The sequence below is a fragment of the Bacillus sp. 16GRE42 genome (assembly GCF_019837435.1).
Lineage (GTDB): Bacteria > Bacillota > Bacilli > Bacillales > Bacillaceae_G > Bacillus_A > Bacillus_A wiedmannii.
The window spans coordinates 1-56,442 of the sequence record NZ_JADAXF010000011.1; the positions used below are offsets into that span (position 1 = coordinate 1).

General features: G+C 39.1%; 72 protein-coding genes and 2 other annotated features (1 of these 74 only partly in view). Of the genes, 2 read left to right on the forward strand and 70 right to left on the reverse strand.

The annotated features are described in order from the left end of the window. Positions 1-107: 107 nt before the first annotated feature. The gene (locus ILS93_RS27370; protein ID WP_000900298.1) at positions 108-326 is read right to left on the reverse strand and encodes a hypothetical protein; all 219 of its coding nucleotides are present in this window, start codon (positions 324-326) and stop codon (positions 108-110) included. Between the two features lie 170 nt (positions 327-496). On the opposite strand from ILS93_RS27370, the gene pdaB reads away from it, so the two are divergent. Next, complete coding sequence (gene pdaB / locus ILS93_RS27375; RefSeq protein ID WP_064475108.1) at positions 497-1,261, forward strand: polysaccharide deacetylase family sporulation protein PdaB; 765 nt, start codon at positions 497-499, stop codon at positions 1,259-1,261. A gap of 128 nt (positions 1,262-1,389) precedes the next feature. Here pdaB and kbaA read toward each other — a convergent pair whose 3' ends face one another. Continuing rightward, on the reverse strand, positions 1,390-2,001 hold the full coding sequence (kbaA, locus tag ILS93_RS27380; protein WP_222661706.1) for a KinB signaling pathway activation protein KbaA: 612 nt from the start codon (positions 1,999-2,001) through the stop codon (positions 1,390-1,392). A 139-nt stretch (positions 2,002-2,140) separates the two neighbouring features. On the opposite strand from kbaA, the gene gerD reads away from it, so the two are divergent. After that, positions 2,141-2,758 (forward strand): spore germination protein GerD, encoded by a 618-nt coding sequence (gene gerD / locus ILS93_RS27385; RefSeq protein WP_222661707.1) that lies wholly within the window; start codon positions 2,141-2,143, stop codon positions 2,756-2,758. Positions 2,759-2,814: 56 nt separating this feature from the next. On the opposite strand, the gene ILS93_RS27390 is transcribed toward gerD, so the two are convergent. The 68 genes from ILS93_RS27390 to mcsB form a co-directional block, all read right to left on the reverse strand. Further along, entirely contained in the window at positions 2,815-3,882 is a 1,068-nt protein-coding gene (locus tag ILS93_RS27390; RefSeq protein ID WP_064475105.1) for an Mrp/NBP35 family ATP-binding protein, read from the reverse strand. A gap of 143 nt (positions 3,883-4,025) precedes the next feature. Further along, a complete protein-coding gene (gene cwlD, locus ILS93_RS27395; protein WP_000822446.1) occupies positions 4,026-4,739 on the reverse strand; it encodes an N-acetylmuramoyl-L-alanine amidase CwlD in 714 nt (237 codons plus the stop codon). A gap of 66 nt (positions 4,740-4,805) precedes the next feature. Beyond that, positions 4,806-5,234 (reverse strand): YbaK family protein, encoded by a 429-nt coding sequence (locus ILS93_RS27400; RefSeq protein ID WP_001101006.1) that lies wholly within the window; start codon positions 5,232-5,234, stop codon positions 4,806-4,808. Positions 5,235-5,395: 161 nt separating this feature from the next. After that, entirely contained in the window at positions 5,396-5,788 is a 393-nt protein-coding gene (gene rpsI / locus ILS93_RS27405; RefSeq protein WP_000079986.1) for a 30S ribosomal protein S9, read from the reverse strand. A gap of 21 nt (positions 5,789-5,809) precedes the next feature. Then, a complete protein-coding gene (gene rplM / locus ILS93_RS27410) occupies positions 5,810-6,247 on the reverse strand; it encodes a 50S ribosomal protein L13 (RefSeq protein ID WP_001260795.1) in 438 nt (145 codons plus the stop codon). Between the two features lie 152 nt (positions 6,248-6,399). Beyond that, positions 6,400-7,143, reverse strand: a complete 744-nt coding sequence (gene truA / locus ILS93_RS27415; protein WP_002096935.1) for a tRNA pseudouridine(38-40) synthase TruA — start codon at positions 7,141-7,143, stop codon at positions 6,400-6,402. A gap of 14 nt (positions 7,144-7,157) precedes the next feature. After that, positions 7,158-7,952, reverse strand: a complete 795-nt coding sequence (locus tag ILS93_RS27420) for an energy-coupling factor transporter transmembrane component T family protein (protein ID WP_064475104.1) — start codon at positions 7,950-7,952, stop codon at positions 7,158-7,160. Continuing rightward, on the reverse strand, positions 7,940-8,821 hold the full coding sequence (locus ILS93_RS27425; RefSeq protein WP_000406519.1) for an energy-coupling factor ABC transporter ATP-binding protein: 882 nt from the start codon (positions 8,819-8,821) through the stop codon (positions 7,940-7,942). The genes ILS93_RS27420 and ILS93_RS27425 overlap by 13 nt, the downstream gene beginning before the upstream one ends. Continuing rightward, a complete protein-coding gene (locus tag ILS93_RS27430) occupies positions 8,797-9,639 on the reverse strand; it encodes an energy-coupling factor ABC transporter ATP-binding protein (RefSeq protein ID WP_064475103.1) in 843 nt (280 codons plus the stop codon). Before ILS93_RS27430 ends, ILS93_RS27425 begins: the two co-directional genes overlap by 25 nt. 103 nt (positions 9,640-9,742) lie before the next feature. Beyond that, a complete protein-coding gene (gene rplQ / locus ILS93_RS27435; RefSeq protein WP_000331490.1) occupies positions 9,743-10,105 on the reverse strand; it encodes a 50S ribosomal protein L17 in 363 nt (120 codons plus the stop codon). 35 nt (positions 10,106-10,140) lie between these two features. Continuing rightward, positions 10,141-11,085 (reverse strand): DNA-directed RNA polymerase subunit alpha, encoded by a 945-nt coding sequence (locus tag ILS93_RS27440; RefSeq protein ID WP_000569644.1) that lies wholly within the window; start codon positions 11,083-11,085, stop codon positions 10,141-10,143. A 180-nt stretch (positions 11,086-11,265) separates the two neighbouring features. After that, positions 11,266-11,655 (reverse strand): 30S ribosomal protein S11, encoded by a 390-nt coding sequence (rpsK, locus tag ILS93_RS27445; protein WP_000101797.1) that lies wholly within the window; start codon positions 11,653-11,655, stop codon positions 11,266-11,268. Between the two features lie 24 nt (positions 11,656-11,679). Further along, positions 11,680-12,045 (reverse strand): 30S ribosomal protein S13, encoded by a 366-nt coding sequence (gene rpsM, locus ILS93_RS27450; RefSeq protein ID WP_000090790.1) that lies wholly within the window; start codon positions 12,043-12,045, stop codon positions 11,680-11,682. Between the two features lie 21 nt (positions 12,046-12,066). Next, positions 12,067-12,180 carry a 50S ribosomal protein L36 gene (rpmJ, locus tag ILS93_RS27455; RefSeq protein ID WP_000868344.1) on the reverse strand — a complete coding sequence of 38 codons (114 nt, stop codon included), beginning with the start codon at positions 12,178-12,180 and terminating at the stop codon, positions 12,067-12,069. A gap of 35 nt (positions 12,181-12,215) precedes the next feature. Then, entirely contained in the window at positions 12,216-12,434 is a 219-nt protein-coding gene (gene infA / locus ILS93_RS27460; RefSeq protein WP_001029884.1) for a translation initiation factor IF-1, read from the reverse strand. Positions 12,435-12,502: 68 nt separating this feature from the next. Beyond that, a complete protein-coding gene (gene map / locus ILS93_RS27465) occupies positions 12,503-13,249 on the reverse strand; it encodes a type I methionyl aminopeptidase (RefSeq protein WP_000582542.1) in 747 nt (248 codons plus the stop codon). Beyond that, complete coding sequence (locus ILS93_RS27470; protein WP_064475102.1) at positions 13,249-13,899, reverse strand: adenylate kinase; 651 nt, start codon at positions 13,897-13,899, stop codon at positions 13,249-13,251. Before ILS93_RS27470 ends, map begins: the two co-directional genes overlap by 1 nt. Before the next feature lie 56 nt (positions 13,900-13,955). Continuing rightward, positions 13,956-15,257: a preprotein translocase subunit SecY gene (gene secY, locus ILS93_RS27475; protein ID WP_000490119.1), complete on the reverse strand. Its 1,302-nt coding sequence runs from the start codon at positions 15,255-15,257 to the stop codon at positions 13,956-13,958. Next, positions 15,257-15,697 (reverse strand): 50S ribosomal protein L15, encoded by a 441-nt coding sequence (gene rplO / locus ILS93_RS27480; protein ID WP_000766083.1) that lies wholly within the window; start codon positions 15,695-15,697, stop codon positions 15,257-15,259. The genes secY and rplO overlap by 1 nt, the downstream gene beginning before the upstream one ends. Positions 15,698-15,730: 33 nt before the next feature. Further along, the gene (gene rpmD, locus ILS93_RS27485; RefSeq protein WP_001085231.1) at positions 15,731-15,913 is read right to left on the reverse strand and encodes a 50S ribosomal protein L30; all 183 of its coding nucleotides are present in this window, start codon (positions 15,911-15,913) and stop codon (positions 15,731-15,733) included. Between the two features lie 13 nt (positions 15,914-15,926). Next, complete coding sequence (gene rpsE, locus ILS93_RS27490; protein WP_000554646.1) at positions 15,927-16,427, reverse strand: 30S ribosomal protein S5; 501 nt, start codon at positions 16,425-16,427, stop codon at positions 15,927-15,929. 21 nt (positions 16,428-16,448) lie between these two features. Then, positions 16,449-16,811, reverse strand: a complete 363-nt coding sequence (rplR, locus tag ILS93_RS27495; protein ID WP_000628818.1) for a 50S ribosomal protein L18 — start codon at positions 16,809-16,811, stop codon at positions 16,449-16,451. Between the two features lie 31 nt (positions 16,812-16,842). Beyond that, on the reverse strand, positions 16,843-17,382 hold the full coding sequence (gene rplF / locus ILS93_RS27500; RefSeq protein ID WP_064475101.1) for a 50S ribosomal protein L6: 540 nt from the start codon (positions 17,380-17,382) through the stop codon (positions 16,843-16,845). A gap of 32 nt (positions 17,383-17,414) precedes the next feature. Continuing rightward, on the reverse strand, positions 17,415-17,813 hold the full coding sequence (gene rpsH, locus ILS93_RS27505; protein WP_000245511.1) for a 30S ribosomal protein S8: 399 nt from the start codon (positions 17,811-17,813) through the stop codon (positions 17,415-17,417). A 29-nt stretch (positions 17,814-17,842) separates the two neighbouring features. Further along, entirely contained in the window at positions 17,843-18,028 is a 186-nt protein-coding gene (gene rpsN, locus ILS93_RS27510) for a 30S ribosomal protein S14 (RefSeq protein ID WP_001085700.1), read from the reverse strand. A gap of 33 nt (positions 18,029-18,061) precedes the next feature. Continuing rightward, on the reverse strand, positions 18,062-18,601 hold the full coding sequence (gene rplE / locus ILS93_RS27515) for a 50S ribosomal protein L5 (protein ID WP_001080829.1): 540 nt from the start codon (positions 18,599-18,601) through the stop codon (positions 18,062-18,064). 26 nt (positions 18,602-18,627) lie between these two features. Next, positions 18,628-18,939: a 50S ribosomal protein L24 gene (gene rplX / locus ILS93_RS27520; RefSeq protein WP_000558201.1), complete on the reverse strand. Its 312-nt coding sequence runs from the start codon at positions 18,937-18,939 to the stop codon at positions 18,628-18,630. A gap of 38 nt (positions 18,940-18,977) precedes the next feature. Then, positions 18,978-19,346, reverse strand: coding sequence for a 50S ribosomal protein L14 (gene rplN, locus ILS93_RS27525; protein ID WP_000615912.1), 369 nt, complete (start codon positions 19,344-19,346; stop codon positions 18,978-18,980). 43 nt (positions 19,347-19,389) lie between these two features. Then, entirely contained in the window at positions 19,390-19,653 is a 264-nt protein-coding gene (rpsQ, locus tag ILS93_RS27530; RefSeq protein WP_000004106.1) for a 30S ribosomal protein S17, read from the reverse strand. A 20-nt stretch (positions 19,654-19,673) separates the two neighbouring features. Further along, positions 19,674-19,874, reverse strand: a complete 201-nt coding sequence (gene rpmC, locus ILS93_RS27535) for a 50S ribosomal protein L29 (RefSeq protein ID WP_000855718.1) — start codon at positions 19,872-19,874, stop codon at positions 19,674-19,676. Then, entirely contained in the window at positions 19,864-20,298 is a 435-nt protein-coding gene (gene rplP / locus ILS93_RS27540; protein WP_000928969.1) for a 50S ribosomal protein L16, read from the reverse strand. Before rplP ends, rpmC begins: the two co-directional genes overlap by 11 nt. Position 20,299: 1 nt before the next feature. Next, positions 20,300-20,959 carry a 30S ribosomal protein S3 gene (rpsC, locus tag ILS93_RS27545; RefSeq protein ID WP_000529958.1) on the reverse strand — a complete coding sequence of 220 codons (660 nt, stop codon included), beginning with the start codon at positions 20,957-20,959 and terminating at the stop codon, positions 20,300-20,302. 3 nt (positions 20,960-20,962) lie between these two features. Then, entirely contained in the window at positions 20,963-21,304 is a 342-nt protein-coding gene (gene rplV / locus ILS93_RS27550) for a 50S ribosomal protein L22 (protein ID WP_001148024.1), read from the reverse strand. A 17-nt stretch (positions 21,305-21,321) separates the two neighbouring features. Beyond that, positions 21,322-21,600 carry a 30S ribosomal protein S19 gene (gene rpsS, locus ILS93_RS27555; RefSeq protein ID WP_000124454.1) on the reverse strand — a complete coding sequence of 93 codons (279 nt, stop codon included), beginning with the start codon at positions 21,598-21,600 and terminating at the stop codon, positions 21,322-21,324. Between the two features lie 60 nt (positions 21,601-21,660). Next, positions 21,661-22,491 (reverse strand): 50S ribosomal protein L2, encoded by an 831-nt coding sequence (rplB, locus tag ILS93_RS27560; RefSeq protein ID WP_000511583.1) that lies wholly within the window; start codon positions 22,489-22,491, stop codon positions 21,661-21,663. A 28-nt stretch (positions 22,492-22,519) separates the two neighbouring features. After that, positions 22,520-22,810: a 50S ribosomal protein L23 gene (gene rplW, locus ILS93_RS27565; RefSeq protein ID WP_001205558.1), complete on the reverse strand. Its 291-nt coding sequence runs from the start codon at positions 22,808-22,810 to the stop codon at positions 22,520-22,522. Further along, a complete protein-coding gene (rplD, locus tag ILS93_RS27570; protein ID WP_001127258.1) occupies positions 22,810-23,433 on the reverse strand; it encodes a 50S ribosomal protein L4 in 624 nt (207 codons plus the stop codon). Before rplD ends, rplW begins: the two co-directional genes overlap by 1 nt. Before the next feature lie 25 nt (positions 23,434-23,458). Then, the gene (gene rplC / locus ILS93_RS27575) at positions 23,459-24,091 is read right to left on the reverse strand and encodes a 50S ribosomal protein L3 (protein ID WP_000160209.1); all 633 of its coding nucleotides are present in this window, start codon (positions 24,089-24,091) and stop codon (positions 23,459-23,461) included. Between the two features lie 34 nt (positions 24,092-24,125). Continuing rightward, positions 24,126-24,434, reverse strand: a complete 309-nt coding sequence (gene rpsJ, locus ILS93_RS27580; protein ID WP_001040595.1) for a 30S ribosomal protein S10 — start codon at positions 24,432-24,434, stop codon at positions 24,126-24,128. A gap of 402 nt (positions 24,435-24,836) precedes the next feature. Further along, complete coding sequence (tuf, locus tag ILS93_RS27585; protein WP_001029616.1) at positions 24,837-26,027, reverse strand: elongation factor Tu; 1,191 nt, start codon at positions 26,025-26,027, stop codon at positions 24,837-24,839. Positions 26,028-26,144: 117 nt separating this feature from the next. Further along, the gene (fusA, locus tag ILS93_RS27590; protein WP_000196381.1) at positions 26,145-28,223 is read right to left on the reverse strand and encodes an elongation factor G; all 2,079 of its coding nucleotides are present in this window, start codon (positions 28,221-28,223) and stop codon (positions 26,145-26,147) included. A gap of 208 nt (positions 28,224-28,431) precedes the next feature. Beyond that, a complete protein-coding gene (gene rpsG, locus ILS93_RS27595) occupies positions 28,432-28,902 on the reverse strand; it encodes a 30S ribosomal protein S7 (protein WP_001137489.1) in 471 nt (156 codons plus the stop codon). A 29-nt stretch (positions 28,903-28,931) separates the two neighbouring features. Then, entirely contained in the window at positions 28,932-29,354 is a 423-nt protein-coding gene (rpsL, locus tag ILS93_RS27600; protein WP_001142341.1) for a 30S ribosomal protein S12, read from the reverse strand. A gap of 114 nt (positions 29,355-29,468) precedes the next feature. Continuing rightward, positions 29,469-29,717 carry a ribosomal L7Ae/L30e/S12e/Gadd45 family protein gene (locus ILS93_RS27605; protein ID WP_222661708.1) on the reverse strand — a complete coding sequence of 83 codons (249 nt, stop codon included), beginning with the start codon at positions 29,715-29,717 and terminating at the stop codon, positions 29,469-29,471. A gap of 113 nt (positions 29,718-29,830) precedes the next feature. Continuing rightward, entirely contained in the window at positions 29,831-33,442 is a 3,612-nt protein-coding gene (gene rpoC, locus ILS93_RS27610; protein WP_000567948.1) for a DNA-directed RNA polymerase subunit beta', read from the reverse strand. 37 nt (positions 33,443-33,479) lie between these two features. Beyond that, a complete protein-coding gene (gene rpoB, locus ILS93_RS27615) occupies positions 33,480-37,013 on the reverse strand; it encodes a DNA-directed RNA polymerase subunit beta (RefSeq protein WP_064475100.1) in 3,534 nt (1,177 codons plus the stop codon). A gap of 291 nt (positions 37,014-37,304) precedes the next feature. Beyond that, on the reverse strand, positions 37,305-37,904 hold the full coding sequence (locus ILS93_RS27620; protein ID WP_064475099.1) for a class I SAM-dependent methyltransferase: 600 nt from the start codon (positions 37,902-37,904) through the stop codon (positions 37,305-37,307). A 75-nt stretch (positions 37,905-37,979) separates the two neighbouring features. Then, entirely contained in the window at positions 37,980-38,339 is a 360-nt protein-coding gene (gene rplL / locus ILS93_RS27625) for a 50S ribosomal protein L7/L12 (RefSeq protein WP_000159737.1), read from the reverse strand. Positions 38,340-38,406: 67 nt separating this feature from the next. Beyond that, entirely contained in the window at positions 38,407-38,907 is a 501-nt protein-coding gene (gene rplJ / locus ILS93_RS27630; RefSeq protein WP_000048721.1) for a 50S ribosomal protein L10, read from the reverse strand. Positions 38,908-38,946: 39 nt separating this feature from the next. Then, positions 38,947-39,090 (reverse strand) — a sequence feature (ribosomal protein L10 leader region). Between the two features lie 49 nt (positions 39,091-39,139). Beyond that, positions 39,140-39,832: a 50S ribosomal protein L1 gene (rplA, locus tag ILS93_RS27635; protein ID WP_002096939.1), complete on the reverse strand. Its 693-nt coding sequence runs from the start codon at positions 39,830-39,832 to the stop codon at positions 39,140-39,142. A gap of 176 nt (positions 39,833-40,008) precedes the next feature. Further along, complete coding sequence (gene rplK / locus ILS93_RS27640; protein ID WP_001085872.1) at positions 40,009-40,434, reverse strand: 50S ribosomal protein L11; 426 nt, start codon at positions 40,432-40,434, stop codon at positions 40,009-40,011. Between the two features lie 167 nt (positions 40,435-40,601). Further along, positions 40,602-41,135 (reverse strand): transcription termination/antitermination protein NusG, encoded by a 534-nt coding sequence (gene nusG / locus ILS93_RS27645; RefSeq protein ID WP_000415794.1) that lies wholly within the window; start codon positions 41,133-41,135, stop codon positions 40,602-40,604. A 131-nt stretch (positions 41,136-41,266) separates the two neighbouring features. Further along, positions 41,267-41,446, reverse strand: a complete 180-nt coding sequence (gene secE / locus ILS93_RS27650; protein ID WP_001241321.1) for a preprotein translocase subunit SecE — start codon at positions 41,444-41,446, stop codon at positions 41,267-41,269. Positions 41,447-41,478: 32 nt separating this feature from the next. Then, a complete protein-coding gene (gene rpmG / locus ILS93_RS27655; protein ID WP_002070160.1) occupies positions 41,479-41,625 on the reverse strand; it encodes a 50S ribosomal protein L33 in 147 nt (48 codons plus the stop codon). A 128-nt stretch (positions 41,626-41,753) separates the two neighbouring features. Further along, the gene (locus ILS93_RS27660; RefSeq protein WP_000387198.1) at positions 41,754-42,413 is read right to left on the reverse strand and encodes an RNA polymerase factor sigma-70; all 660 of its coding nucleotides are present in this window, start codon (positions 42,411-42,413) and stop codon (positions 41,754-41,756) included. Positions 42,414-42,480: 67 nt separating this feature from the next. Next, on the reverse strand, positions 42,481-42,993 hold the full coding sequence (locus ILS93_RS27665) for an NYN domain-containing protein (protein WP_222661709.1): 513 nt from the start codon (positions 42,991-42,993) through the stop codon (positions 42,481-42,483). A gap of 3 nt (positions 42,994-42,996) precedes the next feature. Continuing rightward, a complete protein-coding gene (gene rlmB, locus ILS93_RS27670; protein WP_000093757.1) occupies positions 42,997-43,740 on the reverse strand; it encodes a 23S rRNA (guanosine(2251)-2'-O)-methyltransferase RlmB in 744 nt (247 codons plus the stop codon). Further along, the gene (locus tag ILS93_RS27675; RefSeq protein ID WP_088046769.1) at positions 43,737-44,144 is read right to left on the reverse strand and encodes a Mini-ribonuclease 3; all 408 of its coding nucleotides are present in this window, start codon (positions 44,142-44,144) and stop codon (positions 43,737-43,739) included. Before ILS93_RS27675 ends, rlmB begins: the two co-directional genes overlap by 4 nt. Before the next feature lie 2 nt (positions 44,145-44,146). Beyond that, positions 44,147-45,544 carry a cysteine--tRNA ligase gene (gene cysS, locus ILS93_RS27680; RefSeq protein WP_222661710.1) on the reverse strand — a complete coding sequence of 466 codons (1,398 nt, stop codon included), beginning with the start codon at positions 45,542-45,544 and terminating at the stop codon, positions 44,147-44,149. Next, positions 45,525-46,190 (reverse strand): serine O-acetyltransferase, encoded by a 666-nt coding sequence (cysE, locus tag ILS93_RS27685; protein WP_088046767.1) that lies wholly within the window; start codon positions 46,188-46,190, stop codon positions 45,525-45,527. The genes cysS and cysE overlap by 20 nt, the downstream gene beginning before the upstream one ends. 147 nt (positions 46,191-46,337) lie before the next feature. Then, positions 46,338-46,584, reverse strand: a binding site (T-box leader). 47 nt (positions 46,585-46,631) lie between these two features. Then, the gene (gene gltX / locus ILS93_RS27690; RefSeq protein WP_064475095.1) at positions 46,632-48,089 is read right to left on the reverse strand and encodes a glutamate--tRNA ligase; all 1,458 of its coding nucleotides are present in this window, start codon (positions 48,087-48,089) and stop codon (positions 46,632-46,634) included. Positions 48,090-48,178: 89 nt separating this feature from the next. Next, positions 48,179-48,655 (reverse strand): 2-C-methyl-D-erythritol 2,4-cyclodiphosphate synthase, encoded by a 477-nt coding sequence (ispF, locus tag ILS93_RS27695; protein ID WP_000488386.1) that lies wholly within the window; start codon positions 48,653-48,655, stop codon positions 48,179-48,181. A 115-nt stretch (positions 48,656-48,770) separates the two neighbouring features. Continuing rightward, on the reverse strand, positions 48,771-49,451 hold the full coding sequence (ispD, locus tag ILS93_RS27700) for a 2-C-methyl-D-erythritol 4-phosphate cytidylyltransferase (protein WP_064475094.1): 681 nt from the start codon (positions 49,449-49,451) through the stop codon (positions 48,771-48,773). A 16-nt stretch (positions 49,452-49,467) separates the two neighbouring features. Next, complete coding sequence (locus ILS93_RS27705; protein ID WP_000919687.1) at positions 49,468-50,571, reverse strand: PIN/TRAM domain-containing protein; 1,104 nt, start codon at positions 50,569-50,571, stop codon at positions 49,468-49,470. 160 nt (positions 50,572-50,731) lie between these two features. Continuing rightward, on the reverse strand, positions 50,732-51,805 hold the full coding sequence (disA, locus tag ILS93_RS27710; RefSeq protein ID WP_000392165.1) for a DNA integrity scanning diadenylate cyclase DisA: 1,074 nt from the start codon (positions 51,803-51,805) through the stop codon (positions 50,732-50,734). A gap of 3 nt (positions 51,806-51,808) precedes the next feature. Further along, positions 51,809-53,185 (reverse strand): DNA repair protein RadA, encoded by a 1,377-nt coding sequence (gene radA / locus ILS93_RS27715; protein WP_001085204.1) that lies wholly within the window; start codon positions 53,183-53,185, stop codon positions 51,809-51,811. A gap of 96 nt (positions 53,186-53,281) precedes the next feature. Continuing rightward, positions 53,282-55,717 (reverse strand): ATP-dependent protease ATP-binding subunit ClpC, encoded by a 2,436-nt coding sequence (gene clpC / locus ILS93_RS27720; protein WP_098091460.1) that lies wholly within the window; start codon positions 55,715-55,717, stop codon positions 53,282-53,284. Between the two features lie 21 nt (positions 55,718-55,738). Next, positions 55,739-56,442 carry the 3' portion of a protein-arginine kinase McsB gene (gene mcsB, locus ILS93_RS27725; RefSeq protein WP_061672638.1) on the reverse strand. 361 nt of this gene lie beyond the right edge of the window, so the window shows 704 of its 1,065 coding nt (coding positions 362-1,065); its start codon lies beyond the right edge, outside the window; it ends in the stop codon at positions 55,739-55,741.

The following is a 56,442-nucleotide window of genomic DNA, read 5'->3' on the forward strand; positions in this document are numbered from 1 at the left end:
TTTCGATGTCAACTAAGTTTTTCAATTTCTTTTTTGTCGTTTTCTGCGTTTCTGCATCAGCGACGGTTATTAATTTATCATATAATAACCATTAACGTCAACACTTTTTAATAAAAAGTTCTTTTCCTTACATAACGCATACATTCTTCTGCATTAGCGACTCTTCGAAACAAACAAAAAATGATTTTATATCTTTCTTCCATCGCCTTTTTTACAACGTCATGAATACGTTCATCTTCAAAATCAAATAAAAGTTCTTCTAACTCTCTCTTCAATATGTATTCCATTTCTTTTTTCTCTTCTTTCGTTAACATAAACCCAAGCAAATCATCACCTCAATCATTTCTTACAAAGCAATAAACGTTCCGCTCATTTTCCCTTATCAAAATCCTATCATTCATTATATCCACTGCTTACGATATTAATCCTTTGTTCTCTTTTTAATATATAAAGCATATATGTAACTGAAAAGGATTGGACAAAGGGGCGTAATATTATGTTTTTCTTTTTTATTACGAGTAAACGAGCTTTTAAACACATTAGCTTAATAGTGATACTTTCCTTATTTACAGCATGGCTTCTCTTTTTGAAAACATATTCACATGAATCTGCTTTTTCAACTGCGACAGGACCTAAAGTTATTTACAAAGGAGACACCTCTAAAAAACAAGTTGCATTCACGTTTGATATTAGTTGGGGAGACAAAAAAGCAATTCCAATCCTTGATACACTTAAAGAAAGAGACATTAAGAATGCAACCTTCTTCCTTTCTGCTGCATGGGCAGAAAGACACCCTGATGTTATTGAACGCATCATAAAAGATGGACATGAAATCGGTAGTATGGGTTATAATTACACGTCCTACACTTCTCTAGAGACAAATGAAATACGAAGAGATCTTTTACGAGCACAAGATGTTTTTACAAAACTCGGTGTGAAACAAGTCAAACTATTACGTCCACCTAGTGGAGACTTTAACAAAGCAACACTTAAAATAGCAGAATCACTCGGATACACCATCGTCCATTGGAGTAATAACTCAAACGACTGGAAAAACCCAGGTGTAAACAATATCGTTTCCAATGTCTCTACTAATTTAAAAGGTGGAGATATCGTCTTATTACATGCATCTGATTCTGCCCTCCAAACAAATAAAGCTTTACCACTGCTTCTGCAAAAATTAAAGAGTGACGGATATGAGCAAATATCGGTATCACAACTTATTTCTAACACAAGTACAAAAAGTGAAGATGTAAGGTAATTCTTTTCCCTCGTGCCTTCACACATAAAAAGCTCTACTACCTATCATTAAGGTAATAGAGCTTTTTTCATCCCGATATTTGCATTCGTACAACTACCCTCTGTATAAAAACCCAAAACCTCTCTTACTTAAGCCGACTTACTCGTCTTTCCAATTAAACGATGTAATATAAGTAACTGATATGCATTACATAATAAAAGTGGTATCACCATTAAATACAACCAATCTGTATCATTAATACGAAGCGCTGGTACCCACTCAAGAATTGTTACAACAACCATAAAGAACAAAGCGGGCACAAATGCCTTTCTATTTGTTTCTTTACTTTTTATGTAAGCAACAATCGCCCCAAACACAAATAACACACCAGCAACAAGTATGTTATTCCCTAACGAAACTTCCCCATTTGCAATCAATACGGATCTTAAGTACACGAAATCAAATAAAACGAATGCAATAAAGAAGAGCTGGACTGCATTCCATAAAGAAGGTGACCTGAACATCCCCAGTCCAAAACGATGGATTGTTAAATAGGCAAAGAACCCCATTTGACTTATAACACTAAAAATAAATCCTACACCCATCAACCAGAAGGAAACTGCTAAAATCTCCTTTCCGTCTAAATTTTGAAAAAATTTAGCGTACTTGTCCCACTCCAAAACAAACCCAATAATGACCGTGCTAATCCCACCAAGAAACAACGTCGTAAAAAATAGTTGTACCCACTTGCGGCTATTCACAACACATCCCCCATTATCCTTATATTTCTAATTAAATTGTATCAATGACAATTTCAAAAAGCTAGCCATGTTCATGTATAAATTCCTTAAAGATATTTATATTAAAAAGAGAGAACTGTGCTGAAAGGAGTTCCAACTTATGAAACGGATGCTGCTCGTTTTGACTTCTTCTTTTCTATTTCTTGTACTTGTAGCATGTGCACAAGAAAAAGAAGCAAAGTCCGAACTTGATTACGATCAAACAAAGAAAATGATTGTTGATATTTTAAAAACCGATCAAGGTAAGAAGGCTATTCAAGATGTATTAACTGATGAAAAAATGAAACAAGCACTCATACTAGATGAAACAGTAGTAAAGAAAACGATTGAAGATGCAATGGTATCCGACAAAGGGCAACAATTTTGGGAGAAGCTCTTTAAAGACCCTGAGTTCTCATCAAAGTTCGCTAAAAGTATGGGGAAAGAACAAACAACCTTAATGAAAACATTACTAAAAGACCCTGAATACCAAGCTGGCGTTATAGAAATTATGAAAAACCCAGAAGTAGAAAAAATGATTTTACAAACGATGAAGAGCAAAGAATACCGTCAATATTTACAACAAGTATTAACAGAAACTGCTGAAAGCCCACTCTTCCAAGCTAAGATGATTGACATTATTAGTAAAGGTGTAGAAAAAGCCGAAAAAAGTGGATCTGATAAAAAGGAAGCTGGCGGTGAAGGTGGTTCCCAAGACGGTAAAAAGGAACAGCAGTAAAAATAATGATTATAATAATGAGTGGACAATATATGTATTGTCCACTCGTTATTATTTTATTTTTGCGCAACAGCTATTTTATCAATCACTGTCTCAGCTATCGTGCGATAAATAAGGCCTGTCGTATGTGTATCTTCGTATACTGACGGCGCAAAGTCTTCTTTATTCCAATCAGGTTGTTGAAGCGGGATTCGGCCAAGTACTTCTGTTTGAAGTTCTGCAGCCAATTTATCTCCTCCACCTCTTCCAAACACATATTCTTTTTCACCAGTTGTTTTACTTTCAAAATACGCCATATTTTCAACAACGCCAAGAATGCTATGTTCTGTACGTAAAGCCATAGCTCCAGCACGCGCTGCTACAAATGCCGCTGTTGGATGTGGCGTTGTTACAATAATCTCTTTACAAGCCGGCAACATCGAATGCAAGTCTAGCGCAACATCACCTGTGCCCGGTGGTAAATCTAAAACTAAATAGTCTAAATCGCCCCATTCTACTTCTGTGAAGAAGTGATTTAACATTTTCCCAAGCATAGGTCCTCTCCAAATAACCGGTGCGTTATCCTCTACAAAGAATCCCATTGAGATTACCTTTACACCTAGACGCTCCACTGGAATAATTTTATCCCCTCTTACAACAGGACGTTTTTCTATCCCCATCATATCCGGTACGCTAAAACCATAAATATCGGCATCAATGATACCGACCTTTTTACCTAGACGAGCTAGAGCAATAGCAAGGTTAACAGAAACTGTTGATTTTCCGACTCCACCTTTTCCACTCGCTACTGCTAAAAATGTCGTTTTTGAATTTGGCGACAATAAAGATTCAGTTTGCTCTTCTTCCTGTTCCGGTGCAAACTGAGCTAATTCCTCTTCTGTAAATTCCGCAAAGCGAAGCCCTACTGTTGCTGCCCCTAGTTCTTTTACTAACTTTACAATTCCAGATTGCAATTGCATTTGTTCCGCTGTACCGGTTTTTACAATTGCAATTTTAACACTTACATGTTCCTTCTCAGGCTTGACTGTTACCTCTTTAATTGCCCCTGTTTCTTTTAACGTTTTATGTAAAAACGGATCTACAATCCCTTCTAACGCTTCCACTACTTGCTCTTTCGTTACCATAGTTAGCCCAGCCCCCTGTATGAAAAATAACGTAATGTTAATTAAATTTATCTCTCTTTATTTTTGAAATAAATGCGTTTACATTTCCAGTATAACATATTTTCGGAAAACTTCGTTAACGAGAGAAACTCAAAAAATCCTCCTTATTCTGGAGGATTTCCTTTTTCCGTGAAATAACGTAATATACCACGATATACTGCAGCCGCTACCTTTTGCTGATATTTCTCCGAATTTAACATATACCTTTCGTTTACATTCGATAAAAAGCCAGCTTCAATTAGAGCACCTGGTGTTTTCGCATACTTTAATAAATACACATGAGAAATTGTTTTAGCAGAACGATTCGTATTCTCTAAACTCGTTCTCAATTCAGCTTGTATAAATTTCGCAGCACGTTCATTTTCAACCGAAGAACGGTAGTAGAACGTTTGTGCGCCTTTCGATCCACTGCTAGTTAAAGCATTTAAATGAATGCTCGCAAAAAAGTCTACATCAGGTTTATTAATAATCTCTACACGCTTTTTTAAATCCTCTGCTTTACGTCTACTATATGATTTTGTATCTTTCTGAGCTAAATCATAATCTCCCTCACGTGTTAAAATAACTAGTGCACCTTGTTCTTGTAAATAATCTTGTACCTTCTTTGTAATCTCAAGCGTAATATCTTTTTCTATAATATCTTTTCCACCAACAGCCCCTCCGTCTGGCCCACCATGCCCAGCATCTAATACAATCACTTTCCCTGATAAGGGTAAATTCCAAGCTCGCCACGATTTTGTAATTTGAAATTCTTGTTTGACTAAAAAAAACAAAACAACCGCAGCGAGTGCAAAAGAGATAATTCGAATTCTCTTCATACCTTTCCTCCTCCAGCTAGTCCCTCTAATTACTTATATGGGACAAGAGGAAAGTTTATGCTTGTCTTAATGAAGCTTTAATCGATATCTTCTTTCACCTTTTTCATATCCTTCTTGCCACCATAAGCCAATAAACTGCTGACAAGATTCAAAAAGTAATTCCTCATCTTGTAACTTAATTTCCCGCATAGTCATGCTCGTTAAAAATTGGAATAATGTTTCCGTTAATTGTTGCTCTTCTTCTAAGGCTCTATATTTCACATCAAAGAATGATTCACCATAATAACCAAACTTACTGTATCTCGCTCCTAATAAATACGACTCTATCCCTAATTCAATACAGTAATCTTCATACTGACGATGAAGTTCCTGCATCTGAAAGGCATCCCTAATATTTGAACGTAATGTTTTTAATGATAATTCTCGCAGCATCTTCCGTTCATATTTCAACTGCTTTTCTTTTTGTTTTTCTTGTAAGCTGACAATGACATTCATAGTACTTATAAACCTCCCTAATACGTATTAGTCTAAACTTCTAAAGAAGAAGCATACGCGAGAGAATAGCACTAAAATATTCCAAACTACAAAATTACAAAAGAGGAATAAAACATAAAAAAACCCCAACCAAAATGGTTGGGGTTTGTAGTTCGCAAAAATTAACGTTTTGAGAACTGAGGTGCACGACGTGCGCCTTTAAGACCGTATTTTTTACGCTCTTTCATACGTGCGTCACGAGTTAATAGACCTGCACGTTTTAGTGTTAGACGGTATTCTGGATCAGCTTTTAATAAAGCGCGAGAAATACCGTGACGAATAGCACCAGCTTGACCAGTGTATCCACCACCATTTACGTTTACAAGTACATCGTAGTTACCTAAAGTTTCTGTTGCAACTAGAGGTTGTTTCACTACTTCACGTAATGCAGCAAATGGGATATAGTTTTCAAAATCACGACCGTTAATGATAACGCGTCCTTCGCCTGGAACTAGGCGTACGCGCGCTACTGAACTCTTACGACGTCCAGTGCCATAGTATTGAACCTGTGCCAAAGTAAGCCCTCCTTTAATTGATTATCCGCGAAGTTCGTAAACTTCTGGTTTTTGTGCTTGGTGTGGATGCTCTGCTCCAGCATACACGTTTAATTTCTTAGATACTTGACGTCCTAAACGTCCTTTTGGAAGCATCCCTTTAATTGCAAGCTCTAACATTTGTACAGGGTAGTTTGTACGCATTTCTAGAGCTGTTCTTTGCTTAAGTCCACCTGGGTGGTTAGTGTGACGGTAGTAAATTTTATCGTTTAATTTATTACCTGTTAAATGAATTTTCTCAGCGTTAATAATAATTACATGATCACCCGTGTCAACGTGTGGTGTAAATGTAGGTTTGTTTTTACCGCGTAAAATAGATGCTACTTCAGTAGATAGGCGACCTAAAGTTTGACCTTCAGCATCAACCACATACCATTTACGCTCAACTTCGTTAGCTTTTGCCATAAAAGTCGTACGCATGTGTTTCCCTCCTCGTTATCTTTTCCATAGAAAAAATCTATTGTTTATCTTAAACACGATTTCCTTCCGGGGCTAATCGTGGTTTTAGAAACAATACCATATGTTATGATATACTTTTGAGTTTCTAATGTCAAGCAAATGTTACACCAGGATTAGTTGTTATAGTTTACCTGCCATAAGTAAAGTCCATGACCTGGAGCCATCTTTCCAGCAAACTGACGATTTTGTTTCGCTAAAATCTCTGGAATGCTATCAGGATCAAGCTTTCCTTGCCCTACGCTCAGTAACGTACCAACAATAATTCTGACCATATTATATAAAAATCCATTACCTACAAAACGAAAAATTAATTCATCGCCTTGCTCAATTAACTCAATTTCATAAATCGTTCGCACTTTATCTTTTTTGTCAGTTTTTGCCGAACAAAAAGAAGTGAAATCATGCGTTCCAATAAAATAAGGAATCGCTTTTCTTATAGAGCTTATTTCGAGCGGATATGGATATTGATATACGTAATTTCTACGGAATACATCCGCAGTCTTTGATAATAATACACGATAACGATATTCTTTTCTCTCGACACCGTAACGCGCATGAAATTCTTCTGTTTTTTTCTCTACCTGTCTGATAACAATATCATCTGGCAACATTGTGTTTAATGCATTACTCCATTGCCACTCTTCAAGAGACAACGGTGTATCAAAGTGTATGACTTGTCCTTTGGCGTGAACGGTAGAATCCGTTCTGCCCGATGCCTGAACACGAACAAGTTCTCCTTTATGCAATTTCTGCAAAGCTTTCTCAATCTCTTGTTGAACAGTACGATGCTGCGGCTGAATTTGATAACCACAAAAATGCATGCCATCATATGCAACCGTACATTTTATTCTATCCATTTCTCTATTCTCCATTACGATCGCACCCATGCCAAAATACAAGCTAAACAAAGTAAGCTTATAATCGTTACTGTATCGCTTGTTTTCCAGCGTAGTTGCCTAAATTTAGTACGTCCTTCGCCATTTTGATACCCACGTGCTTCCATAGCAATCGCTAAGTCCTCAGCACGCTTAAAAGCACTGATAAATAGAGGAACGAGTAGTGAGATAATAGCTTTCATCCTATCTTTTATCGGTCCTCCTGCGAAATCAATACCACGTGAAGCTTGTGCCTTCATTATTTTACTCGTTTCATCCATTAATGTCGGAATAAAACGAAGAGAAATTGACATCATTAATGCGATTTCATGAACAGGAACTTTTATACGTTTCAACGGCTTTAATAACGTCTCCAAACCATCTGTAATCTCAATAGGTGTCGTCGTTAACGTTAATAATGTCGTCATTAAAATAATAACGAAGAATCGTATAGAAATGTATATCCCTTGCTCTAATCCTTTTTCATGTATCGAAAACCAACCAAGCTGGAATAGTACTTCCCCTTCTTTATTTGTAAAAATATGCAGGAAAAATGTAAAAAGAAAAATCCATAGAATTGGTTTTAAGCCCGAAAGTACATAACGAATCGGCACTTTTGCAAAAAATAAAGCAATGAGTGCATATAAAAATAAAAATCCATATGAAATCGCATTATTTGCTAAGAAAACAACAAATACATATAAAAAGACAATCAGCAGCTTCGTACGTGGGTCGAGTTGATGAATAAGAGACTTCCCTGGAATATATCTTCCAATAATCAACTGCTGCATGATTCATGACCACCTTTTCGTAACACCTGCACAACTTCATGAGTAAGATCCTCTAAAGATAAGGTAGCCTTTGGGATTGAAATGCCAAACTTCTCTTCAATTGCACGTTTATACTTTAAAGACATAGGAAGATCCACGCCAATTTTCTCTAGTTCATCAGCATGTGAAAATACTTCCTCTGCACTTCCTTGCAAAAAGACCGTTCCTTTATGCATGACTACAATCTGCTCCGCATACTTAGCAGCATCCTCCATATTATGTGTTACTAGGATAACTGTAAGACCTTTTTCCTTATGCAGCTTATAAAACATCTCCATAAGTTCATTCTGCCCTTTTGGATCTAGTCCTGCTGTAGGTTCATCTAATACAAGCACTTCGGGTTCCATCGCTAATACACCCGCTATCGCAACACGCCTCATTTGCCCACCACTTAACTCAAACGGTGAACGTGTTAACAGTTCCGGCTCTAACCCTACAAGTTCAATTGCCTCTCTTGCCTTTTGCTTCGCTTCTTCTACAGATACCCCAAAATTAGTAGGGCCGAAACAAATATCTTTCTCCACAGTCTCTTCAAACAACTGATGTTCTGGGAATTGAAAGACAACCCCTACCTTTTTACGTAGTGGCTTTAGCTTTTTTTCTTTCTTTCCTGCCGAAATGAAATGTTCACCAATTTGAACTGTGCCATTCGTCGGCTGCAATAAACCATTTAAATGTTGAATCATCGTCGACTTACCTGAACCAGTATGACCGATAATGGCATAATAGCCCCCACTTGGAAACGACACGTCTACATCATAAAGTGCGCGTCTTTCAAATGGAGTTTTATATTGATAACGATGTTCTACTTTTTGGAATGTAATCTCCAAAGTTCGTTCACCAAGCTTTCCATTGTAAGATGCGTATTTTGCAAGAGAATTTCATTTCTTTTTAATAATTCTGCTATTTTCACTGAAAAGGGTACATCTAATCCAATTTCTTGGAGCATATGAGAGGACTTGAAGATTTGCTTTGGAGTCCCTTCCTCTAATATTTCTCCCTTATTTAAAATAATGACACGGTCTGATTGTGCCGCTTCTTCTAAATCGTGCGTAATTGATAACACGGTAATACCTTTTTGATTAACAAGTTGTCTAACCGTTTCTACTACTTCACGTCTCCCTTGAGGATCTAGCATTGACGTTGCTTCATCTAATATCAAAATAGATGGCTGAAGTGCTAAAACGCCTGCTATTGCCACTCGCTGCTTTTGCCCACCAGATAACGAATGAGGTTCATCATTAAGAAAATCTTCCATACGGACAAGTTTGAGGGCCTGATCTAATCTTTCTACCATTTTCTCTCTTGGCATTCCGATATTCTCTAAGCCAAAGACAACGTCGTCTTGCACTGTCGTTCCAACAAATTGATTATCTGGATTTTGAAATACCATACCAATTTGTTTTCGAACATCCCATACCGTTTCCTCAGATAAAACCATTGTATCATTTACTGTAATAGTCCCTGTTTCCGGCAAAAACAAACCATTCAATAATTTTGCAAGTGTAGACTTCCCTGAACCGTTTTGTCCAATAACAGATACCCATTCTCCCTCATACAAGGAAAATGAAACATCTTTTAATGCATAAGTGGCTGCCCCAGGATATTGAAATGATATATTTTCTGTCCGAAGTTTCTCTTTTTTCAATACAAGGCACCCTTTCCTTCGCCAAGTTAGCCTATTTTTATATTTAAAAAAAAGGGCCATGACCAGTTTCTTGAAAAGAACTGTCCTGCCCTTTTAATTATCATTATACTAACTCGATAATTACCATTGGTGCTGCGTCTCCGCGACGTGGACCAATTTTTGCAATACGAGTGTATCCGCCTTGGCGCTCAGCATAGCGTGGAGCTACATCAGCGAATAATTTTTGAAGTGCATCTTGACCAGTCTCAGCGTTAGCTACTTCATTGCGAATGAAAGCTGCTGCTTGACGACGAGCGTGAAGATCTCCGCGTTTACCTAAAGTGATCATTTTTTCCACTACAGAACGAAGTTCTTTTGCACGAGTTTCTGTCGTTTGGATGCGCTCGTTGATAATTAAATCAGTAGCTAAATCACGTAACATAGCTTTACGTTGCGCACTTGTACGGCCTAATTTTCTGTATGCCATTCGTAGTTCCCTCCTTTGTTGATGGGTTTAAATCCTCAGTCGTCTTTACGTAAACCTAAACCTAATTCCTCAAGTTTATGTTTAACTTCTTCTAAGGATTTACGTCCTAAGTTACGAACTTTCATCATATCTTCTTCTGTTTTGTTCGCAAGCTCTTGTACAGTATTAATTCCTGCACGTTTTAGGCAATTATAAGAACGAACAGAAAGATCTAGTTCTTCGATAGTCATCTCAAGAACTTTCTCTTTTTGATCTTCTTCCTTCTCGACCATAATCTCAGCATTTTGTGCTTCATCAGTTAAACCAACAAAGATATTTAAATGCTCAGTTAAGATTTTGGCACCTAAAGAGATAGCTTCTTTTGGCCCGATGCTTCCATCCGTCCATACATCAAGCGTAAGCTTATCATAATTAGCCACTTGTCCGACACGTGTCTTTTCCACTTGGTAAGTCACACGTGATACTGGAGTATAAATAGAATCAATAGGAATTACTCCTATTGGTTGATCTTCGCTTTTATTTGCATCAGCTGGCGTATACCCACGGCCACGCTTTGCAGTTAAACGCATGCGGAAATGCGCATTTTTTGCTAACGTTGCAATGTGTAAATCTGGATTTAAGATTTCTACATCACTATCATGAGTAATATCAGCAGCTGTGACAATACCTTCGCCCTGCACATCAATTTCCAACGTCTTCTCTTCTTCAGAGTAGATTTTAAGAGCTAACTTTTTCAAGTTTAAGATGATCGTCGTAACGTCTTCTACTACGCCCTCAACTGTTGAAAATTCATGTAATACGCCATCGATTTGGATAGCAGTAACAGCGGCACCAGGGAGTGAGGATAAAAGAATACGACGTAAGGAGTTACCCAAAGTAGTACCATATCCACGCTCAAGCGGTTCAATTACGAATTTACCATATTTAGCATCTTCGTTAAGTTCAACCGTTTCGATTTTCGGCTTTTCGATTTCAATCATTAACTAAACCCTCCTTCAAAACGTCGAAACCCCGGTTAAACAAAGGGATACCCCCTGTCTAACCGAAAGTCCCCCTTAGGCAGTTCCCGATTGTGCACAACAAGCGATGTTTCTGTACGAAATTTCTCGATAATGCATCATATCCATTATAGACAAAAGGGAAAATTCTATACAGAAAAATTACACACGACGACGTTTTGGTGGACGACATCCATTATGAGGAACTGGAGTAACATCTCTAATTGCTGTTACTTCTAGACCTGCAGCTTGAAGAGCACGAATTGCAGCTTCACGACCAGCACCAGGACCTTTAACAGTAACCTCTAAAGTTTTTAAACCGTGCTCCATTGCAACTTTAGCAGCAGCTTCAGCAGCCATTTGCGCAGCGAATGGAGTAGACTTACGAGATCCACGGAAACCAAGTGCACCAGCACTAGACCAAGAAAGTGCGTTACCATGAGTATCTGTAAGTGTTACGATTGTGTTGTTGAAAGTAGAACGAATATGAGCTATACCAGCTTCAATATTCTTTTTCACACGTTTTTTACGAGTGTTTGTTTTACGTGCCATTGTTAGTTCAACCTCCTTTACTTATTATTTCTTTTTATTTGCTACTGTACGACGTGGACCTTTACGTGTACGAGCATTGTTTTTAGAGTTTTGACCACGAACTGGTAAACCACGACGGTGACGAAGACCACGGTAAGAACCGATCTCCATTAGACGTTTAATGTTAAGAGATACTTCACGACGAAGGTCTCCCTCAACTTTAATACGATCGATGATATCACGGATACGTCCTAGTTCGTCTTCCGTTAAATCACGAACTCGTGTTTCTGAAGAAATACCAGCTTCAGTTAGAATTTTTTCAGCAGTTGTGCGACCAATGCCGAATACGTAAGTTAAAGAAATAACAACGCGTTTGTCTCGAGGAATATCTACACCTGCGATACGTGCCATTCTGAATGCACCTCCTTCTGATTAACCTTGTTTTTGTTTATGTTTAGGGTTTTCACAAATAACCATTACTTTTCCACGTCTACGAATAACTTTACATTTTTCGCAGATTGGTTTAACTGACGGTCTTACTTTCATGTCTCGAACCTCCTTAAAGATTACGGAGTGCTATATTATTTAAAACGGTACGTAATACGACCACGATTTAAATCGTACGGAGATAATTCTACCGTAACTTTGTCTCCTGGTAAAATACGAATGAAGTTCATACGGATTTTACCAGAAACGTGAGCCAATACGACATGCCCATTCTCTAATTCTACTTTGAACATAGCATTTGGCAACGTTTCAAGAACGGTACCTTCGACTTCAATTACATCATCTTTAGCCATTCAATAGTTCTCCCTTCTTCAAATCAGTAACATTTTACACTGCTCTGAAATCCCGGAGAGCCAGCTACTTATAAAGTGGTAAGGATTTCGTATCCTGCTTCTGTAAGAGCAATCGTGTGCTCAAAGTGTGCACACCATTTACCATCTACCGTTACCACTGTCCAGTCATCAGATAGTGTTTTTACATATCGTCTTCCTTGATTCACCATCGGCTCAACACAGATGACCATTCCCGGCTTTAATCTAGGGCCTCTATTTGGTGGACCATAGTGCGGGATTTGAGGGTCCTCATGTAAGTCTTGCCCGATTCCGTGACCAACATACTCCCTAACGATCGAGAACCCATTCTCTTCAGCATGGGTTTGAACCGCATGTGAGATATTTGATAATCTTTCGCCTGGTTTTACTTGTTCTAGACCAAGATACAACGATTTTTCTGTGACATCAAGTAGCTTTTGAACAGATTCAGAAATGTTTCCAACTGGATACGTCCATGCAGAATCTCCATGGTACCCATTGTATTTCGCACCAATATCGATACTGATGATATCGCCCTCTTCGAGCTTGCGCTTCCCTGGAATTCCGTGTACAAGCTCTTCATTTACAGAAGCACATATGCTCCCCGGAAATCCGTTGTATCCTTTAAAAGATGGCGTAGCACCATATTTTCGAATCGTCTTTTCCGCTATTTGATCGAGCTCTTTCGTTGTAATTCCTGGAGTAATATGCTGTTTCAACTCTTGATGAGTTAAAGCAACGATCCTGCCAGCTTCTCGCATGATTTCTATCTCGCGAGGAGTTTTGCAGATGATCATTACGCTAAGCCTCCGATGAGAACATCGATATCAGCAAATACTTTATTGATATCTTGCTCACCATTAATGCTTTGTAAGTAACCAAGCTCTTCGTAGAAATCAAGCAAAGGTTTTGTTTGCTTAATATTTACCTCTAAACGATTTGCCACAGTTTCTTCATTGTCATCAGAGCGTTGATATAATTCGCCACCACATTTATCGCACACATCAGCTTTTGCTGGCGGATTGAATTCTAAGTGGTAAGTCGCACCGCACTCTTTACAAATGCGACGGCCTGTAAGGCGTGTTAATAACAACCCTGAATCCACATTAATGTTTAAAACATAGTCGATTTTTTTACCAAGATCTTTCATAATCTCTTCAAGAGCTGATGCTTGTGCAACAGTTCGTGGGAAACCGTCTAGTAAGAAACCTCTTACGCAGTCTTCCTGACTTAAACGTTCACGAACGATTCCGATTGTAACTTCATCTGGAACAAGTGCACCTTTATCAATAAAAGATTTTGCTTGTAGACCCATTTCAGTTTCAGCCTTCATAGCTGCACGGAACATATCTCCTGTTGAAATGTGAGGGATGTTATACTTGGCAACAATCTGTTCGGCTTGTGTACCTTTACCAGCACCAGGAAGCCCCATTAAAATTAAGTTCATCCTTGTTCCCCCTCAGAGTACATGAGCATGTAGGGAAGACGATTCTTCCCACTTACTCATTGCTTGATAAACCCTTTGTAATGGCGTTTTACCAGTTGGCTTTCTAGCTGCTTCATTGTTTCTAAAGCAACGCCGACAACGATTAACATACTCGTTCCACCAATCTGTGCAGATGGAGGAAGATTTCCCAATTTCGTAAAGATAACTGGTAAGATTGCAATCGCTGCTAGGAAAATTGATCCTACAAAGGTCAAACGATACAAGATTTTTGTTAGATATTGTTCCGTATTCTTACCCGGACGAATACCTGGAACATATCCACCTTGTTTGTTTAGATTCTCTGACATTTGCTCTGGATTAACCTGAACAAACGCATAGAAATATGTGAAGGCTACAATGAGCGCAACATATATGATCATTCCCACTGGGTGAGAATAGTTAAAGTTTGCAATGATCCACTGCGATACATCATGATTCGGGAAGAACTGTGCAATAGTTGGAGGCGTAATTAAGAATGAAACAGCAAAAATGACTGGAATAACACCCGCACTATTTACCTTAAGCGGTAAATGTGTGTTTTGTGCTCCAGCATGATTCCCATTCCCTCCTGTTACACGCTTCGCATATTGAATTGGGATCTTTCTAACAGCCTGTTGAATGAAAATAACACCAACAATAACCGCTAGCACAGCTAGTAAGATCAATGCAACTTTAACGATACTCATGAACAATTGATCTCCGATATTTTGAAACTGTTGTTGATACACTTGAGATATAACACTTGGGATCGCTGCGGCAATACCGCCAAAGATAAGGATGGAAATACCATTACCTACACCTTTAGCTGTAATCTGTTCACCTAACCACATTAAAAATGCAGTACCAGCAGTCAGTACCGTAGCAATGTATAAATAAGTGCTCCAACCAGGATTCAAAATTAATTGCCCACCTACCATACCGTTAAAACCGATTGACATACCAAACCCCTGAATAAACGCAAGAACAATTGTAAAATAACGCGTGAATTGCGTTAGTTTACGACGGCCCATTTCACCTTGCTTCGACCATTCCGAAAATTTAGGAACAACATCCATCTGCAATAATTGCACGATGATGGATGCTGTAATATACGGCATGATTCCCATCGCAAAGATGGAGAAGTTTTTCAAGGCGCCACCGCCAAATGTATTTAGGATACCTAAGGCATTTAATTGATCTTGTGCTTTCAGTACGTCTCCATTTGTAAATGGCACTGGGATAAACGTGCCAATCCTGAATACGATTAACATCGCTAAAGTGAATAATATTTTACGTCTTATCTCAGCAACGCGCATAAAGTTGGAGATTGTACGAAACATTAGATCACCTCAACTGATCCGCCAGCTGCTTCAATTGCTTCTTTAGCACTTGAAGAGAACTTGTGCGCTTTAACAGTTAATTTTTTCTCTACTGCGCCGCTTGCAAGAATTTTAACACCGTCGTTTAACTTGCTGATAACGCCAGTTTCCAGCAATAATTCAGGTGTTACTTCTGTACCATCTTCAAAACGATTTAACGTTGATAAGTTTACAATAGTAAACTCTTTACGGTTAATGTTTGTGAAGCCGCGTTTTGGTAAACGACGGAATAATGGAGTTTGACCACCTTCGAAGCCAAGACGAACACCGCCACCAGAACGTGCGTTTTGTCCTTTATGACCTTTACCAGCAGTTTTACCGTTACCAGAACCGATACCACGACCGACACGGTTACGTACTTTACGAGAACCTTCTGCAGGTTTTAATTCATGAAGTTTCATTCCCAGGCACCTCCTTATATTAATGAGTTATCCTTAAGCTTCTTTTACAGTTATAAGGTGAGAAACTTTGTTGATCATACCAAGAATAGCAGGAGTTTCTTCCTTAACTACAGTTGAATTCAACTTTTTAAGACCTAAAGCTTCTACCGTCGCACGTTGATCTTGTGGACGACCAATTACACTACGAGTGAGGGTAATTTCTAACTTTTTCGCCATTTGTTTTCCCTCCTTAACCTAGTAGCTCTTCTACAGATTTACCGCGTAATTTTGCAACATCTTCAGCGCGCTTAAGTTCGCTTAATCCGTTCACAGTAGCGCGAATCATGTTGATTGGTGTGTTAGAACCAAGAGATTTCGAAAGAATATCTTGTACACCAGCTAATTCAAGTACCGCACGAACAGGTCCACCAGCAATAACACCAGTACCTTCAGCAGCAGGTTTTAAGAATACTTCACCAGCTCCAAAATGACCGTTGATTGTGTGTGGAATTGTTGTACCAACTAATGGTACAGCGATTAAGTTTTTCTTAGCGTCTTCGATAGCTTTGCGGATTGCGTCTGGTACCTCTTGTGCTTTACCAGTACCGAATCCAACATGACCGTTTTTATCGCCAACTACAACTAGTGCAGCAAAGCGGAAACGACGACCACCCTTAACAACTTTCGCGACACGATTTATCGTAACTACACGTTCTTCAAGTTCTAATTTACTTGGGTCAATGCGATGCATCAATTTTCCCTCCTTTGACCATTAAAATTGTAATCCAGCCTCACGAGCAGCCTCAGCTAGAGCTTTAACACGGCCATGGTATAAGTAACCACCGCGATCGAATACTACTTCTTTAACGCCTTTCTCTACAGCACGCTTAGCAACTGATTCTCCTACTTTCGTAGCAGCTTCAGTATTGCTAGTACCGTTAAGAGCAAGGTCTTTATCAAGAGTAGATGCACTTACTAACGTTACACCATTTACATCATCAATAACTTGAGCGTAAATATGTTGGTTAGAACGGAACACGTTTAAACGTGGACGTTCTGCAGTACCAGTAAGTTTAGCACGTACACGTGCATGTCTTTTCTTACGAGTCGCATTTTTATCAGCTTTAGTGATCATTCTTGTCACTCCTTTCTCTCACCTAACGGGTTTACTTAGCAGTTTTACCTTCTTTACGACGAACAACTTCGCCTTCGTAACGAATACCTTTACCTTTATAAGGCTCAGGAGCACGTACAGCACGGATGTTAGCAGCAAATTCGCCAACACGTTGCTTGTCGATACCTTTGATTACGATTTTAGTTGGTACAGGTACTTCAACTTCAAGACCTGCTTCCGGAGTCATTTCTACTGGATGAGAATAACCTACGCTTAAAACAAGTTTATCTCCTTGTTTTTGAGCACGGTAACCAACACCGACTAATTCAAGTCCGCGTGCGAAACCTGCAGTTACACCTTCAACCATGTTTCCGATTAAAGCACGAGTTGTACCGTGTAATGCACGGTGTTCCTTCTGTTCAGATGGACGCTCAACTGTTAGTGTATTTTCTTCAATTTTGATAGACATATCAGCATTGAATTTACGAGTTAATTCACCTTTAGGGCCTTTTACTGTTACAGTATTGTCTTCTGCAATTGTAATAGTAACACCTGCAGGGATTTCAAGAATCTTTTTACCAATACGAGACATGTGGTCACACCTCCGTTCGTTTTAAATATATATTACCAAACGTATGCTACTACTTCTCCACCAGTTTGTAATTGACGAGCGTCTTTGTCTGTCATTACTCCCTTAGATGTAGAAACAAGAGCGATACCTAATCCGTTAAGTACACGTGGTACTTCATCAGCTTTAGCGTAAACGCGTAAGCCAGGTTTACTGATACGTTTTAATCCAGTGATTACACGTTCATTGTTTGCACCATATTTCAGGAAAATACGAAGGATACCTTGTTTGTTATCCTCGATGTATTCTACATCACGAATGAAACCTTCACGTTTTAAAAGTTCAGCGATCTCTTTTTTGATTTTAGAAGCAGGAACCTCTAATTTCTCATGACGTACCATGTTCGCATTACGGATGCGAGTAAGCATGTCTGCAATTGGATCTGTCATCACCATGTGTTTTACCTCCTTCCCATTTGTGGGTTTTACCAACTAGCTTTTTTAACACCAGGAATTTGACCTTTATATGCAAGTTCACGGAAACAAATACGGCAAAGCTTAAATTTGCGGTATACAGAATGCGGACGACCGCAGCGTTCGCAACGTGTATACTCTTGTACTTTAAACTTAGGAGTACGCTTTTGTTTCGCTATCATAGATTTTTTAGCCACGTTTTCGCCTCCTCTACTTAGCGTTGGCTTCCATTATTTTTGGAATGGCATACCGAATTGTGTTAAAAGTTCACGAGCTTCTTCATCAGTTTTCGCTGTAGTAACGATTACGATGTCCATACCGCGGACTTTGCTTACTTTATCATAATCGATCTCAGGGAAGATAAGTTGCTCTTTAACACCTAATGTGTAGTTCCCACGACCATCGAATGATTTCTTAGAAACACCACGGAAATCACGTACACGTGGTAAAGAAACTGATACTAATTTGTCGAAGAACTCATACATTTGCTCGCCGCGTAAAGTTACTTTCGCACCGATTGGCATACCTTCACGAAGACGGAAACCAGCGATTGATTTTTTAGCACGAGTTACAACAGGTTTTTGACCTGCGATTTGTGTTAATTCTTCTACTGCATTGTCTAAAGCTTTTGAGTTAGATACCGCGTCACCAACACCAGTGTTGATTACGATCTTTTCGATTTTCGGTACTTCCATCACAGATTTATAGTTAAACTTGCTCACTAGAGCAGGAGTAATTTCCTTTTGGAACTTCTCTTTAAGGCGATTCAATGAAGTGACCTCCTTTCTTAAGAAAATTATTTATCTAATAATTCACCAGATTTTTTTGCAATACGAACTTTTTTACCATCTTCTACTTTGAAGCCTACACGAGTAGGTTCACCTGTTTTCGGATCTAAAACCATAACGTTAGAAACGTGAATAGGTGCTTCTTTAGTAATAATTCCACCTTGTGGATTTAATTGAGATGGCTTAGAGTGTTTTTTAACGATGTTAACACCCTCAACGATAACACGGTTTTGCTTTGGGAAAGCCACAAGGATAACGCCTTGTTTTCCTTTGTCTTTTCCAGTGATTACCTGTACTTTATCACCTTTTTTTACATGCATCTTAATTCTGCACCTCCTTAGCAAGGCAATACCTTAAATTATAGAACTTCTGGAGCTAAAGAAACGATCTTCATGAAGTTGCTATCACGTAATTCACGAGCTACTGGTCCGAAGATACGAGTACCACGTGGGCTCTTATCGTCTTTGATGATAACCGCTGCGTTTTCATCAAATTTGATATAAGAACCGTCCGGACGACGAGCTCCGCTCTTCGTACGTACCACTACTGCTTTAACAACGTCACCTTTTTTAACAACGCCACCTGGTGTTGCTTGTTTTACCGTAGCAACGATAATGTCACCAATGTTAGCATATTTACGACCAGAGCCGCCTAATACTTTAATTGTTAAAAGTTCACGTGCACCAGAGTTGTCAGCAACTTTCAAACGAGATTCTTGTTGGATCATGTTATGAAACCTCCCTTCGGACTAAAAATTCCGATTCGTCTATTTAGATAATAACCGCTTCTTCAACGATTTCAACTAAACGGAAACGCTTAGTAGCAGAAAGCGGGCGAGTTTCCATGATTTTAACGATATCGCCAAGTTTCGCTTGGTTTTGCTCATCATGGGCTTTGTACTTCTTAGAATACTTAACACGTTTTCCGTACAAGGAATGAGTTTTGTAAGTTTCAACTAAAACTGTAATCGTTTTGTCCATTTTGTCAGACACAACACGACCAGTATAAACTTTGCGTTGGTTACGTTCGCTCACTATGCAAACCTCCCCTCAATTTATCGATTAATTCCGATCTCTCTTTCACGAACTACAGTTTTCATACGAGCAATTGCTTTACGCACTTCACGAATGCGAGTTGGATTCTCTAATTGTCCTGTAGCAAGTTGGAAGCGAAGATTGAACAATTCTTCCTTTAAAGCTTTAACTTTTGTTTCGATTTCGGCAGTGGTTAATTCACGAATATCATTAGTTTTCATTAGATTCACCACCATTTTCTTCACGTTTTACGAATTTACATTTCACAGGTAACTTGTGAGCTGCAAGACGTAATGCTTCGCGTGCTACCTCTTCAGATACACCCGCGATTTCGAACATAATTTTCCCAGGTTTTACTACTGCTACCCAGCCTTCTGGTGCCCCTTTACCGGAACCCATACGTACTTCTAGAGGTTTTGCAGTGTAAGGTTTAGAAGGGAAAATTTTAATCCATACTTTACCGCCACGTTTCATGTAACGAGTCATTGCACGACGAGCAGCTTCGATTTGACGGTTTGTAATCCATGAAGCAGCTTGTGCTTGTAAACCGAATTCACCGAAAGCAATTTCAGTTCCACCTTTTGCACGACCACGCATTTTACCACGATGCTCTCTACGATATTTTACGCGTTTTGGCATTAACATATTATTTTCCTCCTTCCTCAGAAGCTTTCTTTTTTGTAGGAAGGACTTCTCCACGGTAGATCCATACTTTTACGCCTAATTTACCGTATGTTGTATCAGCTTCAACTGCTGCATAGTCAATATCAGCGCGAAGTGTATGAAGTGGAACAGTTCCTTCACTGTAAGATTCTGCACGAGCGATATCAGCTCCGCCAAGACGACCAGAAACCTGTGTTTTAATACCTTTAGCACCTGCACGCATAGCACGTTGAATAACTTGCTTTTGTGCACGACGGAATGATACACGGTTTTCTAATTGACGAGCGATGTTTTCGCCTACTAATTTAGCGTTAAGATCAGCTCTCTTAACTTCTAAAATGTTGATGTGTACACGCTTGCCTGTTAATTGGTTAAGTGCTTTACGAAGTGCTTCAACTTCAGTACCACCTTTACCAATTACCATACCAGGTTTTGCAGTGTGAATTGTAACATTTACACGATTTGCTGCACGTTCGATTTCTACTTTAGCAACAGCAGAATCTTTTAAGCGTACAGTAATGTACTCACGGATTTTGATGTCTTCATGTAATAATGTAGCATAATCTTTCTCTGCGAACCAACGAGATTCCCAGTCACGGATAACGCCGACACGAAGACCAATTGGATTAACCTTTTGACCCATCGATTATCCCTCCTTCTTTTCTGATACCACAACTGTAATGTGGCTTGTGCGTTTGTTAATTTGGCTTGCACGACCCATTGCACGTGGACGGAAACGTTTCAACGTTGGACCTTCGTCAACGAAAACTTTTTCAACAACTAGGTTGTTAATATCCATCTCATAATTGTGCTCTGCATTTGCGATTGCAGATTTTAAAACTTTCTCTACAACTGGAGAAGCAGTTTTTGGTGTGTGGTTAAGGATAGCAATCGCTTCACCCACTTGCTTACCTCGGATTAAGTCTACTACTAAACGAACTTTACGAGGAGCAATACGAACTGTTCTCGCTACTGCTTTAGCTTGCATTGAAGTGCCTCCTCTCATTATCTTCTAGTTTTCTTATCGTCAGCAAGGTGACCTTTATACGTACGAGTTGGTGCGAATTCACCTAACTTATGGCCAACCATATCCTCAGTGATGTATACAGGTACGTGTTTACGACCATCATATACAGCGATTGTGTGTCCGATGAACTGAGGGAAGATTGTTGAACGGCGAGACCAAGTTTTAACAACTTGTTTTTGCTCAGATGCAACTAATTTTTCCATTTTGCTCATTAAGTGATCATCGACAAATGGTCCTTTTTTTAAGCTACGAGCCATTTTGGTGCCTCCCTTCGTGATTGGCGTACGGTTCTAGAAATGAACCGTACTACAATCCCATTATTTTTTACGACGACGAACGATGAATTTGTCAGACGCTTTGTTTTTCTTACGAGTCTTGAATCCAAGAGTTGGTTTACCCCATGGAGACATTGGAGACTTACGTCCGATTGGAGAACGTCCTTCACCACCACCGTGTGGGTGATCAACCGGGTTCATTACAGAACCGCGAACTGTTGGGCGTTTACCTAACCAGCGAGAGCGACCTGCTTTACCGATTTTGATAAGTTCGTGTTGTTCGTTACCTACTTGACCGATTGAAGCGCGACAAGCAGATAATACAAGACGTACTTCACCAGAAGTTAAACGTACAAGTACGTATTTACCTTCTTTACCAAGTACTTGAGCAGATGTACCAGCAGAACGAACTAATTGTCCGCCACGACCAGGCTTAAGCTCGATATTATGAACAACAGTACCTACTGGAATGTTGATTAATGGTAATGCGTTACCGATTTTGATGTCAGCTTCTGGGCCAGACATAACTTCCATACCTACTTCTAAAGATTTAGGAGCAAGAATGTAACGTTTTTCACCGTCAACGTAGTTAATTAATGCGATATTCGCAGAGCGGTTTGGATCGTATTCGATCGTAGCAACGCGTCCTGGAATTCCATCTTTGTTACGCTTAAAGTCGATGATACGGTATTGACGCTTATGTCCGCCACCTTGATGACGTACAGTAATTTTACCTTGGTTATTACGACCAGCCTTCTTGCTTAAAGGAGCAAGTAATGACTTTTCTGGTCTGTCAGTCGTGATTTCAGCGAAATCATTCGTAGTCATATTACGACGACCGTTAGTAGTTGGATTATACTTTTTAATTCCCATCTCAATTTCCCTCCTTCTTTAGTAAGAATTAAACGCCTTGGAAGATTTCGATTTCTTTGCTGTCAGCAGTTAGCTTAACGATTGCTTTACGACGACGGCTAGTAAAACCAGCGTGACGACCAACGCGTTTTGCTTTCGGCTTGTAGTTCATGATGTTCACTTTTTCTACTTTAACACCAAAGATCGCTTCAAGAGCATCTTTAACTTCTGTTTTATTAGATTTAACGTCCACATCGAACGTGTATTTTTTTTCAGCCATCATTTCCATAGAACGTTCAGTGATAACTGGGCGCTTAATGATATCACGAGGATCTCTCATTATGCAAGCACCTCCTCTACTTTTTCCACTGCCGCTTTTGTCATGATTAGCTTATCATGATGAAGCACGTCTAAAACGTTTACGCCATCAGCAGTGATTACTGTTACTCCAGGGATATTGCGAGCAGATAACTCTACAGATTCGTTTGCATCAGCAGTTACGATAAGAGCTTTCTTCTCAACAGTTAATCCTTTAAGTACTGCTAGCATGTCTTTTGTTTTTGGTGCATTTAACACTAGGTCTTCAAGAACTACAATGTTGTTCTCAACTACTTTAGTAGCTAATGCAGATTTGATTGCTAAACGACGAACCTTCTTAGGAAGTTTGTACGCATAGCTTCTTGGTGTAGGTCCGAATACCGTACCACCACCACGCCATTGAGGAGAGCGGATAGACCCTTGACGAGCACGTCCAGTTCCTTTTTGACGCCATGGTTTACGACCACCACCACGAACTTCAGAACGAGTTTTTACTTTGTGTGTACCTTGACGTAAAGATGCACGTTGCATCATTACAGCTTCGAAAAGTACAGCTTCATTTGGTTCGATACCGAAAATAGCTTCAGCTAATTCGATTTCACCAACCTGTGAACCAGTTTGGTTATATACAGTAACTTTTGGCATTGGAATTCCTCCTTCCTATTGTGAATTATTTGCTAACCTTCACAGCGCCTTGAACAACTACAAGAGATTTCTTAGCACCTGGAACGTTACCTTTTACTAGTAATAAGTTGCGCTCAGTGTCAACTTGAACGATTTCTAAGTTTTGGATAGTAACTTGGTCTCCACCCATACGTCCAGCAAGTTTTTTGCCTTTGAATACACGGTTCGGAGCAACTGGGCCCATTGAACCTGGACGACGGTGATAGCGAGAACCATGAGACATAGGTCCGCGAGATTGTCCGTGGCGTTTGATAACACCTTGGAAACCTTTACCTTTAGAAATTCCTGTTACGTCAACGATTTCACCTGCAGCGAAAACTTCAACTTTTACCTCTTGACCAACCTCTAATCCGTCCACGTCTGCATCGCGGATTTCGCGAATGAAGCGCTTAGGAGTTGTAGATGCTTTAGCAGTGTGGCCTTGTTCAGGTTTGTTAGTTAACTTTTCACGTTTATCTTCAAATCCTAACTGGATTGCATTGTAGCCATCAGTTTCAGTTGTTTTCTTTTGAAGAACAACGTTTGGATTAGCAGCGATAACTGTTACTGGGATTAACTCACCGTTCTCAGCAAATACTTGAGTCATACCGATCTTTCTTCCTAAGATTCCTTTGGTCATGAGTTACACCTCCTACATTTTTAAGTTATATGAATTATAGTTTGATTTCGATATCTACACCAGACGGTAAGTCTAAACGCATTAATGAATCTACTGTTTGTGGAGTAGGACTCACGATATCGATTAAACGTTTGTGTGTGCGCATTTCGAATTGCTCACGAGAATCTTTGTACTTATGAACAGCACGAAGAATTGTGTAAATAGTCTTCTCAGTTGGTAATGGGATCGGACCAGAAACTGTTGCCCCAGAACGCTTAGCTGTTTCTACAATTTTCTCAGCTGATTGATCAAGAATACGGTGATCATAAGCTTTTAAACGGATACGAATTTTTTCTTTTGCCATTATTTTCCCTCCTTCGTTCGCCTATTTCTAAAATAGACCTTCTCCATGGAAATTTCCCCACACCATGCCATGGCAAAGCGGCCGGGTGTGTCAGCAACCTTCCACTTCATCGCAGTCAAAGACCAACATTGTTTATTATACAATGTTATTCGTCTAGATGCAAGCATCTTTTTGTTTGCATCTGCTTTTCTCTACTTTTGCTATTATACATGGCACTTTAAAGAATTTCAAGTTTTCATCTGCTCTTATTCAACTTACAGTTTATGGATGTTACTTCTTGTTTTATATACTATAGAAGAAACTCATTCAAAGATAGAAAACACACCTCTTCCTTCTATATTAATAAACAATAAAAAAACTCAAGGGAGAATCCCTTGAGTTTTTTAATAATCTATTTAAAGATTACTCAGCAACGATTGTAGCAACTACACCGTAACCTACTGTACGTCCACCTTCACGAATAGAGAATTTAGTTCCCTCTTCGATAGCGATTGGAGCGATAAGTTCGATAGTCATTTCGATGTTGTCACCAGGCATTACCATTTCAGTACCTTCTGGTAATTGGATGATACCAGTTACGTCAGTTGTACGGAAGTAGAACTGAGGACGGTAGTTAGCGAAGAATGGAGTGTGACGTCCACCTTCTTCTTTAGATAATACGAAAACTTCAGCTTTGAATTTAGCGTGAGCTTTTACAGAGCCAGTTTTAGCAAGAACTTGTCCACGTTGGATGTCTTCACGAGCAACCCCACGAAGTAAAGCACCGATGTTGTCTCCAGCTTGAGCTTGGTCAAGAAGTTTACGGAACATCTCTACACCAGTTACAGTTGTAGAAGCATTTTCTTCAGCAAGACCGATGATTTCTACTACGTCACCAACTTTAACGATTCCGCGCTCTACACGACCAGTTGCAACTGTACCACGACCTGTGATAGAGAATACATCCTCGATAGGCATTAAGAATGGTTTGTCAGTTTCACGTTCTGGAGTTGGGATGTAAGCATCAACTTCAGTCATTAATTCAATGATTTTTGCTTCCCAATCAGCTTCTCCTTGAAGAGCTTTAAGAGCAGAACCTTTGATTACAGGAATGTCGTCGCCTGGGAATCCGTATTCAGATAATAGGTCGCGAACTTCCATTTCTACTAATTCTAATAATTCTTCGTCGTCTACCATGTCGCATTTGTTTAAGAATACAACGATGTAAGGAACACCTACTTGACGAGAAAGAAGGATGTGCTCACGTGTTTGAGGCATTGGGCCATCAGCAGCAGATACTACTAAGATACCGCCGTCCATTTGAGCAGCACCAGTGATCATGTTTTTAACATAGTCAGCGTGACCTGGGCAGTCAACGTGTGCATAGTGACGAGTTTCAGTTTCGTACTCAACGTGTGCAGTTGAGATTGTGATTCCGCGCTCTCTTTCTTCTGGAGCAGCGTCGATTTGATCGTATCCGCGTGCTTCAGCACCACCAGCTTTTGCAAGAACTGTAGTGATCGCAGCAGTTAATGTAGTTTTACCATGGTCAACGTGGCCGATTGTACCGATGTTAACATGGGGTTTAGAACGTTCGAATTTAGCTTTAGCCATTCTAAATTCCTCCTTAGTTTATATAGGTTATTTTATATTTAGACTAGAAAGTGAAACTTACGTCCCACTTTCTAAGCTTACATAAGTAGTTATACTTGAACAATCGATAAAAATCAATTATTCACCTTTATTTTTTTTAATAATTTCTTCAGAAACAGACTTCGGTACTTCTTCATAATGATCAAATGTCATTGAGAATGTTCCGCGTCCTTGAGTGTTAGAACGTAATGCCGTTGCATAACCGAACATTTCAGAAAGTGGAACCATAGCGCGAACAACTTGTGCGTTACCGCGAGCTTCCATACCTTCTACACGTCCACGGCGAGATGTTACGTCGCCCATAATGTCACCCATGTACTCTTCAGGAATTACAACTTCAACTTTCATCATTGGCTCAAGAATTACTGGGCTACATTTAGAAACCGCAGCTTTAAGTGCCATAGATGCAGCGATTTTGAACGCCATCTCAGATGAATCGACATCATGGTAAGATCCGTCAACTAACGCAGCTTTGATGTCAACTAGTGGATAACCAGCTAGTACACCATTTTTAAGTGAGTCTTCAAGACCCGCTCCAACAGCTGGGATGTATTCACGTGGAACTACACCACCGACGATTTTGTTTTGGAATTCAAAACCTTTACCTTCTTCATTAGGTTCAAACTCAATCCAAACGTGACCGAATTGTCCACGACCACCAGATTGACGAGCGAACTTACCTTCAACTTTCGCAGCAGCGCGGAAAGTCTCACGGTATGCTACCTGAGGAGCACCAACGTTTGCTTCCACTTTGAATTCACGGCGCATACGGTCAACGATGATATCAAGGTGAAGTTCACCCATACCAGCGATGATTGTTTGGCCAGTTTCTTGGTCAGTGTGAGCACGGAATGTTGGATCTTCTTCAGAAAGCTTAGATAATGCTGTACCCATTTTATCTTGGTCAGCTTTAGATTTTGGTTCGATAGCTACAGAGATAACTGGCTCTGGGAATTCCATAGACTCAAGGATAACAAGACTCTTCTCATCACAAAGAGTATCACCAGTAGTAGTATCTTTTAAACCTACAGCAGCAGCGATATCACCAGCGTAAACTGTTGAAATCTCTTCACGGCTGTTAGCGTGCATTTGTAGGATACGACCTACACGCTCACGCTTACCTTTAGTTGAGTTTTTCACGTATGATCCAGAGTTTAACACACCAGAATACACACGGAAGAACGTTAACTTACCAACATAAGGATCAGTCATGATTTTGAATGCTAAAGCTGCGAATGGTTCTTCATCGCTAGACTTACGTTCGATTTCTTCATCTGTATCCGGAAGAGTACCTTTAATAGCTGGTACATCTAATGGAGATGGTAGGTAGTCGATAACTGCGTCTAACAGAATTTGAACACCTTTATTTTTGAATGCAGAACCACAGATTACTGGGAAGAATTCTACAGAAGTTGTAGCCTTACGGATACCAGCTTTAAGCTCTTCTACAGTGATTTCTTCACCTTCTAGGTACTTCATCATCATTTCTTCATCAAGCTCAGCTACCGCTTCAATAAGCTTTCCACGGTATTCTGCAGCTAATTCTTTGTGCTCTTCAGGAATTTCAACACGCTCGATGTCTGTTCCTAAATCGTTACCGTACATGTAAGCACATTCTTCAACAAGGTCAATGATACCATTGAACTCATCTTCAGCACCGATTGGTAACTGAATTGGGTGTGCGTTTGCTTGTAAACGATCGTGGATTGTTCCTACAGAGTATAAGAAATCCGCACCAATCTTATCCATTTTGTTAACGAATACGATACGAGGTACACCGTAAGTAGTAGCCTGACGCCAAACCGTTTCTGTTTGTGGTTCTACACCAGATTGTGCATCAAGTACTGCTACCGCACCATCAAGTACGCGTAAAGAACGTTCTACTTCTACTGTGAAGTCTACGTGTCCTGGAGTGTCAATGATGTTTACACGGTGACCTTTCCATTGAGCTGTAGTTGCAGCAGAAGTAATTGTGATACCACGCTCTTGCTCTTGCTCCATCCAGTCCATCTGAGATGCACCTTCATGAGTTTCACCGATTTTATGAATACGTCCTGTATAATACAGAATACGCTCAGTTGCTGTTGTTTTACCAGCATCGATGTGAGCCATGATACCAATATTACGAGTGTTTTCTAAAGAGAACTCTCTTGTCATTTGGTGTCTTGCTCCTTCCATATATGGATTGGATTTTTTTATTTTAAGTAGCAAAAAAGCCACTTTATATTGTTACACATGTCAGTATGTCCAGTACCCTCATTATGTAAAACGAGCGCCCAACGAAAGGGAGAGGCATTCTCCCTCTCCACACTTCCATAAGCGACAAATAAAGCGGTTTATGCTTACATTTATTTTACGTTGAATCCTACCAACGGTAATGAGCAAATGCTTTGTTAGCTTCTGCCATTTTATGAGTGTCTTCACGTTTCTTAACAGATGCACCAGCGTTGTTAGCTGCATCTAAGATTTCGTAAGCTAGACGCTCTTCCATAGTTTTTTCACCACGAAGACGAGCATAGTTTACTAACCAGCGAAGACCTAAAGTTGTACGGCGTTCTGGACGAACCTCAACTGGAACTTGGTAGTTAGCACCACCAACACGACGAGCACGTACTTCAAGAACAGGCATGATGTTCTTAAGAGCTTGCTCGAATACTTCCATAGGGTCTTTATCTGAACGTTCACGAACGATATCGAAAGCGTTATAAAGAATTGTTTGAGATTTACCTTTTTTACCGTCAACCATCATTTTGTTGATAAGGCGTGTTACTAGCTTAGACTTGTACATTGGATCTGGTAACACGTCACGTTTCGCAACAGGTCCTTTACGAGGCATATTGAGTTCCTCCTTTCATTATAAGTTTATTATTTTTTAGCAGGTTTTGGTCGCTTAGTACCATATTTAGAACGTCCTTGCATACGTTTGTCAACACCAGCTGTATCAAGCGCACCACGAACGATGTGGTAACGTACCCCTGGTAAATCCTTTACTCGACCACCGCGAATTAATACTACGCTATGCTCTTGTAGGTTATGACCGATACCTGGGATGTAAGCTGTAACCTCGATACCGTTTGTTAAACGTACACGAGCGTATTTACGTAACGCTGAGTTAGGTTTCTTTGGAGTCATTGTACCAACACGAGTACATACACCACGTTTTTGAGGTGCAGAGATATCAGTTGATTTTTTCTTTAAAGAGTTGAACCCTTTGTTTAACGCAGGTGATTTAGATTTCCATACTTTATCAGTACGACCATTTCTCACTAATTGGTTAATAGTAGGCATTTGATTATCCTCCCTTCGCATGTTTGTATGACCACATATCCAGGTGGTTCATTATTAGTTGAAAACAAAGTTTTTGCAAGGGAGAGCAAATGCTCTCTCCTCACAAAAACAGTTTTAACTTATTATTCCTATTGCTGAAGCTCCCACTTGAATCCCCGAAACTTTTCCAAGCTTACGAACTGATTCAACTTTGGTTATGGGCATGTTATGTTGCAAGGCGGTACTAATAATCATATGGGTTAACCGCATATCAGCATCTTCCGCAATAACAACTTCTTTAACTATACCATTTTTGATTGCCTCCAATGTGCGTTTATGACCAACGACTACATTTTCAGCATTTGACACTTTTTGATAAGACATATAAATATCCTCCAAAGCATCGTTCAGGAGCAACCTTGATTATAGTAACATTTTGACTCATACAATGTCAACTAGGATTAACTGTTTTTATACAAAATTTACGACGGAAAATTTTACTGTTCCACATAAACTTCATCGTTTTCTACATTCATGTCACCTTGTGTTGTTTTTACAAGATCCACTTTGCGATAACGATTCATACCTGTTCCAGCAGGAACAAGTTTACCGATAATAACATTTTCTTTCAATCCTAGAAGCTCATCGCGTTTACCCTTAATCGCTGCATCAGTTAAGACACGTGTCGTTTCTTGGAACGATGCTGCAGATAAGAATGAATCAGTTTCAAGTGAAGCTTTTGTAATACCAAGTAGAACAGGTCTAGCCGTTGCTGGTTGTTTACCTTTCAGTAACACCTTCGCATTTGCATCAGTAAACTGATGGATATCTAGTAGTGTTCCTGGTAATACATCTGTTTCACCCGCATCACTTACACGAACTTTACGTAACATTTGACGTACCATTACTTCTACGTGTTTGTCACCAATTTCTACCCCTTGCATACGGTATACTTTTTGAACTTCACGTAGTAAGTATTCTTGAACCGCCGTAATGTCCGTTACTTTTAGTAATTCTTTCGGATCAATAGAACCTTCTGTTAACTCTTTACCGTGGCTAATTGGCTGTCCTAGAGTTACTTTCAGACGCGCACCGTAAGGAATAGCATACGTACGAGCTTCAACTTCACCCTGTACAACTACTTCTTGGCGATCTTTAACATCGTTAATCGCTGCGATAACACCATCGATTTCACTGATAACTGCCTGACCTTTCGGGTTACGAGCTTCGAAGATCTCTTGGATACGAGGTAAACCTTGAGTGATATCATCTCCGGCAACCCCACCTGTATGGAACGTACGCATCGTTAACTGTGTACCTGGCTCACCGATAGATTGAGCTGCGATAATACCTACCGCTTCTCCTACTTCTACGTCTGTACCAGTTGCTAAGTTACGACCGTAACACTTCTTACATACACCGTGGCGAGTGTTACACGTGAACGCTGAACGAATGTTTACAGTTTCAACACCCGAATTTTCAACGATATGAGCAATATCTTCAGTAATTAGTTGGTTTTCACTAACTAATACTTCACCTGTTTCAGGATGTTTTACAGTTTTTCTTGCAAAACGTCCAACAAGACGATCATATAATGACTCAATTACTTCATTACCCTCTTTAATCGCACCAATTAATAGACCACGATCTGTTCCACAATCATCTTCACGGACAATTACATCTTGTGCAACGTCTACAAGACGACGTGTTAAGTAACCAGAATCGGCAGTTTTAAGTGCTGTATCGGCAAGACCTTTACGCGCACCATGCGTAGAGATGAAGTACTCAAGTACTGTTAAACCTTCACGGAAACTTGATTTAATTGGAAGTTCGATAATACGACCAGATGGATTGGCCATCAGACCACGCATACCAGCAAGCTGAGTAAAGTTCGATGCGTTACCACGGGCACCGGAATCACTCATCATGAAGATTGGGTTGCGTTTATTCAAGGATTTCATCAGTTTTCCTTGGATAACATCTTTTGCATTACTCCAAATAGAGATAACGCGATCGTAACGTTCTTCTTCCGTGATTAAACCGCGACGGAATTGTTTAATTACATTATCTACTTTTGCTTGTGCTTCATGGAGAATTTCATCTTTTTCGCCTAATACAAGAATGTCAGATACCCCAACTGTAATACCAGCTTTTGTAGAGTACTTAAATCCTAAGTTTTTCATGCGGTCAAGCATGCGAGATGTTTCCGTAATTTGGAAACGTTTGAATACTTCCGCAATGATGTTACCAAGGATCTTCTTGCTAAATGGCGCCACTTCTTCGCGACTAGCAATAATTTCTTTAATGTTCGCACCTTTTTCAACGAAATACTCCGCTGGTGTTTCTTTTTCAAGGTTTGAGTTTGTCGGTTCATTAATATAAGGGAACGACTCTGGTAAGATTTCGTTAAATATTAATTTACCAACTGTTGTTAATAGAAGCTTACCTTTTTGCTCTTCAGTAAATGTTACATTATTTACTGAACTTGCAGCAACTGCAACACGTGTGTGCAGATGTACATATCCATTTTGGTATGCAAGTATTGCTTCGTTTGCATCTTTGAAGACCATACCTTCACCGATTGCGCCTTCACGCTCAAGTGTTAAGTAGTAGTTACCTAATACCATATCCTGAGATGGAGTAACAACTGGTTTTCCGTCTTTTGGATTCAAGATGTTTTGTGCCGCTAACATAAGAATACGAGCTTCTGCTTGTGCCTCTGATGATAACGGTACGTGAACTGCCATTTGGTCACCGTCAAAGTCCGCGTTGTATGCAGTACATACAAGTGGGTGAAGACGAATTGCGCGACCTTCTACTAATGTAGGTTCAAACGCCTGGATACCAAGACGGTGAAGTGTTGGTGCGCGGTTTAGAAGTACTGGATGCTCTTTGATCACAGATTCTAAAACGTCCCAAACTTCAGGTTGTACACGCTCGATTTTACGTTTAGCACTCTTAATGTTGTGTGCTAAACCTTTTCCAACTAACTCTTTCATAACGAAAGGCTTAAACAATTCAAGCGCCATTTCTTTTGGTAATCCACATTGGTACATCTTTAAGTTCGGTCCTACAACGATTACAGAACGGCCAGAGTAGTCAACACGTTTACCTAATAAGTTTTGACGGAAACGTCCTTGTTTACCTTTAAGCATGTGAGATAGTGATTTTAATGGACGGTTACCTGGTCCAGTAACTGGACGGCCACGGCGACCATTATCGATTAATGCGTCTACAGCTTCTTGTAACATACGTTTTTCGTTTTGAACGATGATGCTTGGTGCACCTAAGTCCAATAGACGTTTTAAACGATTATTACGGTTAATTACACGACGGTATAAGTCGTTTAAGTCAGAAGTAGCAAAACGTCCACCATCCAACTGTACCATTGGGCGTAGTTCTGGTGGGATAACTGGAAGAACATCTAGGATCATCCAAGATGGGTGATTTCCAGAGTTACGGAATGCTTCTAATACTTCTAGACGTTTAATAGCACGAGTACGGCGTTGTCCTTGCGCTGTTTTTAATTCTTCTTTTAAGAAGTCTACTTCTTTATCTAAATCGATGTCTTGTAGTAGCTTTTTAATCGCTTCCGCACCCATAGCAGCTTGGAATGTGCTACCATATCGATCACGATATGCACGGTATTCTTTTTCAGAAAGTAATTGCTTCTTATCAAGTGGTGTATCTCCACTTTCTGTTACAACATAAGAAGCGAAATAAATTACTTCTTCAAGCGCGCGAGGGGACATGTCTAAGACAAGTCCCATGCGGCTCGGGATACCTTTGAAATACCAAATATGAGATACAGGAGCAGCTAATTCGATATGACCCATACGTTCACGACGAACTTTTGCACGCGTTACTTCAACGCCACATCGATCACAAACTACACCTTTATAACGTACACGTTTGTATTTTCCGCAATGACATTCCCAGTCCTTTTGTGGTCCGAAAATACGCTCACAGAACAAGCCATCTTTTTCAGGCTTTAACGTACGATAGTTAATTGTTTCTGGTTTCTTAACTTCACCGTATGACCAAGAACGAATCTTGTCAGGTGAAGCAAGTCCAATCTTCATATATTCAAAGTTATTTACATCTATCAAGGGGCCTACCTCCCTTTTAGTCTACAGGTTATCCCAATTATTCTTTAGTTGCCTCAACTTCGACATTCAATTTATCTGCTGATTGATGATCATCGTCATCTTCTGTATCACGCATTTCGATTTCTTTATCGTCGCTAGACATCATTTTAACGTCCATACCTAAACTTTGCAGCTCTTTAATCAATACTTTGAATGATTCAGGAACGCCTGGTTCTGGAACATTTTCGCCTTTAACAATTGCTTCATACGTCTTAACACGTCCAACAACATCATCAGACTTCACTGTTAAGATTTCTTGAAGAGTATAAGCAGCACCGTAAGCTTCAAGTGCCCAAACCTCCATCTCACCGAAACGCTGTCCACCGAACTGAGCTTTACCTCCAAGAGGCTGCTGCGTTACAAGTGAGTATGGTCCAGTAGAACGAGCATGAAGTTTATCGTCAACCATGTGCGCAAGTTTGATCATATACATGACACCAACAGATACGCGGTTATCGAATGGTTCACCAGTACGTCCGTCATACAGGATTGTTTTCGCGTCATTTGCCATACCAGCTTCTTCAATCGTGCCCCAAACATCTTCCTCACGAGCACCATCGAATACTGGTGTTGCAATGTGAATACCAAGGTATCTTGCTGCCATACCAAGATGAAGCTCTAATACCTGACCGATATTCATACGAGATGGTACCCCTAATGGGTTTAACATGATATCGATTGGCGTACCGTCTGGTAAGTAAGGCATATCTTCTTCTGGTAAAATACGAGAGATAACACCTTTGTTACCGTGACGTCCGGCCATCTTGTCACCTTCAGAGATTTTACGTTTTTGAACGATATATGCACGTACAAGTTGATTCACGCCTGGTGGCAATTCATCGCCATCTTCACGGTTGAATACTTTTACGTCTAAGATAATACCGCCACCACCGTGTGGTACACGTAGTGATGTATCACGTACTTCACGTGCTTTTTCTCCAAAGATAGCATGTAATAGACGTTCTTCAGCTGTTAATTCTGTTACACCTTTAGGTGTTACTTTACCAACAAGTAAATCTCCATCTTTTACTTCCGCACCAACGCGAATGATACCGCGCTCGTCAAGGTTGCGTAATGCATCTTCCCCAACGTTTGGAATGTCACGTGTAATTTCTTCTGGTCCAAGCTTCGTATCACGAGCTTCTGACTCATATTCTTCAATATGAATAGAAGTGTACACATCATCTTTTACAAGGCGCTCACTCATAATGATCGCATCCTCGTAGTTATAACCGTCCCAAGTCATGAAGCCAACAAGCACGTTACGTCCAAGTGCTAGTTCACCTAATTCCATAGAAGGACCATCCGCAAGAATCTCACCTTTTACAACTTCATTTCCAACACTTACGATTGGACGTTGGTTGTAGCAAGTTCCTTGGTTAGAACGAATGAATTTTTGCATTTTGTAGCGATCTAAGTCGCCTTTTACTGTTTGACCGTCAACTTCTACATAGCGACGTACCCAAACTTCACGTGCTTCTACGCGTTCAACAACACCAGGATGTTTACAGATTACTGCAGCACCTGAGTCTTTTGCTGATACGTACTCCATACCTGTACCTACAATCGGAGATTCCGGATTCATTAACGGAACCGCCTGACGTTGCATGTTCGCTCCCATAAGTGCGCGGTTAGAGTCATCGTTTTCTAAGAACGGAATACAAGCTGTCGCTGCCGACACTACTTGTTTTGGAGATACATCCATGTAGTCGATGCGTTCTTTATTTGTGACAATGTTTTCACCACGGAAACGAGCTACGATATCTTCGCTAAGGAATTCTCCTTCTTCAGATAATTTCATATTCGCTTGGGCTACAACATAATTATCTTCTTCATCTGCTGTTAAGTAATCAACCTGCCCTGTTACAAGACCAGATTCTGGATCAACACGACGGTATGGTGTTTCAATGAAACCAAACTCATTTACTTTCGCGAACGATGATAATGAGTTAATCAAACCGATGTTTGGTCCCTCTGGTGTTTCAATCGGACACATACGACCATAGTGAGAGTAGTGAACGTCACGCACTTCAAAGCCTGCGCGCTCACGCGTTAAACCACCGGGTCCTAATGCAGATAGTCTTCGTTTGTGAGTTAACTCTGCTAATGGGTTTGTTTGATCCATGAACTGAGATAACTGAGAACTTCCGAAGAACTCTTTAATAGATGCAATAACCGGGCGAATGTTAATTAACGCTTGTGGTGTAATTGCATTTGTATCTTGAATCGACATTCTCTCACGAACAACACGTTCCATACGAGAAAGACCGATACGGAATTGATTTTGTAATAGTTCTCCAACAGAACGCAGACGACGGTTTCCTAAATGGTCGATATCATCTGTATCCCCCACTTTGTATAGTAGGTTGAAGAAGTAACTGATAGAAGCAAGGATATCACCTGGTGTGATGTGTTTTACATCGCGAGTAATATTTGCATTACCAATTACATTAATTACGCGTTCGCCTTCTGACTCAGGAGCATAAATCTTAATAGATTGCAGCTCAACATCGCCTTCTACCACTCCACCCATTGGTTTCGCTGTTTTGAATCCAATGTTTTTCTCTAAGTAAGGTAAAATGCGATCAAGTGTACGACGATCTAAGATTGTTCCTTCTGCCGCTAAAATTTCACCAGTTTCTGGATCCACTAATGTTTCAGCTAAACGTTGATTAAACAATCTGTTTTTAATGTGTAGCTTTTTGTTGATCTTATAGCGACCTACATTTGCTAAATCATAGCGCTTCGGATCAAAGAAACGAGACACAAGTAAGCTCTTTGCATTTTCTACTGTTGGTGGTTCACCAGGGCGTAGACGCTCATAAATTTCAAGCAATGCTTTCTCTGTGCTATCTGTGTTGTCTTTTTCTAATGTGTTGCTTAAGTATTCGTTATCACCTAAAAGCTCGGTGATTTCTTGATCAGAGCCAAACCCTAATGCGCGTAACAAAACAGTTACAGGAAGTTTACGCGTACGGTCAATACGCACATATACAACATCCTTAGCATCTGTTTCATACTCTAACCAAGCTCCGCGGTTTGGAATTACAGTAGCAGTAAAACCACGTTTTCCGTTTTTATCCACTTTGCCACTATAGTATACGCTTGGAGAGCGAACTAACTGGGAAACGATAACACGTTCTGCACCGTTAATTACGAATGTTCCAGTCTCTGTCATGAGTGGGAAATCTCCCATGAACACATCTTGTTCTTTTACTTCACCAGTTTCCTTGTTGATTAGACGCACTTTTACACGAAGTGGTGCTGCATACGTCACATCACGCTCTTTGCATTCGTCTACAGAGTATTTAGGTTCACCTAAGCTGTAGTCGATAAATTCAAGCGATAGATTTCCCGTAAAGTCTTCGATCGGAGAAATGTCCTGGAACATTTCTCGCAAACCCTCATCAAGAAACCACTGATAAGAAGAGGTTTGAATTTCGATAAGATTTGGTAACTCTAATACTTCACTAATACGGGCATAACTTCTTCGTTGGCGGTGGCGTCCGTATTGAACTAGTTGACCTGTCAACTGCTTCACCCCTCAAATCATGAGTATTATAAATGCACAAAAAAATTTGTGCAAAATCACAAATAAATACAACTACTGCTATTAGCGTAGTTTTTTTCTCTTAAAGATAAATACGTTGAGTCTTTCTACCTGCTCAAAAAAGAAAAATGGCTTCTATAAGAAAACCATCATTCTGTTTCATAATCTGCTGATTTTACTATCTTTTCCAAGAGAAACAAAAATATACATCTTTCTCAACGCAGAAAATCATATATTGGCATTGTATAATGTTAACATAGCCAAAAATAACCGTCAACGTTTTTTTGATTTTATGATATAATATCCTTTTTTCTTTTCTACAACTTCGACTTCAGAAAATACTTCTTCTAGTTTCTTCAGTGCAGATGGTGCACCTTGCTTCTTTTGAATAACAATCCACAACTCTCCACCTGGAACTAAATACTCTACAGCCTTTTCTAAAATCTCATGCACGATATCTTTACCTGCACGAATTGGAGGATTAGATAGAATAGCAGCATACATACCATCTACATTTTCATAGACGCTACTTTGAAAAATGTGTACATTTCCAATTCTATTGTTAGCGGCATTTTCTTTCGCAAGCTCAAGCGCCCTTTCATTCACATCCACCATGTGAACTTTACGGTCTTGAAACTCTTTCGCCAACGATAAACCAATTGGTCCATATCCACAACCTACGTCTAATATATCACCTTTAATATCTGGCACTTGAAACGCTTCAATTAAAAGACGAGAACCAAAGTCCACTTCGTTTTTCGAGAACACCCCACGGTCAGATAAGAAAGTAAATCGAGATCCACGAAGCGGAAATTCCCATCGCTTACGATCACTTTTACTAGAAGGGTCGTTAGAAAAATAATGGTCTGCCATATGGCCACCTCTTTTCTTTACAGTTAAAAAAAAAGCTCGCATGAGAGCGAGCTTTTTTAAAGCATCAAAAGTTAATTACTTAACTTCTACAGCAGCGCCAACTTCTTCAAGTTTAGCTTTCATTTCTTCAGCTTCCTCTTTAGAAACGCCTTCTTTGATTGCTTTTGGAGTGTTGTCAACTAATTCTTTAGCTTCTTTTAAGCCAAGACCAGTGATTTCACGTACAGCTTTGATAACTTTGATTTTTTGAGCGCCAGCACTTGCAAGTACTACGTCAAATTCAGTTTTCTCAGCAGCAGCTTCACCAGCGCCACCAGCTACAGCTACAGGAGCAGCAGCAGTTACGCCGAATTCTTCCTCGATAGCTTTTACTAAGTCGTTAAGTTCTAATACAGTCATAGATTTAACTGCTTCAATGATTTGTTCTTTAGTCATTGTAAATATCCTCCCTTAAATAGGTTTGTATTGTTTTATAGATAACAAGTAATTATCTTTTAAAAAATTAAGCGCCTTGCTCTTCCTTTTGTTCTGCAACTGCTTTAGTAGCAAGTGCAAGGTTACGGATTGGAGCTTGAAGAACGCTAAGAAGCATAGAAAGTAAGCCTTCACGTGATGGAAGAGTAGCGATAGCTTTAACCTCATCAAGTGTTACAAGTTTACCTTCGATTACACCAGCTTTAATTTCTAAAGCTTCATGTTTTGTAGCGAAGTCGTTTAATACTTTCGCAGGAGCAACTACATCCTCGTTACTGAACGCGATTGCGTTTGGTCCTGTTAAGAATTCGTTTAACTCAGCCATTTCAGCAGACTCTGCAGCACGACGAGTTAAAGAGTTTTTGTAAACTTTAAACTCAACGCCAGCTTCACGTAAGTTTTTACGTAATTCTGTTACTTCAGAAACTGTTAAACCACGGTAGTCAACAACGATTGTAGATTTACTTTCGCGAAGTTTGTCCGCGATTTCAGTTACAACTTGTTGTTTAGTTTCGATTACTTTGCTCATGTTATTACACCTCCTGTAGATTATATAGAAGATGTACCGAAAGTGCACTAAAAACCTCCATGCCCAACTTGTAGACATGGAGGCATATAGTCACAGAAAAAATTTCCGTTTCGTATATTAACACCTAGGTAGGAAATTAAGTCTATTGACACCTACTGTCTACGGTACACTAATTAAATTCACAACATAAATGATTATATAAAAACTTCTTTATGAAGTCAACTTCCAAAATTTACGCTAATGTAGAAACGTCTACACGTACGCCAGGTCCCATTGTAGAAGCAACTGTTACGTTCTTCATGTAAGTACCTTTTGCAGCAGCTGGCTTAACTTTTTGTAAAGTGTCAGCAATTGTTCCGAAGTTTTCTACTAATTTAGCATCTTCGAAAGATACTTTACCGATTGGAACGTGGATGTTACCAGCTTTATCAACGCGGTATTCAACTTTACCAGCTTTGATTTCATTAACAGCTTTAGTTACATCGAAAGTAACTGTTCCAGTTTTAGGGTTTGGCATTAAACCTTTAGGTCCTAATACGCGACCAAGTTTACCAACTTCACCCATCATGTCAGGAGTTGCTACTACTACATCGAAATCGAACCAACCTTGTTGGATTTTACCGATGTAATCAGCATCGCCTACGAAGTCAGCTCCAGCAGCTTCAGCTTCTTTAGCCTTTTCACCTTTAGCGAATACTAATACACGTTGTACTTTACCAGTACCGTGTGGAAGAACAACTGCACCACGGATTTGTTGGTCAGCTTTCTTAGGGTCAACACCTAAACGGAATGCAACTTCTACAGTCGCATCAAATTTAGCTGTGTTTGTTTTCTTTACTAATTCTACTGCTTCTGTTGCAGAGTAAGCAGTTGCACGATCAACAAGCTTTGCAGCTTCTACGTACTTTTTACCTCTTTTAGCCATTTTTATTTCCTCCTCGAATGTGGTTTTAGCGGAATAACCTCCCACGTTTACGCTTATTTTCAGGTATAACCTGAGGATGCGCGCCATCCATTTATTTAAAAACGATAATCATTTACGATAATAAAGGTTGCGAATTGGAATTCCAGACCCGCAACCTTTTTTAAAAACAAATCGAATTAGTCTTCGATAACGATGCCCATACTGCGTGCAGTACCTTCAACCATACGCATTGCAGCTTCTACACTAGCAGCGTTTAGGTCAGGCATTTTAGTTTCAGCGATTTCGCGTACTTTATCACGCTTAACAGTTGCCACTTTATTACGGTTTGGTTCACCAGAACCAGACTCAATACCAGCTACTTTCTTAAGAAGAACAGCAGCAGGAGGAGTTTTAGTAATGAAAGTGAATGAACGGTCCTCAAATACCGTAATTTCAACAGGGATGATAAGACCAGCTTGATCAGCTGTACGAGCGTTAAACTCTTTACAGAAGCCCATGATGTTAACACCTGCTTGTCCTAATGCTGGACCAACTGGTGGAGCTGGGTTAGCTTTACCTGCAGGAATTTGAAGCTTTACCATTTTAATTACCTTTTTAGCCACGAGACACACCTCCTTAAGTCCGTGATGTGGTCAATTGGACAGTGATTTGCCCTCCCACGTCATATTTTATCTGTAAGGATAAAATCTTTCAAAAAACGTCTCCGGTAACGAAGACGTACTGACTTAAAAGATATTATCACTTTTTACAATTCATTTCAAGTTTCATTTTATAATTTTTCAATTTGATGGAAGTCAAGCTCAACTGGAGTCTCGCGACCAAACATGTCCACAAGCACGCTAACCTTTTTCTTCTCCACATCAATTTCTTCAATAGCACCTGTATAATCTGCGAATGGCCCCTCATTTACACGCACTGTCTCATGAAGTTCAAAGTCGAAATCAACCACTTCGTTATCCATTCCCATATGCTTCATAATGGTAACAACTTCCTCTTCTAATAGAGGTGATGGTTTAGATCCAGAACCAGAAGAACCAACGAACCCAGTTACACCTGGTGTGTTACGTACAACATACCAAGAGTCATCAGTCATGATTAATTCTACTAATACATAACCTGGGAACACTTTTCTTTTCATTAATTTTTCTTTGCCGTTTTTCATTTCTACTTCTACTTCTTCCGGGACAACAACACGGAAAATTTTATCTTGCATACCCATTGATTCTACACGCTTCTCTAGGTTTGCTTTTACTTTATTTTCATATCCAGAATAAGTATGGACAACATACCAACTTTTTTCCATTCATTTAGGACGAGCGTCCTTCCCTCCCTGACGTACATTTTTTTGCGCAAATGAAAAAACCCGTTCACCGGGCTTTTACACAGTTCTTATAAATAACATTATATCATGGATAAGTGCTTCTTATTCAAGAATTAACCAAGAATTAACCGAATTAAAGAAGAAATGCCCATATCAACCACTGCGAAGAAAATCGCAAAGAAGACAACTGTAGCGATAACAGTCGCTGTTGAACGGAGTAATTCATCTTTTTTAGGCCAACTTACTTTTTTCATTTCGCGACCTACATCGCCGAAAAAGTTCGTTAAACGCATCTACGGAACCTCCAGTGTATTATTTCAATTATTTATTTTGTTTCCTTGTGAACTGTATGCTGATTGCATGTTTTACAAAACTTCTTTATTTCAAGTCGCTCTACTGAGCTCGTATCTTTCATCGTAGAGTAGTTTCGATTTTTACACTCTTCACATGAGAGTACAACTTTTTTCCTCATTAGTTACACCAACCTTGTAACATTATGTCCCTAAAAATGTATCATACAACAAAAGACAATGTCAATGACATGCCTTTTGTACTCTCTACAAAAAGAAAACAGGTGATTTTTTACACCTGTAGCATTTGTTATGAATTTAAAGTGGTACTCTCTCTCATTTCCATATATCGTTCCAATTTCCGCTTCACCCTCTGTAAAGCGTTATCAATAGATTTCACATGTCGATTTAACTGTTCCGAAATCTCTTGATAAGAACGACCATCTAGATATAAAGAAAGCACTTTTCTTTCTAAATCGCTTAATAATTCAGATATTTTAGATTCTATGTCTGTATATTCTTCCTGGCTTATAATCATTTCTTCAGGATCCGTTACCTTCGCTTCCGAAATAACATCTAATAATGTCCGATCAGATTCCTCATCATAAATCGGTTTATCTAGAGACACATACGAATTTAACGGAATATGTTTTTGCCTTGTTGCTGTTTTAATAGCGGTAATAATTTGCCGAGTGATACACAGTTCAGCAAATGCTTTGAATGAAGACAGCTTGTCCTCTTTATAATCACGAATCGCTTTAAACAATCCAATCATACCTTCTTGAACAATATCTTCTCGATCGGCACCCACTAAGAAATAAGATCTTGATTTCGCGCGAACAAAGTTCTTATATTTGTGAATCAAATATTCTAGAGCGTCAGTATTACCTTTTCGAACTAACTCAACGATTGCCTCATCCTCTAAATCACGAAATGTAACGTCGCCTACACTTACGAAGCCTGCTTCCACCTTGATCCCTCCGACCGCTATTTATTTAGCAATATTATACAGTAAAAAGATAAAGAGCGTCAATGCTTCAACGCTCTCCTCTTCTTAATTTTTCTAATTTTTCTGTAATATCTTTACTAAATATCTTTCGCATGGCGGGTTGCTTTTCTTTTGTGTCTTGTGTACGCCTTCTTACTTGTTGCTCCATCGCTTGTACTTCCAACTCTAATTCACGTGCAGATTTCCGAAGAGCACCTTGCGCAAATATAACCCATTGTTCCGTATAATCAGAAGTCGCAACATATATTTGCGTATTTATATTTCTAAGCTCAATCGCTAGTTGCTCTATCTTTTCATCTGCAGTTTGATTCTTTCTCGTGAATATGACTTCCACACGCGATTGTTTCATCTTTTTTTCAATACCTTGGACCGTATAAGCATCAAAAACTATCATTACCTTTATACCTGTGTAACCTTGGTAATCCGCCATCTTATCAATCAGTGCATCCCTTGATGATTGCAAATCTACATCCCGTAGTTTCTTCAAGTCTCCCCAAGCTCCGATAATGTTGTAACCGTCAACGATTAAAATATCGTTCATTTTTTATTTACCAATTTCGTGACGCTTACGATATACCTCATACATTAACAAACTTGCGGCTACTGAAGCATTTAAGGATGTAACTTTACCGACCATCGGTAAAGTAATTAGGAAATCACATTTTTCACCAATAATACGACTCATACCTTTTCCTTCACTTCCAATTACTAATCCAATTGGCATTTTACCATCTAAATTGCGGTAATCCGTTTTCCCTTTTGCATCTGTACCAGCAATCCAAAGTCCACGTTCTTTTAATTCATCGATTGTACGAGATAAATTCGTTACACGTGCAACAGGAATATATTCAATCGCTCCAGTCGATGCTTTCGCAACTGATGCAGTAAGTCCCACAGCTCTTCTTTTCGGAATAATAATTCCATGAGCCCCCGTTGCATCCGCAGTACGCATAATAGAACCTAGGTTATGCGGGTCTTCAATTTCATCTAAAATTAAGAAGAACGGATCTTCGTTACGCTTCTCTGCTACTTTAAATAGATCTTCTAGCTCAGCGTATTGATATGCAGCCACTTGAGCAATTACACCTTGATGGTTCCCCTCAACTAATTGATCTAACTTCTTCTTTGGTGCATGTTGTAAAATAATCTTATTTTCTTTCGCTAGTGCTAGTACAATTTGTATTTGTCCTTTGGCAGCACCTTCCGCGATCCAAATTTTATTAATATCTCTTCCTGATCGTAACGCTTCAATTACAGGGTTACGTCCGATAATATATTCACTACTCATGATGATGCGCCCCCTTCCTTTTCTTCTAAAACATCAATTGCCTTATATACAATTTCGTCTAATCTTTCACGATTATTTAATAAGTGATGATAGCCAATTAGCGCTTCAAAGGCTGTACTATATCGATATGTTTGTACATCAGTATTCTTCGGAACAGTACCTGAATTTGCATTACGCCCTCTTCTTAGTACCGCCTCTTCTTCCTCTGTTAAAAATGCCGTCTCTAATAAATGATAAACAACTTTCGCCTGTGCTTTTGCCGAAACAAAGCTTGTCCCTAATCGATGCAATTGATTAGGACGAACTTTCCCTTTTTGAAGTAGGTGATAGCGGATATATTGTTCATATACCGCATCACCCATATATGCTAACGCTAAGCTGTTTAATTGCTTTGCATCAATCATTCTTATCCTCTTTTCCATCTTGTACCTTGAGCGGTATCTTCTAAAATAATATTACGGTCTTTTAAATTATCGCGAATTTGATCCGATAATGCAAAATCACGATTTTTACGAGCTTCAATGCGCTTTTGAATAAGTACCTCAATTTCTTCATCAAGCAACTCTTCTTGCGTTAATTCTAACCCTAAAATATCAAATAATGTTTCAAGTTGTTTTACGTATGCTTCAATTACAACTGTAGACGTATGTTCTTCCAGTAAATATTGATTTGCATGATTTGCTAAATTATATAACTCAGTGATTGCATTAGCAGTGTTGAAGTCATCATTCATTGCTTCTTCAAATGCAGTCTGGAATTTTTCCAGTTCCGCTAACCATTTCTCATTATGATCTGTTAAATCAGTACTACTTTCCATACGGTGTTTTAAATTACCGTAAGCCGTTTTAATTCTTTCCAGTCCGTTATTTGTACTTTGTAGTAAATCTTCACTGAAATTAATTGGGTGACGGTAATGTACCGATAGCATAAAGAATCTAATTAGCTGTGGATCATATTGCTTAATGATATCGTGAACTAAAATGAAGTTCCCCAGTGACTTAGACATCTTCTCATTATTAATATTAATATATCCATTGTGCATCCAATAACGTGCAAATGTTTTTCCTGTTAATGCCTCAGACTGCGCAATTTCATTCTCATGATGAGGAAATGCCAAGTCTTGACCACCAGCATGAATATCGATTGTATCTCCTAAGTATTTACGCGCCATTGCCGAGCATTCAATATGCCAGCCTGGACGACCTTTACCCCAAGGGCTTTCCCAGAAGATTTCCCCTTCTTTCGCAGCTTTCCATAAAGCAAAATCAAGAGGGTCTTGTTTCTTTTCTCCTACTTCAATGCGTGCACCGTGACGTAAGTCGGCGATTGGTTGATGCGATAATTTACCGTATCCTTCAAATTCCTTCGTTCTAAAGTACACATCACCTTCTGATTCATATGCATATCCTTTATTCACAAGTTCTTGAATAAATTCAATAATGATATCCATATTTTCCGTTACACGCGGATGAACTGTTGCATGTTTGCAACCTAGTGCCGTTACATCTTCAAAATACGCTTCAACGAAACGGTCAGCAATTGTCGGCACATCTTCACCTAATTCATTTGCTGCTTTAATTAATTTATCATCTACGTCAGTAAAGTTAGATACATACTGCACATCATACCCTTTATATTCTAAATAACGGCGTACCGTATCAAATACCATAGGTGGTCTTGCATTCCCAATGTGAATATAGTTATAAACTGTAGGTCCACACACATACATCTTTACCTTATTTTCTTCTAATGGAGTAAACTCTTCTTTTTGACGCGTTAACGTATTATAAATGTGAATAGTCATTTTTATCCTTCCTTTCTACCTTTACTTCAAGTTGTTTTTTCAATTTATCAAGTTCTACTTCCATAATCTTTAACTTATCAAAAATTGGGTCTGGAAGGTCAGAATGATTTAATTCTTGACCGATCTTTACTCCATTTTGAACAACGACTCGGCCAGGTATACCTACAACTGTAGAATGTGCAGGCACTTCTTTTAATACGACAGACCCTGCTCCAATTTTAGAATTCTCTCCGACTGTAATAGAACCTAGTACTTTAGCACCTGTTGCAATTAATACATTATCCTGAATTGTAGGGTGCCTCTTCCCCTTTTCTTTACCCGTACCACCTAATGTAACACCTTGATAGATCGTTACATTATCACCAATTTCGCACGTTTCTCCAATTACAACCCCCATTCCATGGTCTATGAAAAAACGACGACCAATTGTTGCTCCTGGATGAATCTCAATACCAGTAAAGAAACGACTAACTTGCGAGATCCAACGTGCAATAAAGAAGAAATTCTTTTTATAAAAAGCATGTGCAATTCGATGGGCCCAAACTGCATGTAATCCAGAGTAAGTCAAAATGACTTCGAAATAACTTCTTGCCGCTGGATCCTGTTCAAAAACGACTTCAATATCTTCCCGAAGCCTCTTAAACATCGATGTTCCCTCCCCTTTATGGGCTGCTTTTTCGAGTGAACTAACTCCCTTTACTCCCTACTTATCCCCCTAAATCTTTATACACAGGGATAAAACTTATACTCATATCCACTTTTACGGTATAAAAAAAGACGCCTCTGTCATATTGACAGAGACGCCTTTTAAGCGCGGTTCCACTCTGTTTAGGCTAAAAAAAGCCTCAAACTCATCTCTGATAACGGTGTACACCGCTTCTGCTTACTTTACGCCCTAAAACGTTTCGCAAAACAATTCGCTGTTCAGCAGAAGACTCGAAGGGGCATTTCAAAAATCCACTTATAAACCACTTCCAGCCTAAAGGTGGTTCTCTCTGTAAAAAGCCTGATTTTCTACTTCTCCTTCTCATCGCTTTTCCTTATTAGGTTTTAAGTATACTTATTATATTTCTAAACCTAGAAAATGTTAACCAATTACTTTTTGAAGACGATTTAAAACTTTTTCTTTTCCAAGAAGTGCAATAGCATTAGGAAGTTCTGGACCATGTGTTTGACCAGTAGTTGCAACACGGATTGGCATAAATAAGTTTTTACCTTTATGACCTGTTTCCTTTTGCACCGCTTTAATAGCCGCCTTAATTGCTGCTGGTTCCATCGCTTCTAGCGCTTCTACTTGACCCGCAAATGCACGAAGTACTTCTGGTACTTGTTCACCTTTTAATACTTCTTGTCCTTCTTCTTCATGATCAACATGATCTTTGAAGAACATTTCAGAAAGCTCTACAATTTCAGCTCCAAAACTCATTTGTTCATGATATAACGCAATTACATCACGAATCCAAGCTTGCTCTTGTTCACTTAAAGTTTCACCTATACGTCCAGCTTTCACTAGATGCGGTAAGCTTAATTCTACCACCGTATCTAAATCTTGCTTTTTCATATATTGGTTGTTCATCCATTTTAATTTTTGAGAATCAAATAATGCAGGTGATTTTGATAAACGAGCTGCATCGAACATTTTGATAAACTCTTCTTGAGAGAAGATTTCTTCTTCTCCTACTGGCGACCAACCTAGTAGTGCAATAAAGTTAAAGATTGCTTCTGGAAGATATCCAAGCTCTTTATATTGCTCAATAAATTGAATAATAGATTCATCACGCTTACTTAATTTTTTACGGCTTTCGTTTACAATTAAAGTCATATGACCAAATTGCGGAATATCCCAACCGAAAGCTTCGTAAATCATCATTTGTTTTGGCGTATTTGAAATATGATCATCACCACGAAGTACATGTGTAATCTCCATTAAGTGATCATCTACTGCTACCGCAAAGTTATAAGTTGGTATTCCATCTTTTTTCACGATAACGAAATCACCGAAATCATTTGAATGGAATGCAACCTCATCTTTTACGATATCTTTAAACGTGTAGTCGCGATCAACTGGTACACGGAAACGAATACTTGGAATACGTCCCTCAGCTTCAAATTCTTTCACTTGTACTTCAGTTAAATCACGGTGGTTACCTGCATAACGAGGTGTTTCACCACGAGAGATTTGTCCTTCACGTTCTGCTTCTAGCTCTTCTTCTGTCATATAACATTTGTAAGCTAAACCACGCTCTAGTAAATCTTCATATAATTTTTTATAAATATCTAAACGCTCTGTTTGACGATATGGTCCAAATTCACCACCAACATCAACACCTTCATCCCAGTCCATACCGAGCCATTTCAAGTATTTTAATTGGCTTTCTTCTCCACCAGCAACATTACGTTTCACATCAGTATCTTCAATACGAATAATAAACTTACCATCTTGATGACGAGCAAATAAATAATTAAATAATGCCGTACGCGCATTTCCGATATGTAAGTGTCCTGTTGGACTTGGCGCATAGCGCACTCTCACTTGCTTTTCCATAATTGGTACACCTTCCATTCTTAATGTCAACACATTCTATAATTGTACACCAAAAAAATGTGATTATCCATCTTACGAATTAAAAACCATTATTTTTTCTGTAATAAAACAACTGCTTGAGAAGCAATTCCTTCTTCTCTACCTGTAAATCCTAATTTTTCTGTTGTTGTTGCCTTTACATTGATATTGTCAATAGACGTTTCTAATAGTTCACTAATACGTTTACGCATACTTTCAATATGTGGTGCCATCTTTGGCTTTTGAGCAATAATTGTACAATCTAGATTCCCTAACTCGTAACCTTGTTCACGTACAAATTCCCAAACCTTTTGCAGCAATACAGCTGAATCAGCATCTTTAAAGGCAGGATCTGTATCAGGGAAATGCTTTCCAATATCTCCAGCTGCAATCGCACCTAAACATGCATCCGCAATCGTATGTAACAATACGTCTGCATCTGAATGACCAATTAATCCTTTCTCATGAGGAATTGTAATTCCACCAATAATTAACGGTCTACCTTCCGCAAACTCATGCACATCAAAACCTTGTCCAATTCGAAACATTTTTTACATCCTCCTCAAGCTAAACTACAGAGCTTTATGATTCTATATTATATCGCTATCCTTATAAAGAAAAGCCCGGCTGTTGCCGAGCTTTTTTTCGCTATAATCATCACTGTCATTTCTTTTGAACATGAAGGAAACTTTCAGCAATTACTAAATCCTCTGGAGTCGTCACTTTAATATTATAGTAACTCCCCTCTACTACACCTACTTGCTTCCCGATACGTTCTACGAGGCTTGCATCATCTGTACCAAGGAAACAACCCTGTTTTGCACTTCTATGAGCTTCTAACAAAAGAGAAACAGCGAACCCTTGTGGTGTTTGTACAGCTTTAAGCTGAGATCTTTCTACCGTTTCGACAACGATACCCAGCTCTACTTTCTTAACTGTATCTTTCACTGGTACCGCACAAATGGACGCTCCATATTTTTCCGCTGCAGTTAATACATCTTGAATCACTTTATTCGTTACAAATGGACGCGCGCCGTCATGTACAAGAACATACTCAACATCACTAGTATGCTGAATAGCGTTATATACACTATCTTGTCTTTCGGCTCCGCCCTGAATAAATTGTACTGGCTTTTCAATTGGATACTTCTGCATTAATTCTTCAAAATACGGACGTTCTTCTTCGTTAATTGCCATAATAATACTTTTGCATGCTTTATCTTTTTCAAAAGCACGTAACGTATGCACAATAATCGGTACTTCATTAATAAGTAAGAACAACTTGTTTTTACCAGCACCCATCCGCTTACCTTGACCAGCTGCTGGAATAATTAATGTATACATATTAATAATCCTCTACTTATAATGCTTTTTCTAATAATTTACGTTTGGCGAAAATCATGCGCCCAGCCGATGTTTGTAACACACTAGTAACAAGCACATTGAGTTGTGAACCTACATATTCTCTACCATCTTCTACTACAATCATCGTACCATCATCTAAATATGCAACACCTTGATTTTGTTCTTTTCCATCTTTGACAACATAAACACTCAGTTCTTCACCTGGGAGTACAACAGGTTTAATTGCATTAGCTAAATCGTTAATATTTAACACCGTTACCCCTTGTAATTCAGAAACTTTGTTTAAGTTGAAATCATTCGTTACTACCGTTCCACCAGTGATTTTCGCCAACTTTACAAGTTTGCTATCCACTTCTTGAATATCATCGAAATCGCCTTCATAAATTTCTACCGGAATCGGCATCTCTTTTTGAATACGATTTAAAATATCTAATCCTCTGCGACCACGATTACGCTTTAAAGCATCAGAAGAATCGGCAATGTGCTGAAGTTCTTCTAACACGAATTGTGGAATCACAATTGTTCCTTCTAAAAACTTTGTTTGGCAAATATCAGCAATACGCCCATCGATAATTACACTCGTATCGAGAATTTTCCAATGAGTTGTAGATTCTTCTACCTCAGTTTCTTCATTCTCACTATTATTATTTTTCTTCTTCCCACGTTGTGGTAATGTAAATAATCCTAGCAATTCATTCCTCTTTTTAAACCCTACTTGGAATCCTAAATATCCAAGTAAAAGAGTAAAGAACACTTGCAACACTGTACTAATAACTGGAATTGTAAATTCACGAATTGGTATTAAAATTAAATATGCAACAATAAGACCAGAGATTAATCCTAATGTACCAAATAAAACATCCGCTACAGGCGCCTTTACAAGAGCCTCTTCAATATGCTTAATAAGTTGAACAATATAATCTACAAGCCAAAATGTTGTTAAAAATAAAATAATTGCACCAATAATTGCACGAACATACGATCCTTCCAATAAAGGAACAGCACCCATGTCTAATACATTAATAACTTTTGGGATTAAGTAAATCCCTAACGCTCCGCCAATTACTAGAAAGAAGAGCTGTACAATTCGTTTTAACATCCAACCACCTCCTACTCATTATTAACCATTGTTTCGCTAATCAAAACGCCGAATGCAAAAGCGGACGTGTTTTTTTATAAATAGTTTTATTTACCAATATACCATATCATATACCAAAAATGTTCTAGTGTCGTTATATTATAGAATCAATGTAATATTCTTAATTGTGTCTACTCATATAGAGATGCTCTTGGATTCTTTTTAGGCCTTCTCGTATTTTCTTCGCCCTGACTTCTCCAATTCCTTCCACATCATCCAATTCATTAATAGTTGCTCGACAAACACCTTGCAAGGTCTTAAATCGATTAATTAAATTTTCAATGATAAGTGGCGGAACGCGCGAAATTTTGCTTGTGATTCGGTATCCTCTCGGCGTCACACTTTCTTCTAAACTCATTTGTCCTGGGTAGCCAAGCAATTTAACTAAATCGCTATCCTCTAGAAGTTGTGTATTCGCAAGATCTTGTAACTTTTTCAAAATTTGATGATGGTCTTGTGTTTTTTCTTGATAATAATCTTTAATTAATAACGCTGCCTCTGCCTCTAAATCAGCTAGTAGTTCTGTAAGTTGTAAACGAATTAACCTACCTTCTGTTCCTAGCTCATGAATATAGCTCAATATTTCATTTTTAATCCGCAGTACCATTTCAACACTATGTAACACATGAACCACCTCGGACATTGTAACGACTTCTTCAAATTCTAGAATGCCCAAATTCGTAATACCATCATTCCATACAGCCTTATATTTTTCTAACGTTTGAATAGCTTGGTTTGCCTTTGTTAAAATAACACCTATATCCTTTAGTGTATAACGTAAATTCCCTTGATATAGTGTAATTACGTTACGTCTTTGTGAAATAGCCACAACGAGACTACCTGTCTGCTTTGCTACACGCTCTGCCGTCCGGTGGCGCATACCTGTTTCAATAGAATCAATAGATGCCTCTGGAACTAACTGTGCATTTGCAATTAAAATTTTACTTCCAGTTTCATTTAAAATAAGTGCCCCATCCATTTTTGCTAATTCGTATAAACTAGCAGGAGAGAATGCACAATTAATGTGAAATCCCCCATCGACAATACTTTTAATTTGTTCATTATATCCAAGAACAATTAGTCCCCCTGTTTGTGCGCGAAGCACATTATCTATCCCTTCGCGCAGTGGTGTTCCTGGGGCCACGAGCTGTAAAATATTAATCATACTTTTGACACGTTGCTTGTTTTCTTCCATAGCCTAGCCTCCTAATGTCAAACGAAGCGCTTCCCCTAAATTAGATACACCTACTACCTCAATCCCATCCGGAATTGTCCATCCCCCCAAATTTTTTCTAGGAATAATGGCACGTTGAAATCCTAATTTAGCTGCTTCTTGTACACGTTGTTCAATTCTTGATACTCTTCTTATTTCTCCAGTTAATCCCACTTCTCCTATTACTGCATCAGTTGGTGTCGTGGGTTTATCTCTAAAACTTGAAGCAATACTTAAAGCCACAGCTAAATCAATTGCTGGTTCATCTAATTTCAAACCACCTGCTACTTTTAAATATGCGTCTTGGTTTTGCAATAATAAACCTGTTCTTTTTTCTAGCACTGCCATAATAAGCGATACACGGTTATGATCAATTCCCGTCGCCATTCTTCGAGGGTTTCCAAAACTAGTAGGGGAGATTAATGCTTGTATTTCTACTAAAACCGGTCTTGTTCCTTCCATTGAGGCAACTACTGTTGATCCTGCGACTCCAACGGGTCTTTCCTCAAGAAAAATTTCAGAAGGGTTTAAGACTTCCGCAAGACCAAGCTCTTTCATTTCAAAAATACCCATTTCATTCGTGGAACCAAAACGATTCTTCACAGCTCGCAAGATACGATATGTATGATGACGATCTCCTTCAAAGTAAAGAACTGCATCGACCATATGTTCTAACATACGAGGTCCTGCAATTGCCCCCTCTTTTGTTACATGTCCGACGATAAAAATAGGAATTCCTTTCGTTTTTGCAAGTTTCATTAATTCCGCTGTACATTCACGTACTTGCGCTACACTTCCTGGGGCTGACGTCACTTCAGGTAAATGTATCGTTTGAATAGAGTCAATAACAACAAAAGCTGGATTCATCTCTTCAATGTGCGCTGCAATTCGCTGTAGATCCGTTTCTGCTACAACAAATAGATTACTACCCTTTACATGCAAACGATCTGCACGAAGTTTAATCTGCTTTGCTGACTCCTCACCTGATATGTATAGTACATCATATGAAGAATCTGCTAATTGCGATGAAATTTGTAATAACAATGTTGATTTCCCAATCCCAGGGTCTCCACCAATAAGTACTAAGGATCCATCTACAATCCCACCGCCAAGTACACGGTTAAACTCTTGGAATTTCGTTTCAATACGTGCCTCAGATTTTGTTTCTACTTCTGTTAGACGTCTTGGTTTTGTTACTTCCGATTGAATTGCATTGGCATAATTAAGGCGTCTTGATGATACAACCGGTTCCATCTCTTCAACAAGCGTATTCCATTGACCACAACCAGGGCATTTCCCCATATATTTTGGTGACTGATAACCACACTCTTGACATGTGAATTTTGTTTTCTTTTTAGCCATATCGTTTTATATTTCACTTCACTTTCATCTATAAACAATTTATCCTTCTCGTACAAGAAAGAGGGCTATCTCGTAGCCCTCTTAGTTTGTCTATACTTATTTTACCTTTTCAGCACTATGAATGACAAATGATTCCCCTTCAACATCAAAGATAACTTTTTGTCCTTTCTCAATAGCACCTTTTAAAAGTTCTTCCGATAGTCTATCTTCTACATGTTTCTGAATTGCTCTACGAAGCGGACGAGCACCGTATTCTCGGTCAAATCCTTTATCAGCAATGGCTGAAATCGCTCCTTCTGTTAAATGCAATTCAATCTCTTGCTCTTTTAAGCGCTTCACTAACTGATTCACCATAAGTGTTACAATCTCTTGAATATGTTTTTTCTCAAGCATATGGAACACGATAATTTCATCAATACGGTTTAAGAATTCTGGACGAAATGCCTTTTTCAGTTCATCCATTACTTTACCTTTCATATCTGAATAATCGCGGCTCTCATCTTGTACGTTAAATCCAAGATGTTTATTACGTTTTAACGCATCTGCACCAACGTTAGATGTCATAATAACAATTGTATTACGGAAATCAACTGTACGCCCTTTAGAATCCGTTAAGCGACCATCTTCTAATACTTGTAGTAAAATGTTAAACACATCAGGATGAGCTTTCTCTACTTCATCTAATAGAACAACTGAATATGGCTTACGGCGAACCTTTTCTGTTAATTGTCCACCTTCTTCATATCCAACATATCCTGGAGGAGATCCAACTAAACGAGAAGTCGAATGCTTCTCCATGTACTCAGACATATCGATGCGAATCATTGCATCCTCATCACCGAACATAGATTCTGCTAATGCTCTTGCTAGTTCCGTTTTACCTACACCTGTTGGTCCCAAGAAAATAAATGAACCAATCGGACGTTTCGGATCTTTCAATCCTGCTCTAGCACGACGAACAGCTTTTGCTACAGCTACTACCGCTTCATCTTGACCAATAACACGGTTGTGAAGAATGGATTCTAAGTTTAATAATTTATCAGTCTCTGTTTGTGCAAGTTTAGAAACAGGTATACGAGTCCACGTAGAAACGACATTTGCAATATCTTCTACTGTCACTTCTGAGTTTTCTTTTCCTTGTTGCTCTTTCCATTGACGCTTCGTATCTTCTAACTTCTCACGTAAACGTTGTTCCATATCACGTAAGGAAGCAGCTTTTTCAAATTCTTGACTTTGCACAGCTGCATCTTTTTCTTTTCTAATTTCCTCAAGCTTTACTTCAAGCTCTTTTAGATTTGGTGGTGTTGTATAAGAGCGTAAGCGAACCTTTGAAGCAGCTTCATCAATTAAATCAATTGCTTTATCTGGTAAGAAACGATCTGTAATATAGCGGTCTGAAAGCTTTACAGCTGCATCAATTGCATCATCTGTAATAGATACACGGTGATGCGCTTCGTAACGATCACGTAAACCTTTCAAGATTTGAGTTGATTCGTCTAAACTTGGCTCATCAACGTGAATTGGTTGGAAACGTCTTTCTAAAGCCGCGTCTTTTTCAATATATTTACGATATTCATCTAAGGTTGTCGCCCCGATACATTGTAACTCTCCGCGTGCTAAAGATGGTTTTAAAATGTTTGATGCATCAATTGCACCTTCTGCTCCACCTGCACCAATTAATGTATGAAGTTCATCAATAAATAGAATAATGTTTCCAGCTTGACGGATTTCATCCATAACTTTCTTTAAACGATCTTCAAATTCACCACGATATTTCGTTCCAGCTACAACTGTACCCATATCTAGTGTCATAACACGCTTATCTCTTAATGTTTCAGGAACTTCATTATTTACAATTTGTTGTGCTAATCCTTCTGCAATTGCCGTTTTACCTACACCAGGTTCTCCAATTAATACAGGATTGTTTTTTGTTCTACGGCTTAAAACTTCAATTACACGTTGAATTTCTTTACCACGACCGATAACAGGATCTAGACGATTTTCACGTGCAACAACTGTTAAATCACGTGCTAAGCTATCCAGTGTCGGTGTATTGGCATTCGTTGAAGAACCACCTTGGTGACCTGAACTTGCTTCATTACTTCCAAGAAGTTGCAATACTTGTTGTCTTGCCTTATTTAGGCTAACACCTAAGTTATTTAAAACACGTGCTGCTACACCTTCACCTTCACGGATTAAACCAAGTAAGATATGTTCTGTTCCAACGTAAGAATGACCTAATTTACGAGCTTCATCCATAGACAACTCAATAACCTTTTTAGCACGCGGTGTATAATGTACAGTTTGAGAAACTTCTGTTCCGCGTCCAATTAACGCTTCTACCTCTTTTTGAACCTTCTCTGGACTTAATCCAAGAGCAATTAACGCTTTTGCTGCAATTCCTTCCCCTTCGCGTACAAGCCCAAGTAAAATGTGTTCTGTTCCAATATTATTATGCCCAATACGAATTGCTTCCTCTTGAGATAAAGCTAATACTTTCTGTGCTCTTTCTGTAAATCTTCCAAACATCATAGAAATCCCTCCTACTTGCGCTTAGTTTTTTTCAATACGTAATCGCTCACGGATTAAGGTTGCTCTTCGATAATCTCTTTCTTCTGGTCCTAAAGGTCCACCTGCATATTGTTGTAAAATGCCTGGTTGTGTAAGAACCATTAGCTCAGTCAAAATATTTCTCGATACACCTTTTATATATCCTAAATCAATACCAAGTCGTACATCTGATAAGCAAGTGGCCGCTTCTGCAGATTGAATTAACCGACTGTTTGCTAGTATGCCATAAGAGCGATAAACTTTATCTTCAAGCTCAATACTTGAATTTTGTACAATTAATTCTCTAGCCATTTTTTCTTGCTGTATGATTTGTTGAATGACACTCTTTAAATCTGCAATAATATCTTCTTCAGATTTTCCTAGCGTCATTTGATTTGACACTTGAAATATATTACCTAACGCTTCGCTACCTTCACCGTATATTCCTCTTACTACTAACCCTAATTTTTGAATTACTTGTATAATGCGGCTAATTCTTTTCGTTAAAACGAGTCCCGGTAAGTGAAGCATTACGGAAGCCCTCAATCCTGTACCAACGTTAGTAGGGCAGCTCGTTATATATCCAAGTGATTCATCAAAAGCATACTCAACCTCTTCCTCTATCCAATTATCTATTTGATTGGCACTTTGAAGGGCCTCTGATAACTGCAACCCTGAAAATAAGCACTGTATCCTAATGTGGTCTT

What these genes read in the sequence shown, in the direction of transcription:
- rplO (WP_000766083.1), bottom strand. Translation starts at nt 15,697, where the DNA reads ATGAAACTTCATGAATTAAAACCTGCAGAAGGTTCTCGTAAAGTACGT.
- ILS93_RS27620 (WP_064475099.1), bottom strand. Translation starts at nt 37,904, where the DNA reads ATGGCAGACCATTATTTTTCTAACGACCCTTCTAGTAAAAGTGATCGT.
- ILS93_RS27440 (WP_000569644.1), bottom strand. Translation starts at nt 11,085, where the DNA reads ATGATTGAAATCGAAAAGCCGAAAATCGAAACGGTTGAACTTAACGAA.
- fusA (WP_000196381.1), bottom strand. Translation starts at nt 28,223, where the DNA reads ATGACAAGAGAGTTCTCTTTAGAAAACACTCGTAATATTGGTATCATG.
- rpsE (WP_000554646.1), bottom strand. Translation starts at nt 16,427, where the DNA reads ATGCATCGCATTGACCCAAGTAAATTAGAACTTGAAGAACGTGTAGTT.
- rplV (WP_001148024.1), bottom strand. Translation starts at nt 21,304, where the DNA reads ATGCAAGCTAAAGCAGTAGCGAGAACAGTTCGTATTGCTCCTCGTAAA.
- secE (WP_001241321.1), bottom strand. Translation starts at nt 41,446, where the DNA reads ATGCGTTTAACGAACTTTTTCGGCGATGTAGGTCGCGAAATGAAAAAA.
- rplR (WP_000628818.1), bottom strand. Translation starts at nt 16,811, where the DNA reads ATGATCACTAAAGCTGATAAAAATGCGACTCGTAAGAAAAGACATGCA.
- rpsJ (WP_001040595.1), bottom strand. Translation starts at nt 24,434, where the DNA reads ATGGCAAAAGAAAAAATTCGTATCCGTTTAAAAGCTTATGATCACCGT.
- rplJ (WP_000048721.1), bottom strand. Translation starts at nt 38,907, where the DNA reads ATGAGCAAAGTAATCGAAACTAAACAACAAGTTGTAACTGAAATCGCG.
- rplD (WP_001127258.1), bottom strand. Translation starts at nt 23,433, where the DNA reads ATGCCAAAAGTTACTGTATATAACCAAACTGGTTCACAGGTTGGTGAA.
- infA (WP_001029884.1), bottom strand. Translation starts at nt 12,434, where the DNA reads ATGGCTAAAGATGATGTAATTGAAGTCGAAGGTACCGTTCTTGAAACG.
- rplL (WP_000159737.1), bottom strand. Translation starts at nt 38,339, where the DNA reads ATGACTAAAGAACAAATCATTGAAGCAGTTAAATCTATGACTGTATTA.
- radA (WP_001085204.1), bottom strand. Translation starts at nt 53,185, where the DNA reads ATGGCTAAAAAGAAAACAAAATTCACATGTCAAGAGTGTGGTTATCAG.
- clpC (WP_098091460.1), bottom strand. Translation starts at nt 55,717, where the DNA reads ATGATGTTTGGAAGATTTACAGAAAGAGCACAGAAAGTATTAGCTTTA.
- ILS93_RS27605 (WP_222661708.1), bottom strand. Translation starts at nt 29,717, where the DNA reads ATGTCTTATCAAAAAGTGTCAAATGCTGAAAATGTAGTCGTTGGTCAT.
- rplN (WP_000615912.1), bottom strand. Translation starts at nt 19,346, where the DNA reads ATGATCCAACAAGAATCTCGTTTGAAAGTTGCTGACAACTCTGGTGCA.
- rplC (WP_000160209.1), bottom strand. Translation starts at nt 24,091, where the DNA reads ATGACCAAAGGAATCTTAGGAAGAAAGATCGGTATGACTCAAGTATTT.
- rplP (WP_000928969.1), bottom strand. Translation starts at nt 20,298, where the DNA reads ATGTTAATGCCAAAACGCGTAAAATATCGTAGAGAGCATCGTGGTAAA.
- cwlD (WP_000822446.1), bottom strand. Translation starts at nt 4,739, where the DNA reads ATGAAGAGAATTCGAATTATCTCTTTTGCACTCGCTGCGGTTGTTTTG.
- cysE (WP_088046767.1), bottom strand. Translation starts at nt 46,190, where the DNA reads ATGTTTAAGAGGCTTCGGGAAGATATTGAAGTCGTTTTTGAACAGGAT.
- rpsS (WP_000124454.1), bottom strand. Translation starts at nt 21,600, where the DNA reads ATGGCTCGTAGCTTAAAAAAAGGACCATTTGTCGATGATCACTTAATG.
- ispF (WP_000488386.1), bottom strand. Translation starts at nt 48,655, where the DNA reads ATGTTTCGAATTGGACAAGGTTTTGATGTGCATGAGTTTGCGGAAGGT.
- nusG (WP_000415794.1), bottom strand. Translation starts at nt 41,135, where the DNA reads ATGGAAAAAAGTTGGTATGTTGTCCATACTTATTCTGGATATGAAAAT.
- rplM (WP_001260795.1), bottom strand. Translation starts at nt 6,247, where the DNA reads ATGCGTACGACTTTTATGGCAAAAGCTAACGAAGTTGAGCGTAAATGG.
- pdaB (WP_064475108.1), top strand. Translation starts at nt 497, where the DNA reads ATGTTTTTCTTTTTTATTACGAGTAAACGAGCTTTTAAACACATTAGC.
- rpsG (WP_001137489.1), bottom strand. Translation starts at nt 28,902, where the DNA reads ATGCCTCGTAAAGGACCTGTTGCGAAACGTGACGTGTTACCAGATCCA.
- disA (WP_000392165.1), bottom strand. Translation starts at nt 51,805, where the DNA reads ATGGAAGAAAACAAGCAACGTGTCAAAAGTATGATTAATATTTTACAG.
- secY (WP_000490119.1), bottom strand. Translation starts at nt 15,257, where the DNA reads ATGTTTCGTACAATCTCCAACTTTATGCGCGTTGCTGAGATAAGACGT.
- rpmD (WP_001085231.1), bottom strand. Translation starts at nt 15,913, where the DNA reads ATGGCGAAAAAGTTAGAAATTACCCTCACTCGTAGTGTAATTGGTCGT.
- rplX (WP_000558201.1), bottom strand. Translation starts at nt 18,939, where the DNA reads ATGCATGTAAAAAAAGGTGATAAAGTACAGGTAATCACTGGAAAAGAC.
- gerD (WP_222661707.1), top strand. Translation starts at nt 2,141, where the DNA reads ATGAAACGGATGCTGCTCGTTTTGACTTCTTCTTTTCTATTTCTTGTA.
- rplF (WP_064475101.1), bottom strand. Translation starts at nt 17,382, where the DNA reads ATGTCTCGTATTGGTAAAAAGATTCTTGAAATCCCTGCAGGTGTTACT.
- rplB (WP_000511583.1), bottom strand. Translation starts at nt 22,491, where the DNA reads ATGGGAATTAAAAAGTATAATCCAACTACTAACGGTCGTCGTAATATG.
- rpsM (WP_000090790.1), bottom strand. Translation starts at nt 12,045, where the DNA reads ATGGCACGTATCGCAGGTGTAGATATTCCTCGAGACAAACGCGTTGTT.
- rpmG (WP_002070160.1), bottom strand. Translation starts at nt 41,625, where the DNA reads ATGAGGAAAAAAGTTGTACTCTCATGTGAAGAGTGTAAAAATCGAAAC.
- rplW (WP_001205558.1), bottom strand. Translation starts at nt 22,810, where the DNA reads ATGAGAGATCCTCGTGATATCATTAAGCGCCCAGTTATCACTGAACGT.
- ILS93_RS27420 (WP_064475104.1), bottom strand. Translation starts at nt 7,952, where the DNA reads ATGCAGCAGTTGATTATTGGAAGATATATTCCAGGGAAGTCTCTTATT.
- rpsC (WP_000529958.1), bottom strand. Translation starts at nt 20,959, where the DNA reads ATGGGTCAAAAGGTTAATCCAATTGGTCTTCGTGTCGGCGTTATCCGT.
- rpsH (WP_000245511.1), bottom strand. Translation starts at nt 17,813, where the DNA reads ATGGTGATGACAGATCCAATTGCAGACATGCTTACTCGCATCCGTAAT.
- tuf (WP_001029616.1), bottom strand. Translation starts at nt 26,027, where the DNA reads ATGGCTAAAGCTAAATTCGAACGTTCTAAACCCCATGTTAACATCGGT.
- gltX (WP_064475095.1), bottom strand. Translation starts at nt 48,089, where the DNA reads ATGGAAAAGCAAGTGAGAGTGCGCTATGCGCCAAGTCCAACAGGACAC.
- ILS93_RS27470 (WP_064475102.1), bottom strand. Translation starts at nt 13,899, where the DNA reads ATGAACTTAATTTTAATGGGGCTTCCTGGTGCTGGTAAAGGTACACAA.
- ispD (WP_064475094.1), bottom strand. Translation starts at nt 49,451, where the DNA reads ATGTATACATTAATTATTCCAGCAGCTGGTCAAGGTAAGCGGATGGGT.
- rpsK (WP_000101797.1), bottom strand. Translation starts at nt 11,655, where the DNA reads ATGGCACGTAAAACAAACACTCGTAAAAAACGTGTGAAAAAGAATATT.
- cysS (WP_222661710.1), bottom strand. Translation starts at nt 45,544, where the DNA reads ATGACTATTCACATTTATAATACGTTAACGCGTCAAAAAGAAGAGTTT.
- map (WP_000582542.1), bottom strand. Translation starts at nt 13,249, where the DNA reads ATGATCATCTGCAAAACTCCTCGCGAGATAGAAATCATGCGAGAAGCT.
- rpmC (WP_000855718.1), bottom strand. Translation starts at nt 19,874, where the DNA reads ATGAAAACTAATGATATTCGTGAATTAACCACTGCCGAAATCGAAACA.
- ILS93_RS27400 (WP_001101006.1), bottom strand. Translation starts at nt 5,234, where the DNA reads ATGAATGTCATTGTCAGCTTACAAGAAAAACAAAAAGAAAAGCAGTTG.
- rplA (WP_002096939.1), bottom strand. Translation starts at nt 39,832, where the DNA reads ATGGCTAAAAGAGGTAAAAAGTACGTAGAAGCTGCAAAGCTTGTTGAT.
- rlmB (WP_000093757.1), bottom strand. Translation starts at nt 43,740, where the DNA reads ATGAGTAGTGAATATATTATCGGACGTAACCCTGTAATTGAAGCGTTA.
- rplQ (WP_000331490.1), bottom strand. Translation starts at nt 10,105, where the DNA reads ATGGCATACAGAAAATTAGGCCGTACAAGTGCGCAACGTAAAGCTATG.
- truA (WP_002096935.1), bottom strand. Translation starts at nt 7,143, where the DNA reads ATGGATAGAATAAAATGTACGGTTGCATATGATGGCATGCATTTTTGT.
- ILS93_RS27675 (WP_088046769.1), bottom strand. Translation starts at nt 44,144, where the DNA reads ATGATTGATGCAAAGCAATTAAACAGCTTAGCGTTAGCATATATGGGT.
- rpsL (WP_001142341.1), bottom strand. Translation starts at nt 29,354, where the DNA reads ATGCCTACTATTAACCAATTAGTGAGAAATGGTCGTACTGATAAAGTA.
- rpmJ (WP_000868344.1), bottom strand. Translation starts at nt 12,180, where the DNA reads ATGAAAGTAAGACCGTCAGTTAAACCAATCTGCGAAAAATGTAAAGTT.
- ILS93_RS27390 (WP_064475105.1), bottom strand. Translation starts at nt 3,882, where the DNA reads ATGGTAACGAAAGAGCAAGTAGTGGAAGCGTTAGAAGGGATTGTAGAT.
- ILS93_RS27705 (WP_000919687.1), bottom strand. Translation starts at nt 50,571, where the DNA reads ATGTTAAAACGAATTGTACAGCTCTTCTTTCTAGTAATTGGCGGAGCG.
- ILS93_RS27665 (WP_222661709.1), bottom strand. Translation starts at nt 42,993, where the DNA reads ATGAACGATATTTTAATCGTTGACGGTTACAACATTATCGGAGCTTGG.